This is a genomic window from Leptospira sarikeiensis, from assembly GCF_004769615.1.
GTDB classification, from domain to species: domain Bacteria; phylum Spirochaetota; class Leptospiria; order Leptospirales; family Leptospiraceae; genus Leptospira_B; species Leptospira_B sarikeiensis.
This window is the reverse complement of sequence record NZ_RQGF01000031.1, coordinates 1-49,343: the sequence shown is the minus strand read 5'-3', so window position 1 is coordinate 49,343 and position 49,343 is coordinate 1. Positions and strand designations below refer to the sequence as shown.

Sequence of the window (49,343 nt, the reverse complement as noted above, 5' to 3'; positions counted from 1 at the left end):
CTCTGTGCGAAACAATTTCACTTTTCGGACAAAACCACTCTGCCTAAAATTTTTCCGGATGAAAGATCGTTTAATGCAAAATCTGCTTCTCGAAAATTCCGGATCTCCACCGGGACAGGGCGAATTTTGTTTTTAGATACCAGTTGTAGTAGTTCCTTCAGTTCGCTGGGAGAACCTGTATAACTTCCACGAATCGTCAAACTTCTTAAAGAAAGGATCGGAGTTGGGATCTTTAACTCCCCACCGAATAAGCCAACACTGATCAATTTTCCGTTCTTCTTTAAAAGTGAAAAACCCAAACTAGAAGTTGTGGTATTATTTACGAAATCGATTACTGAAGAAACACCTAAGGAACCGGAAACCTTTTTCACTTCTTCCGCAATATCCGAGCGAGATGAATTTACAGTGTAAAAACCTAGTTCTTTTAATTTTTCCAAACGAGATCCTTCCAAATCCAAAAAGATCACTTTTGCTTCCGTTAAAAACCCAACTAACTGAGAGGCAAACATCCCAAGACCGCCAGCCCCGATGATCACGAGAGAATCATTCTTTTTTAATGGGATTGCCTTTTTTAAAGCTCCGTAAGCGGTAAGGCCAGCACAAGCATAAGAACATGCATACTCAGGAGAAAGATCATAAATGTCTAAAAGCCATTTTGCATCCGGAACCAAAATACGATCCGAATATCCTCCATCTTGGTAGATCCCTAAGGATCTTGGAACAGAACAAAGTTGCGGATTTTCCAAATCACATTCTTCACAAGCACCGCAACCTATCCAAGGATACACTAATTTTACATCCCCTTCTTGGACGGAACTCACCTTAGAACCTTTTTTGATAATTTTTCCTACAACTTCATGGCCTGGGGTTAAAGGTAGTTTTACTCCTCTATCTTTTACAAAAAGTTTTTCGGTTCCTCCCATCTGGTAATATCCGTCCCTAAGATGAAGATCCGAATGGCAAACTCCACAGGAAATTACTTCCAATAAAACTTCATGATCATTCGGGGTAGGATCCGCCTTTTCTTCCCAACGAAGAGGTTGTCCGAACTCCACAAGTCTTGCACTTTTCATTCTTGGACCGCCGCTTCTTTTTGTTTTACAGAAAGTATCCGCCCCATTTCTTCAGAAATGATACGGATGCCCTCGTCCGGAGCTTTCAAAAGATTCACCTTCGTAAAAAAACCATGAGTGTATCCCTGGAATTCCTTGAACAAAACGGAAATCCCGGAGTTCTTTAGTTTTTCTGCATATAGTTTTCCGTCGTCACGTAACGGATCAATATTTGCCGTAAATATAATAGCCGGAGGAAGTCCTTCCCAATCCTTAAAATACAAGGGAGAAGCCTTCCAAGTAGATCTTGTATTTTGCTCGGGTAAATACTGAGAGATAAACCATTTCATATCCTTTTTGGTAAGTCCAGGTCCTAATTCGAATTCTTTATAAGCGTCCGTATTACATAGAGCTTGTGTGACCGGATAGATCAGGATTTGCAGATCAATTTTAGGACCTTCTTCTTTCGCTCTTTGAATGGTAGAAGCCGCTAAATTTCCTCCGGCGCTATCGCCTGCCACGATCAAAGGAAGATCTTTCCAAATCCCCTCTTTCTGGGAATCGATCCATAATGAGGCAGAATAAGAATCTTCTAAAGGAATTGGAAATGGGAACTCAGGTGCTAATCTATAATCCACCAAGGAAACTATACTGGATGTTCCTTCCGAAAGTTTTCTGGCAAAAGGATCAAAATCCCTCAATCTTCCTACAACCCAACCTCCTCCGTGAAAATATAGGATCTTGGATCTAGGTTTTGTTTTTGGAATATAATTTTTTATGCATATATTTCCGTTCAATACCGGAATAGAAACTTCGAATACTTCTTTTAGATCCGGCCCTGGGCCGAGCAGATCTCCGATCGCGGAATATCCGTCCCTTCTCTCTTGAACCGTTCCTTCCGTAAAACCTTTGAGTCCTTTGGAAACGATTAGGTTTGCGTATTCCAACATCTCCGGAGCAAAATCCATCCTCTTCTCCCTTTTAAATAATAAAGGAAGAAAAGAATAGTAGAGATCCGATGATTTGTCGTTCCAGATTATAGATCGGGATCGGAAAAAAGTAGATTAAAAGGAAGAACGATCGGCTTCCATATAATAATGGTTAGGCACAAGCCCTTTGGGTCCGGTAAAATTTCTCGCCTCTACGATTTCGAATCCTAATTTTTTATACAAACCGAATGCGTTCGGATTCTCTTGAGAGACATCCAAGGAAATTTTATCGTAAACAGGAAAAGAAGAGATCGCATGCCTCATCAATTTCTCCGCAATTCCTTGTCTTCTTTCTTTCTGAGAAACCGCGATATGCCCCAGATACAAACGACCTGATTTAGGAGGTTGGATCATCCCCTCCATACTTAAACCCCGGATCGCAACCTTTGGTGCTTTAAGTTTATAGATCTTAAAAATATTTCCTGCAGTTGCCGCATTTTGGAAGAAAAAATTCTCCGAACGAAATATAACGATACTTCCTACGACTTCACCTTGTTTTTCTGCAAGATAATGATTCTTATAACTAAAACTATTTTTGGTACCTTGGAAGGATTTGATCAGAAAATCTTGGGAAGAAATTTTTCCTTCGTTAAACACATAATCCCATGCGGCAGGCCCGGAACTATAGATCAGAGGAACAGTCGCAGCCGCATCTTCCGGTCTTGCTGGGCGAATGGATATATTCGAATTACTCATCTTCTGATAGCTTCGAATTTTAGGAAGAAAACGGGAAGTGAAATTTTTTGGTTCGCACGGAGAACACAGAGATCACGGAGAATAACACAACTCTGTGTCCTCAGTGAACTCTGTGCGAAAAACAGTAGCGACTTAGATCGCGGAGTTGAGTTCTTCTCTAAGGCGTTTTGCCTCTTCAAAATCAGGCTTCATCACGATCGCCTTATGCAGATACTGCAGGGATCTTTCCGGGCGATTCCAGATCTTGTAAAGTGTAGCCAGATTAAAAAGAGAAATATGAGGTGCGTCGTTCAAAGTGCAACGAAGTGATTTTTTGAGCCAAAAAACGGATTCTCTCTCTCTTCCCAAACGAAGAAGAAGTATCCCGATCTCGTTGCATGGATTTCCGTATTCAGGATTCACTTCTACGGAACGGTAAAAATAGTACAGACCTTTTTTCCAATTGCTTCTTTGGTTTTCGATCAGACCTAGAAAAAAATAGGTCTCGTGACTTTCAGAATCTTCCAAAGAGGATTTCAGCAGGAATTCCGAACGATCTAGATCGCCGGTCCTATAAAAAAATTTAGCTGCTTCAAGTTTGTCTTCAGGCGTCAGATTTTCCAATTATCTACCCGTTTTTATTTTAATTTTCGGACGCCACTTGAAATAGCTTAATTCCGTTTTCCGTGTAGGACTTCCTTCTTTACGTTTTCCGTTAAAAACTTGGAGATACTTTTGGCATCCAGGCCATACTCCGCGAAAATTTCCTTTCTCTCCCCGTGATGGATCGTCTCGGAAGGGAAAGCAAAAGTTTTGACGAACTTACCCAGATATTCAGGAGAGATACGATTTAGAAGATAGCCTGAAGCTCCCCCGTCTAAATAACTCTCATCCAAAATTGCAAAATGACGAACATGAGAAAGTTCCTCGTCCAAAGCCTCTTTACCCAGAGGTCTTAGCCAAACCAGATCGATCAAACTGACCGAATAACCTTCTTGTTCCAAAAGAGAAGCCGCCTTTTTCGCTTCTTCCAACATAGAACCAATGGAAAGAAGTGCGATGTCCGCCCCTCTTTGTAACACTCTAAAAGTCCCAGGTTTTAGATCCTTATTTGCAGAAAAATCCAGACCGGAAAGTTCCACACTCGCCTTAGGAAAACGGATCGCTATCGGAGACTTATCATAATGCTCCATATACTTAAGAGAATCTACTAAGTCCTGGCCGGAAGAAGGAACGAATACGTCCATATTCGGTAAGGAAAGAAGATAACTCAGATCGAATAGTCCCTGGTGAGTTTCTCCGTCCGGACCAACACAACCTGCACGATCTATCACGAACCGGACAGGAAGATTCATAAGAGAAACATCTTCTACAAGTTGGTCCATTCCTCGAGTCAAGAATGTGGAATAAATACACATATAAGGGATCACGTCCCCGTTGGTCATAGCACCCGCGAAAGCTACAGAATGTTGTTCTGCGATCCCAACATCATACACATGATCCGGGAATCTGGAAACGTATTCACCTAACCCGGAACCTTCTATCATTGCAGGAGTTACTGCAGCGATCCTTGGGTTCTTTTCAGTCAGATCCGAAAGAACCTTACCCACGATCTTAGAATAGGAAATTTTAGAAGAATCCCCTGAATCCATAGCACCGTCTTCCTTACGGAAAGGGGTCACACCGTGATATTTGATCGGATCTTTTTCCGCAGGAACGTATCCTTTTCCTTTTTGAGTGATCACATGAAAAAGAACAGGCCCCTTCATGGTCTTGATCTTACGAAGCATTTTAACAAGACGGATCACATCATGTCCATCTTCCGGGCCTATATATCCGAAACCTAAGTCCTCAAAAAGTCCGCCTGGAGTAAAAACGTCTTTAAAACCTTTTTCCACTCTTCTGAAAAAACTTTCCATGGCAGGTCCGATAATCGGGATCCATTTTAAGAAAGTATAAAATACTCTTTTCCAGTTGAGATAGAAATGGGAACTGATGATATTATTCAGATAATTGGAAATAGAACCTACGTTTTTGGAGATCGACATATAATTGTCGTTCAGGATCACGAGTAGATCTTTCTTCAAATGTCCCGCGTGGTTCATCGCTTCTAAAGCCATTCCGGTAGCAATGGATGCGTCACCTATAATCGCAGTAACAGCGTATTCTTTTCCGGTAAGATCTCTTGCTACTGCTTCTCCCAAAGCCTGGGAGATAGAAGTCCCTGCGTGACCCGTATTGTATAGATCGTAGACGGATTCTTCCCTTTTAGGAAATCCGGAAAGTCCTTTGAATTTACGGACTGTAGAAAGTTTTTCTTTTCTTCCGGTTAGGATCTTATGAGGATATGTTTGATGTCCCACATCCCAGATCAGTCTATCTTTAGGAGTATCAAAAACATAATGTAAAGCCACAGTAAGCTCTACAACGCCTAGATTACTTGCGAAATGTCCCCCAATTCCTGAGAGAGTATCGATGATATAATTTCGGATCTCGGAACAGAGTTTAGGCAGTTCCTCGAGAGGCAATTTTCTGAGATCCGCCGGTAAGCGGATCCCGTTCAATAACGAATCTTCCTGTTGCATGCATTCCGTCTTTGACGGTCATCGGGACTGCTCTACTGAATGCAAAGGTCTCCTCAGAAGTTTTAGGTCTTCTTCGTTCACTAAGTCGATCAGTTCATAGATCCTGACAGGTTTAGTTTTACCCTTTACCTTAACAAGATCCAGTTCTCTGGCAATTATGCGGTCCTTGACCTTTTCGTATGTATATTCCGAAATAATAATATTTGTGGCATATTCCTTGTTGGATCCTTCCAGACGAGATCCCAGGTTAATGGTATCTCCCATACAAGTATAGTCCATCCGGTGAGAACTTCCCATATTCCCCACGACAGCCGGTCCGGAATTTAATCCAATACCAATGTCCATCACAGGAAGATCCCTTGCTTTCCATTCTTCCTTCAGAACTGCGAGTCTTCTCATCTGAGCGAGAGATGCCGCGCAGGCATAGTAAGCATGGTCTTCTAGAGGAACCGGAGCCCCCCAGAAAGCCATAATCGCATCCCCCATGTATTTATCAATCGTTCCCTTGAACTCGATAATGATCTCCGTCATTTCCGAGAGATACTGATTCAAAAACTGTACCAGTTCTTCCGGCCCCATTTTTTCGGACATGGTCGTAAATCCGCGAATATCCGAGAAGAAAATGGTGATGTCCTTTTTAGAACCCCCCAAATTCAGGTTTTCAGGATTTTTGAGAAGTTCGTCCACGACGTCTTTGGAAACGAATTTGGAGAATGTGGTCCTGATATATTTTACGTTCTCTTCTTCCGTTAGGATCTTATAGACGATGATACCTACGAAAATGAAGAACTGTTCTATCACTACGGACGGGAACACATGAACGATATTAAATTCTGAGAAATCGTAAAGTGTAAGAACACTGTAAACCAGGGCAATCCCGATGATGAATAAGAATCCCCAGGAAGTTTTCATTCTTGGTAGGATCAATCCTACGATAAACGCCATGGCGAAGAAGATCAAAAAATTCCCTGCAAGAGGCATGTCCCAAAGGAAATCTTGGTTTAGGATCGTATTAATTGCGTGAGCGTGGTGTTCGATCCCGGACATATCTCCGAATGGAGACAAGTGAGTATCTTTTGCGGCCCCTCTTCCTGTTGCGTAGAACATCGCTACAAGGAAGATATTATTATTTACCTGAGTTGCGGTGTCGTTGTCCCAACCTTCTGAAACTTCGAAAAACTCGGTAGTATTATAAGAATATAATCCGCCTGGGAAATTGATCTCCATCTGGCCATACTCGTCGATTGGGATGATGATCTCCCTTTTCTCATTCGGCCGAGCCATAATATCTTCTGTGACCATTTTTAAGGTCTTACGATCGAAATAGCTGATGGTTTTTTCAGGAATATTTTTGATCTTAACATATTCCCCCATCACTACTTCTACGTCTTTTTTGATATCTACCCCGTAGTAATTCGCTGCGATCACCAGGTCGATAGAAGGATAATACTCGTCTTCTCTACCCGGGCCTGATCCTAAAATTTTGGCAATGATCGGCATTTTACGGTTCAGACCGGTTTCATCTTTTTTAATATTCGCAAAACCTAATCCGGAAGATTTTTCTCCGATCGGTTCGATAGGAGCCTGAGGGAATTTAAGCCAAGAAAGCCCTTTTTCTTCGTCCTTTACATTCTCCAACTTAAACTTGCGAAGAATTTCAGTTCTCTTGTCCAAATTGATGATCGTACTCTTGGATTCCAAACTGGTTTCCATCGGATAGTCGAACATTACCCTTGGATTTCCGGCGACTGCCTTGGACATCTCTTCCGTTTGGCCAGGCTTATAATCCAGGAAGAACACGTCGAACATGAGGTGGTTAGTGGAAGAAGCGAACTTATCTATTATTTTTGCGTAATATTTCCAAGGAAGAGGCCAAACTCCTCCGAGTTGATCCAAAGTTTTTGTGGTGATCCCGATGATATTGATGTCCCTTCTTGCTTTTTCAGGGGGTTTCAATTGGATCTGCTCCAGATCTCCTTTGTCGGATTCCTTCTCTACTCTTGCATCCGTTTGGTTCCTAAGAACATTAAATCTCCAAGAGATCGAATTTTCCTCCAATTCGGAAACAGGAGTAAATGCGACATACAGATCGAACCAAACGAGCGAGATGATAATCGCAAGCCAGAGACTTCCTACCAACTGAGGTGACTTAGCAAGTTTAGTGATCGTTTTATAGAAGAAGTAGGAAGAAGAATATAATAGAAGTGCGCCTAATAATAATAGCTGAAGAGAATATTCTGCTTCGGAAAAAAACGCGTAATAAAAGTGGGCCAGGATCCCAAGGCTTGTGGTCACCCCGAAAATAATATCCAATGCGGTAAATTTCAGGGCTGGTTTGGACTCGCTCATTCTTTCCTCCGATCCGGAAGATTCTCCTTCCGGGGACGGTTTCGTCAATTTTCTTCCCGGATTTAGGAAAGAAAATATCGATTAGAAAGATGAAACCTTGGATCTATTCCTCGACCTTTTGGCATTGTTCGCACGGAGAACACCGAGATCACAGAGGTTATTTCAATTGTTTTCAAACTCCGTGTGCTCTGTGAACTCTGTGAGAAACTTCCTATTTTAGGAATTTTTCCCTCTCAAAGAGCCGGAAATGGATAGAGCATATTCTTCCAATTTTTTTCTGCAGGCATTTGGATCGGAACCGTTCTCCTCTATGATCCTTTGTACTGCGGAACCTATAATGATGCCGTCAGCATACGCGGAGATCTCTTTTGCCTGGTCCGGGGCGGAAATCCCAAAACCTGCACTTACAGGAAGAGAGATGATCGACTTTGTCAATTTAATCCTTTCTTCCAAATCGTTGGAGACCGCTTTCCTTTCTCCAGTCACTCCATAAGAAGTTACGTAGTAGATAAAACCGGAAGCAAAATCTCGGATCCCTTTCATCCGATTTACAGGAGTCGCTGGAGTCACAAGGTGAATGAGATCGATCCCTCTTCTTTTTAAGGATTTGAAAAGTTCGTCAGTCTCCGGGGTATCGTACGGAAGATCCGGAATGATCATCCCTTGGATCCCAGCAATTTTTGCCTTCTCCGCAAACTTCTCAAAACCGTAACTATAGATCGGATTAAAATACGTTAGATACACTAGAGGAATATGAGGATGCAAAGAATGGATCTTTTCAGTGGTTTCCAAAATTGTATCCATGGAAAACGGATTTGCTAAAGATCTTTTGAATGCCTTTTGGATCACAGGTCCGTCTGCAACGGGGTCCGAAAATGGAATTCCAAGTTCTAAAATATCCGCTCCACCTTTAATAAGAGCATCCGCCCAATCCACACATAGATCGTAATTCGGATCTCCTAAAGAAATATAGGGAATGAATGCGCTTTTAGAATCTGAAAAAACGCTCTTGATTGCGCTCAAATCAAATCTCCTTGAGAAAGACCAACAAGTCTTGCTACTTCCGCCACGTCCTTATCTCCTCTTCCGGAAAGACAGATTAGAATATCTTTTTTCTTTCCTAGATCTTTTGCGAGATCCTTGGCGAATCGAAATGCATGAGCAGTTTCTAATGCAGGAATAATTCCTTCTACCCTACATACTTCCATAAAAGCATCCAAGGCTCCCTGGTCGGAAACGGTTTCGTATTTTACTCTTCCTGAAGAATGTAGAAATGCATGCTCTGGTCCGACACCCGGATAATCTAATCCTGCAGAAACGGAATGCGCAGGAACTACTTGGCCACCATCATCTTGGATCACCAAAGTTTTAGTTCCATGTAAGAAACCTGTTTTACCATAAAGCATGGTTGCAGAATGTTCCCCAGGAGTAGAACCTCTTCCCCCAGCTTCCACACCGTACAGTTTTACTTTTTTATCGTTTAAGAATCCGTAAAACATTCCCATTGCGTTTGAGCCGCCGCCTACACATGCGACTACAGCGTCCGGAAGTTTATCAGTCTCTTTTTTGAACTGTTTTTTGGACTCTTCTCCCACAACTTTCTGGAAATCACGAACGATTGTAGGAAATGGATGAGGTCCGATAACTGAACCCACGATATAATGTGTATTAGAGACATTTAATGCCCAATCTCTCATTGCTTCCGAGGTCGCGTCTTTTAAAGTCGCAGTCCCGGAAGAAACTCCGATCACTTTCGCTCCGAGCATTTGCATACGGATCGCGTTCAGCTTTTGGCGACGAAGATCCTCTTCTCCCATGAAAATCGCAGTCTCGAATTCGAATAACGCTCCCACAGTTGCTGTCGCTACACCGTGCTGACCTGCGCCGGTTTCTGCGATGATCCTACGTTTTCCCATCGCCTTTGCGATTAAAGCCTGACCGATCGTATTATTGATCTTATGAGCGCCAGTATGGTTCAGGTCTTCTCTTTTCAGCCAAATTTTTGCGCCACCCCAGGCCTTTGTGAGTTTTTCTGCATAGGTAATCGGAGAAGGTCTTCCTATATAATTTTTTCTATAAAACTCCAAGTCCTTTTGGAACTTCTTGTCTTTGCGAAGTTTATTATAGGTGTCTTCCAGTTCTATCAATGCTTCGGTCAAAATTTCAGGGGAATATCTTCCTCCAAAATCTCCAAAGTATCCTTCTTTTTCAGTGAAGCTGCGTTCTTTAGCCATGACAGTTTTTGAAGGGTTAATCTCCCAACAACTCCTGGTATAATTCCTGACGAAGGTTTTCTACCCTCGTATTCAAATCGTCGAAATCGGTGAATGTAAAAGTCTCATCCTTATTGTATTTACGATTATAAATGGAGACTTCTCCAGATTCGAAAAACTTTTTACCCACAGTGATCCGGATCGGAAAACCGATCAGCTCAGAATCTTTAAACTTGAATCCAGGTCCAAGATCTCTTTCATCCCAGAAAACTTCGAAACCTTCGTTCTTTAAGTTTTCATAAAATTCAAGAGCTTTGGCTTCCTGTTCTTCACCCTTTGCTATCGTAACAAGAGAGATCTCGAAAGGTGCAATACTGATCGGCCAATAGATCCCGTTCTCATCATTACATTGCTCGATCACAGTCGCCATGGTCCGGTTTACACCGATCCCATAACAACCCATGGTCAAAGTTTTTGCCTTACCCTGTTGATCCAAAACTTGGATCTGGAAGGACTTAGTATATTTATCACCAAGCTTGAAGATATGACCTACTTCGATCCCCTTCTCTGCTTTTAAGTCTTTTGCACAGTTAGGGCAAGGATCTCCTTCTCTTGCGAGAGCAACATCCGCAGTCTCATATTCAACCTTGATCTCGGAAGAAGGAACATATCCTTGGATATGGAAATCTTCTTTTCCTCCACCTACGATATAAGCTCCATCTTTTTGGATAGAAGAGTCTAAAATTACTTTAAAGCCTTCTTTCACATCGGAAGGCCCGATAAATCCGGGAACTAAATTATTATTCTTTAATTCTGCTTCCGGGATTAGATCCAGATCGGACCATTTTAGATAAGACTTGAGTTTATGCTCGTTCAACTCTAAGTCACCACGCAGGAAAACGACTAACTTTTCTTTTCCATTTTGGAAAGCAACCGCCTTGATCGTATCCTGAGGCCGAACATTTAAGAAAGAAGAAACATCTTCGATGGATTTTTTGCCTGGAGTCGCAACTTCCTTTTTATCCTTAGGTCCATTAGGAGAATCTTCCGCTTTCGCGATAAAAGGGGTTTTTTCGCTATTTGAACTATAATTACAGGAAGCACAAAGAAGAAGTGTCTCTTCTCCGATCGGAGAAACAACCATAAATTCTTCCGAAGCCGAGCCACCCATTGTTCCGGAATCCGCTTGAACTGGGATCGTTTTCAAACCGCAACGTTGAAAAATTTTACGGTAAGCGGTTCTCATATCCTGGTAAGTCGCATCCAAAGATGTTTCGTCCAAATGATAAGAATATGCATCTTTCATAATGAACTCTCTAGAACGGATCACTCCGAATCTAGGACGGATCTCATCTCTGAACTTAGTATGGATCTGGTATACGTTGATCGGAAGATCCTTATAGGATTTTAGAAGAGGTTTTACTAAATAAGAAAAAGATTCCTCATGAGTGGGACCGAGTGCATACCATTGGTCGTGGCGATCTTTGACTCTCATCATTTCCGGCCCCATTACGCTCCATCTTCCGGACTGTTCCCAAAACTCGGAAGGGGTCATGATTGGAAGTTCGAATTCCAAAGCTCCGGTTGCATCCATTTCTTCTCGGACGATATTCTCTATTTTTTTAAGGACCTTTAGCCCTAATGGTAGGAAGAAATAAAAACCTGATCCGGATTTTCGGACTAGCCCTGCCCGGATCATTAATCTATGGGAAGCGACTACCGCGTCCGAAGGATTTTCTTTTTCAGTGGGTACTAAATATTTAGATGCTCTCATGACTCTCGATTATCGTAAGAAATCGTGGTAAGTCACATAGAGGCCCAAGGATAGAAGGAAGAAGAATCCCAATCTCAAAATCTGTTCTTGAACAGCCATCGGCAGCGGCCTACCGGCGATCGCCTCGTATGTGAAAAAAACGATATGTCCACCGTCGGCCACAGGAATCGGAAGTAAATTCATTATCATTAAGGCGATCGAAATAAATGCTACGAACTGAAAATAGGAATAAAAACCGTCTTCCAAAAACATTACAGACGCTTTCGCTAATCCAACCGGACCGGAAACGCTGTCTTTCACTTTGATCCTTCCTGAAAAGATCATCCCGAGACCTCTCAGGTTATCCGAGATCATTTTTCCTACGTCTTTACCGGATTGGATAAATGCTTCTCCAAAGGAAAGTTTACGATCCATACTTTCCTCTTTCACATGCATTGCCGCAGCGAAGCCTAAAAGCCCGATTTTATAATGCCCGATCTCCGCTTCCCAAACATCCCCTTTAACTTCCAGACGGACCCGTTTGCCAACTTTCGATTCGATTTCTTTCTGGAATTCCTTAGGATCAAGAAAGGATTTCCCATCCATTTTTAGATTCATCAATCTTAGTTTAAATTTAGGATCATGACTTTCTAAACTTTCAGAGTATTCGGCTATTTCGGGATATTTTAGATCTTTGATATTTTTCAGCTCTACGACGTAAGCAGGAATAGCGGTCATTTCAACTTCGGCATTCTCTCTTGTCCAAGGATTCAAGAGAGGGTAAGTTTTACGATCCACCAAGATTTTTACTTTTTCATTCTCGAATTTTCCCAATGTCCTGATCAATTCTTCTCGAGAATGTATTTCTATTCCGTTTATAGAAAGAATACGGTCCCCATCATTCAAATAATCCAAAGCCCTGGATTCTCTATACTCCTGGGCAGCCTTGATCTCATTTAAGGCCATAGCTTCTGGAGTTATCTTTGACTCGATAGCAGCAATTCTTTCTCTTTCCTTTCTATATTTCTCTGCTTCTCCGTCAGGATCTAAAACGGAAATTTTTTTAGAGAACCAATGCTTTAGCTGTGCGGAATATTCGAAAGTAGCCTCTACATGTCTTTCGCCCGCGAAGGAGAATCCAATCCCTGGATCGGAAAAATGGAACTCTAACTCCTTTCCTTCTCGTTCAACTTTCAGTCGAATATCATTTCCTTTTGCAAGGCCTAATTCAGATAATAACTCATATTTAGATTCAGTCTTTATCCCGTTGACTGATACAATTTTGTCCCCACTCCTGAGACCGGTCTGATATCCTGGCGCACTATTTAGAGAAGGATCTATATAAATTTTAGTTCCTGTAGGAGAATAGCCGACTGCATACAATCCGAAGATGATAAAAAATCCAAGGATCAAATTGAATAATGGCCCGCCAAAAACCGGGATCATTCTTTTTAAAGGAGGAGTGGATAAAAATTCTCCCTTCTCTCCTTTTAAGGCACCGCTCTCATCTCCTTTGAAAAGAACATAACCGCCTAAAGGAATTCCCGTGACCTGAAATGTAGTCTCACCGATCTTTTTCTTCCAGATCCCTTTTCCATATCCAATGGAGAAGATCCTGGCTTTAACTCCTACGACCCAACCCATGATGAGATGACCCAACTCATGGATAAAAATACAAAGGGCCAGCATGAAAACGATTCCTAATATATCCGCTAACATATATGCACTACCTTATCTTTTGAGAAATGGATGGCAAATTCTCTTGCCTTTCTATCCGCTTCTTCGTAACCTTCCAGATCCGTCGGGAATGTATTCTGGATCTTTTCCAAAACATTCCGTATGAGAGAAGGTATCTCGGTAAAAAGAATTTTACCTTGTAAGAATAAATCCACTGCCACTTCATTCGCGGCATTAAAAACGGAAGGAGCAGTTCCTCCCGCTCTTCCTGCCTCGTACGCGAGGCTTAATCCTGGATATCTTTCCAGGTCCGGTTCCAAAAATTCCAGAGTTCCCCAAGAAGTTGCAGGATGAGATCTTAAAACCTTAGGAACTATTTTAGGATAATATAATGAATGTGCTACGGGGAAGATCATATCCGGATAAGAAGCGTAAACAAAACTCGCTCCGTCCTTTGTTTCCACAAGACCGTGGGCCACACTTTGAGGATGGATCACTACCCCGATCTTGTCGTAGGAAAATCCGAAAAGAAAATGAGCCTCGATTACCTCGAGTCCCTTGTTGATCATTCCTGCAGAATCGATCGTGATCTTTGGCCCCATATTCCAGGTAGGATGTTTTAAGGCCTGCTCAATCGTTACTTTGGGAAGATCTTCTACTGGAAGTTTACGAAATGGTCCGCCGGAAGCAGTAAGGACGATCCTCTCTAAGGAATCCTTCTTCATATTCTCCAATAATTGGAAAAGTGCATTATGTTCTGAGTCCACAGGGACCAAAGACGATTTAGAATTTTCTAATAAAGATCTGATATAAGGCCCGCAACTGACCAAGGTTTCCTTGTTCGCGATACCTATCTTTTTACCTGCACGGATTGCAGCTACCGTAGGACGGATCCCGCTTGCACCGACTACTGCTGTAACAACGGTTTCCGTATCTGAAACCTGAACGATCTCTTCTAACGCCTTGGTTCCATAGAATACTTTTGTATTTCCGATCTTATTTCCAAGGACTGTTTTATCCGCAGACTCAGAGCTGATACAAAGAACTTCCGGCTGGAATTCCTTCGCTATCTGTTCCGCCTTTTGCAGGTTTGAATGTACGCTAAAAGAAGTGAGTTTAAATTCTTCCGGAAAGGAGCGGAGTATTTTGAGAGTAGACTCTCCTACCGATCCGGAGGCACCTAATATGCAGACGCCTCTTTTCATAATATTACTTAGACCGGAAATCCCAGGGCGCTCTTGATCTGAAGATAAAAATAGAGAATAGGAACTGTTAAAAGTAATGCGTCTGCCCGATCCAAGATACCGCCATGCCCAGGGATCAGATTCCCAGAATCTTTTACCTTCGCATCCCGTTTCATTGCAGATTCCAATAAATCTCCGATAACCCCGACCAAAGATAAAATTAAGGAAACTAAAAATACTTCTGCACCGGTAACGAGAGGAGTCACTCCGGTACTTCTTTCCCATAGAATATTCAGAACAAATACTGAAATGATCGCGACGATGATCCCGGAAACATAACCTTCCCAGGTTTTTTTAGGAGAGATCGCAAGGCCCGCAGGATTTCTTCCGAACCAACGTCCTCCGAAATATCCTCCTACATCCGTTAAGAAAGTAGCTACCGATACTAGGAATACATAATAGATCCCTTCGTTCATTCCCAAAAGAAGAAGAAGATGTCCGAGTGGAATAGAAGCATATACTACTCCTAGAACCGTGGAGCTTACCGAAAAGATCGCTCCATCCAAAGGTCTTCTTAAGATCTGAAGAACAAAACTAAAAAGGAAAAGTAATATGAATGCGAATGTTACTGCATCAAAAGCCGGAACGAACAGTTTGAAATGAGTTTGGAAGAAGATCGGAGGTTCGAATTTGTTCTGAGAGGCTACGAACCTAAAATAATAAATGAGTAAAATTACTATAAAGAAGAAGATCCCGGTCCCTTTGAATGGTCTTCCGTCCTGGCCTCGATCCGAAAGTCTATAAAACTCCGTGAGTCCGATCACTCCTGCTACAAGAAGGATCCCCAAAGTTTGTAGATAATAAAAATCCCTGTAAAAGATCATGAACAGGTAGAACGCCACAAGTACTGCTGCGGAAAGGATCCTTTTTGGTGTTTCACCCATTCTCTAAACCTCCGAATTTTCGGGTCCTTCTTCCGAACCAACTAAGAGCTTCTTTCAGATCCTTATCCCCGAAATCGGGCCAAAGAGTATCCGTAAAAAAAAGTTCCGCATAGGCAGATTGCCATAGAAGGAAATTGGATAATCTCCTCTCCCCCGCAGTTCTGATCAATAAATCTACCGACGGAAGAGGATACGTATACAAATATTTTTCAAGTTCTTTGCCAGATACCGCTTTTTGGGGAGAGACCGATTTCCGTTTTCTCTCTTCCATTAATTTGGAAAAGGCTGTTAAAATCTCTTCCTGGGACCCGTAATTTAAACAAAAGTTCACGGTTAATTTTTTGTTTTTACGGGTTAGATCCGCGGCGCGATCGATTTTAGATAAAACCAAAGAGCTTAGCTTCTTTCTTGAACCTGAATGTAATATTCTGATCCCTCTGGATTGGATCTTATCTAAACGAGAATCTATGAATTCCACAAGTAGATTGAAAATGGATCTGATCTCCGTGACCGGTCGTTTCCAATTTTCTGTGGAGAACGCGTATAATGAAATGTATTCTAAACCTAATGCTAGACTGGAATCCATCAGACGATCAATTGCGTCTGCTCCGGCTCTATGACCCTCTGATCTGGAAAGTCCTTTGGATGTGGCCCATCTTCCATTCCCGTCCATGATAACGGCAATATGACGGGGGTTTTCTTTTTTGGAAGAAGCCAAGCTTAAACCGTAGTGATTTCCTTCTCTTTCTCAGCGGTAACTGCGGATATTTTATCTATATAAGAATCCGTAATTTTTTGCACCTGATCTTGCAGAGTTTTTAATTCGTCTTGGGAAATTCCCTCGGAATGTTTTTTAAGATCTTCCATCGCATCCCTACGAATATTACGGACAGCGACCTTCTTTTCTTCCGATTTGGATTTTACTACTTTTGCCAGTTCTTTACGTCTTTCCCCGGTGAGTTCAGGAATGATGATACGGATCACTACCCCGTCGTTCGTAGGTTGTAGACCTAGGCCGGAGGCTTGGATCGCCTTTTCTATATCCTTCATGATCCCCTTATCATAAGGAGAAACTACGAGAAGTCTAGGTTCCGGAGCGGAGATATTCCCTAATTGGTTGATCGGCGTAGGAGCTCCGTAATAATCCACACGAAGGTCTTCGATCAAAGCAGGATTTGCTCTTCCAGTGCGGACTCCCGCGAAATCTTTTTTGAGAAGTTCCACGGTCTTGTCCATTTTGGATTTCATTGCGTTGATTACTTCTTCATTCGCCATCGATCCGAATATCCTCCGAATTGGAAATCAGGGTCCCGATCTTTTTGTCTCCGAGAACCAAATCTTTTAAATTGCCCCGCTTAAAAATGTCAAATACGATTATTGACATATTGTTTTCCATGCAAAGGCTGAGGGCAGTAGAATCCATGACTTTTAGTCTACGTTTAATGGATTCCATAAAGGAAATATGAGTATATCTTTTAGCGTTCGGTTCCTTTTTAGGGTCCGCGTCGTAAACCCCGTCCACCTTAGTGGCCTTTAGGATCACTTCGCATCCTACTTCTACCGCTCTTAAACTTGCTGCAGTATCCGTAGTAAAATAAGGGTTACCGATCCCACCTGCAAAGATCACGATCCTTTTCTTTTCCAAGTGACGGACCGCTCTTCTGCGAATATAACTTTCTGCGATGGAATGAATATCGATTGCTGATTGAACTCTTGTGTAGAGTCCTTTTTTTTCGCAGGCATCTTGTAGAGCCAATGCGTTTTGAATGGTAGCAAGCATACCCATATAATCTGCGGTAGCTTGGTCCATTCCGACTTTGGCGAGATTTGCTCCTCGGATCAGGTTCCCCCCTCCGACGACTAAAGCGATCTCTACTCCTAAAGAATGGACCTCTTTGATCTCTTCGGCGAGAGAATGGGCCTTATTACTATCGATCCCAAACTCGCCCTCTCCGGCAAGAGCCTCGCCGGAGAGTTTAATCAAGATTCGCTTGTACTTAGAAGTTTCCTGAGACAAGGTTTACGCGCCGCCTACCTGGAAACGAGCAAAACGAGCTACGATGATATTTTCACCGAATTTCGAGATAGCTTCCTTAACCAGATCGTCAACGGTCTTAGTATTATCCTTGATGAAGGCTTGGTTCAAAAGGCATACTTCGGAGTAATACTTTTTGATTTTTCCCGGAATGATCTTTTCGATCTGCTCCGGTTTTTTACCTTCTTCTTTTAATTGAGCCTCGAGAACCTTAGTTTCGCGCTCGATATCCGCTGCAGGAACTTGTTCTTCGCTTACGTATAAAGGAGCCATAGCTGCAATTTGCAGACAGATCTCTTTTCCGAGAGCTTCGAAAGCCTCGTTACGTGCAACGAAGTCAGTCTCAGAGTTGAGCTCGAGTAGAACTCCGATCTTTCCGTCTCCGTGAATATAGGAAATATTTCTTCCTTCTTTGGTCACGCGTCCTGCTTTTTTAGAAGCCTTAGCGATCCCTTTTTCACGCAACCAATCTGCGGATTTGTCTAGATCGTTATTATTCTCTGTAAGAGCTTTTTTACAATCCATCAATCCCGCACCGGTGCGGTCTCTTAATTCCTTAATAAGGTCGGTAGTAGATGCTGACATGATCTTCCCTCTTACTCGCCTTTATCGATTTCAATTGCAGCAGGAGCTTCTGGAGTTACAGCTGGTGCTGGAGCCGGAGCGTCTTCTTTTTTAGAAGCGACTGGATCCTCGTCCATAATGAACTTACCGCTTTCGTCGTACTCACCTTGGTATTCAAGAGCAAGAGCTTCTGAATCCAGATCTTCGCTGAAGCGAGGTTGTTCAACAACTCCACCTGTTCCTTCGATCACCGCGTTAGACATGGTCTCGAGGAATAAGGAGATCGCGCGGATCGCATCATCGTTACCTGGGATCGGATAATCGATCAACTCAGGATCACAGTTTGTATCCACAACCGCAAAAATTTTCAGACCAAGTTTACGAGCTTCTTTAACTGCGATCTCTTCTTTCTTAGGATCGATCACGAAAAGAACTTCAGGAATGCTGGTCATGTCTTTGATCCCGCCTAAAGTTTTGCGGAGTTTGTCCAACTCTCTGCGAAGAGATAAAACTTCTTTTTTGGTTTTTACTTCTTTTTCAAAAGTATTATCTGTTTCCATTCCCTCTAGTTTTTTCAAACGAGCGATGGATTTTTTTACAGTATTCCAGTTGGTTAAAAGTCCGCCCGGCCAGCGGTTATTGATGAAGAACATGCTGCAACGTAATGCTTCTCTTTCGATCGCACCTCTCGCTTGCTTCTTTGTTCCTACGAATAGGACTTTTTTTCCTTCGGAAGTAACCTTCTTCAATGCGTCGTAAGCTTCTTTCGCTTTTTGAACGGTTTTTTGAAGGTCGATGATATGGATCCCGTTTCTTGCAGTGAAGACATAGGGAGCCATTTTCGGATTCCATTTTCTTGTCTGGTGGCCGAAGTGTACTCCGGTCTCCAGTAAATTCTTCATGGAAATTACTGACATGAGTTGTTTACCCCTTTTTTAGTACGAAGAACAATGTCGCCACAAGTCCGATAAGACTTGCAGGGGTAACTTGTGCTTCGACTTTAATTACGTAAAGTTCTAGCCGAACCGGTTCTTGTAAGAGGTAGACGGAGAGGATATGGACCCCAAAAACGTTGTCGATAATGACTCCGACTACGGCTCCGGCCAAGGTTCCTAAGAAGATGGCTAATGCGATTTTGGCCGCTTTTCCGCCGTCCATAGGTCGTTTCGGGCTAGCAGATACCAATTTTCCAGGTTGGACCTAAGGGTCAATCCTTATTAGGAAGGATCATTTCGCAGTTCCCTTCGAAGATCACTCCGTCTGCGATCTGCAGCTTTGCAGTTTTGATATTTCCGTTTACTTTCCCGCTCGGAAGCATTTCCAACCTCTGGGTAGCGATCACATTTCCTGTAATCTCTCCTCCCACGATAACTGTTCCTGCTTTGATATTGGCCCGGACCTTAGCTCCCTCGCTCACAAGAAGAAACCCTTCAGATTCGATCTCTCCCTGGAATTCCCCGGAGATTTCCAAAGGTTTTTTGAAGTTTAGAATGCCTGAAAAATGGGTTTCCTTCCCTAAAACTGTGGCGATTGTCCCGAATTCGGTAATAGTGCGACTTGGTTTGGATGCAGTAGCGGTTTTTTTTGACATGATACCAGATTATTTCGTTTTCATCTCGAAAACCCCATCCCAATCTTCTGGAGGAGGATTCGCGATAAATGCTTCGCAGCGTCCTATATATTTTTTAGAAGGTCCGTCGTTCGGAGTGATCTCGACAGCCTTTTTGAACAGTTCCCAAGCCTCTTTGAACTTTCGATTCTTGTACAAGGCAAGCCCTTCGTCGTACAATTTCAGAGTTTGTTTGAAAGATTCGGTAACCATCTGCTCACTCCTTGTAGAGAACGACTACTGCGGTGGAATAATTCTCCGCATGACTAATGGATACGGAAACTCCGCTATAGCCTTTCTCGAGGAACAATTCTTTCGATTTTCCGTGAAGTACCAATTCTTTTTTTCCGAAATCTTTCCCGAAAAGTTCGATTTCTCTCATATCTAAGATGACTTTATCTCCGGGTTCAATGGCTTTGATGAAGGCTTCCTTCACACAAAACCTTCCGCTTAGGTGAGGAACAGGATCTTTTCTTCCAGAACAATACGCGATCTCAGTCTCGGAAAAAACTCGTTTCAGAAATCTTTCTCCGTGTTTATCGAGTAAGTCTCTGATCCTGGAATTTTCTACGATATCATTCCCGATGGTGATCTTCATTCTTCCTCTGGCTCCGGCAGAGGTTCTTCGGAATTCGGATCAGAACTTCCATCTCCACCATCGTCGGAACCGGTCCCTCCCTGCCCTATATCCGGGCGGACCCTGTATAGGATGGAGATACGGTCCGGGAAAACACCTTGGATCTCAACCGACTTTAAGGTTTTATTATCTTTTTCTAATCGAACCTTCGCCATAACGGGCTTATTATCCGGTAGGATCTTTTTAGTCTTAGGATCGTATTTATTAGCGCACACAACTCTTGCAGAAAGACCTTTGATGATCTGTATACTTCTAAGAGGTGTTTTGGATTGAAGTTTTACTGAAACTTCCTGTTCCGAAAACTCAGCCTCTAGATTTTTATCCAGGCTATCACATTTGACCGGAACTCCTAGGACAATACTTTCTCCAGGAGTGGAAGAATCCGCGACAATATTTACGGTTACGGAAACTTCTTTAATATTATCTCTATATCTCAAACCTGTAGGAAGATCGGGGACCTTAAACTTCTGAGTAAATGTTTTGGTTTTATCTTTTAAAGAAATTTGAGGAAGACTTACTCTTCCTAATTTATCAAATTCCGAAGGATTTCCTACAACCACAAGACTTGCTGGAGAAACGAAATGAGAGGATTTGATATAATCCTTAGGAGGATCCCCTTGGAATTTCGGATCGAAGACTAAAGTCCTACTAATATTGGATTCTACAATGATCTTGACCTTATCTTTTCCAGGAATTTTAGAAATTCGTAATCCCGGCATGGTCCCACCAAAGCGCACTACATTCACTATATTCTCTCCGGGATGAAGATCCGTAGGAGAAATATACGCCTTTAAGGATGGAGTGTAGAAGTTTACGTAATCTCTTACACCTTCCACTTTCACCGGGAATGTAGTATCAGAACCCTTGCCGATTACAAGGCCACCGCTGAGTTTAGGATATTCTATCTTGATATTCACTTCTCTTACGAGAATTTTCGAATTTTGTAAATTGATATAGAAGAGTGTGGCAAGAAGGATAGAGCCTAATTTTGCCTGCCAGTTATTTAGAAGGGCCTTAATCATTCGACTCCCCTGTCTCTTCTAACTCAGTTTTTTTATCACCAGGATGATTCGGTCCCACCTTCTTTTCGTGAAGGATTGTGTTTAAAAGATTTTTTAATTCGATCGGTTTTACCGGATGGATCATTTCTCCGTCGTGACAGACCGAGATCTCGCCGGTCTCTTCCGAAGTAACAACGATCACCGCATCGGATTCTTCCGCGATCCCGAGAGCCGCCCTATGTCTTGCACCCATACGAGCATCGTCCAGGTTTTGGGCCATAGGCAAGAATGCGCCCGCACAAGCGATACGGTTCTGTTCTATGATCACTGCTCCATCATGTAGCGCTGTATTCTTTTTGAAAATTGTAAGAAGAAGGCTCGTGGAAAGGATCGCATCCAGCTGGACCGCCTGCTCCGCGATATCTTTTAAACTATGCTCTCGCACGATCGCGATCAAAGATCCGGTTTTGTTTTTAGCCATGATCTTAGATGCTTCTACGATCTCATCTAAGTCCGTTGCGGTCTTTAAAAGGAATGGGCGGAAGAGTCTAAGCCTTGCCATATCTCCGGTGATCTTACGAAGCTCAGGCTGAAGCAATACGATGATCGCAAACACGAGTGCTGGACGGATATTATCTATGATCCAATCCAAAAGTTCAAAGTTCAGAGTTTGGGCAAAGATCCCAAGCACCCAAATAAGTCCGATCCCTAAGAGTAGCTGGACACCTCTTGTTCTACGGATCGTGGAGTAGAATTGATAGATTAAAAAACTAACGATCAGTATATCCAGGATCATCACGATCCCGAACTTATCACTTTGGAATAAACTGATGTTCTTTAAAAAATCCATCCTAAAACCTTAGAGCCCTAATACGGAGAACATATCGTAGAGTCCTTTTTCTCTTCCGACCAAAAATTCCGCAGCTTTTACGGAACCTACAGCGAATGTTTTCCTGTCCTGAGCCTTATGCGTGATTTCCACTCTTTCTTCCGGAGTGAAAAAATAAACAGTATGATCTCCGATCACTTCCCCTGCACGAAGAGTATGGATTGCGATCTCTTTCGGATCTCTCTCAGGCAGGATCCCGTGACGACCATGTATAATATTTGACTCCGATCTTCCTAAAGTTTCTAGAAGGATCGATTTCAATTTTTCTGCGGTTCCGGAAGGAGCATCTTTTTTATGACGATGATGAATATCTTGGATCTCAATATCCGCAAGATCACCCATTACTTTTGCAGCGATCTCAGTAAGTTTAAATAGAAGATTTACTCCGATGGACATATTCGGAGAATACACGATCGGAATATTTTTAGAAGTTTCTTTTAATAATCCCTTATGAGAATCCGTAAGTCCTGTTGTTCCTACAACGATCGGTTTGTTTAATTCTTTGCATACGGACAATACATCGGATAAAACTTCTCTAATGGAGAAGTCGATCACAGTATCCGCTTCGGAAACCGATTTTGATAGATCGTCCGTGAATAATATTTCGTTCTGCTTGAGTCCGGAATGTAAACCGGAATCCAAACCTAAATATACTGAACCTTTACTGACTACTGCCGCAGATAATTCGGAAATTTTAGATTGGGAAAGTACCTGAATGATAGCCTTCCCCATCCTTCCGGAGGCACCGATGACTGCGACACGATTCTTACGGGACAAATTAAATTCCTTATTTATATCCTTTTGAGATCAGATCGGAAACCGTTTTTTTCAAACGATCCGCTCCGGGACCAGCGCTGAGTGCTGTCATCGGTAGACGAATTTCCGCAGAACAATGACCATTCCAACTCATAGCGGCTTTGATCGGGATCGGATTGGTTTCGATAAAAGCGAGTGCGAATAATTCTATAAAATCGTAATGGATCTTTTGAGCCGTGGCGATCTCTCCTTTTTGAAAAGATTCCACAAGCTTCACAAGGCTTTCCGGAAATAAATTCGAGATTACCGAAACCACACCTTTTCCACCTAACGAGAGAAGAGGAAGAGTTAAGTTATCGTCCCCAGAAAGTACAGTCATCTTATCCCCTACAAGAGAGATCAATTTTGACATTTGTCCGAGATCTCCGGTAGCTTCTTTCATGGATCTGATCTTAGGATGTTCGGAGAGACGAAGAGTAGTCTCAGGCAATAAATTTACGGATGTCCTTCCCGGAATATTATATAACATCACAGGTACGGAAGAATGATCCGCGACTTCTTTAAAATGAAGATATAAACCTTCTTGGGTAGGCTTATTATAGTAAGGATTTACTTGAAGTATTCCGTCCACTCCATCCTTACAAGCAGCCTCGGTCAGTTCTACCGCCTCTCTTGTGGAGTTGGAACCTGTCCCTGCAACGACCAAAACCCGCTTTTTTACATGTTTCACTGTTTCGCGGATCAGTTCCGCGTGCTCTTCATGAGAAAGTGTAGGAGACTCGCCCGTGGTACCGCAAGGCACCACGCCGCTTACCCTAGCTTGGATTTGTTTATCCAGAATGGCAAAATAGGAATCATAGTCTATTTTGCCGTTCCGGAATGGGGTAATAATGGCAGTAAATACGCCTTGAAACATAATATATAAATTCCTGATCCCTGGGCGATTTGGCAACCCCTATTTGGTAGAAGGTTTCGCACAGAAAACATGAAGAGGCCTGAAGCAGTTTCACACAGAGGGCATTGAGATCACAGAGGAATTTAATTTGACGATTCCAAACTCTGTGCGCTCCGTGAACTCTGCACGAAACTTAGAGATTACATCCTTCTGATCTTATTTTTTAGACTTCAAGATGGATGCGAGTTTTTCGAAAGATTCTCCCCAGCCTATTTTCATGACGGATTTCAATCCGTTAAAAGTCTGCCTTTCTGCATCAGCGGCTTCTCCGTAAATTTCCCATCTGACTGTGACCTTTGTTTTTTTCGGACCTTCTTCGGTAAAAGTTACCGTGGTCAGAAGTGTATCCGGATAAGTAGGGGCCATAGGTAACTTAATCAGTTTTCCGTCCTTATCGCAAAAGTTTTGTGCATAAACTAAGAGATCATTCGGACTGATCTTTTTATAATGTAATTTCCCGTATTTCGTCTGACCGTCAGAAGTAGTCATTGTCCATTGAGAAGAACCTTCTTCTCGGACCCCGACACTTAGGAAATACATTTTAGCTCCCTTGGGTCCTAACCATTTAGAAAAACGATCCGAATTGGTCCACATCTCAAAAAGAGTTTTTGGATCCGCCTCGAATGAATGACTGATGATAAAAACATCTTTCTCATCCACTTCTGCCGAAGCGGATACTTCCATCTGTTTTGAAGTTGCACAACCGATCATCAGAAGAAAAAAACCGAGAACTATAGATTGAAAAAATAATCTTTGTAGAAACATATCTATCTCGTTATTTAAGAGTCTCTAAATATTTACCAAACTTAGAGATGTGCTGCTTACCGCCCTCGATCGCTCCGTATTTCTCATTGATCCTTTCCAATTCTTCTTTACTTAAGAATATTTGCTCCATGGTAACATTCGTTCCTTCGCCGGATGTTTCGAATATGATCTTGGATTGAAAATCCACATCCTTGGAACCTTCTCCATCTCCAAGATGCCTATAATAGATATGAAACGGTTTTTGAATATCTACGAATTGGATCTCATTTTTATAATCATGACCATCCGGACCGTGCATAATAAAATCCCAGATCCCTCCGTTTGAAAAATCCAAACTATTGGTAGTTAGGGTAAATCCTTCAGGTCCCCACCATTGAGAGAGATGTTCGTGAGAAGACCAGGCCTCGAATGCAAGATCTATAGAAACGTCAAAGTATCTCTTATAGATCACCTTATTATCTTGGATGATGGTCTCTGAACTATTTTTTACCATGGGCTCTCTCCTTCTTAACTTTTAATAAATATTTTTCCAATTTATCCAAACGTTTATTCCATAGGTTCGTAATATCTAAGATCCAAGAACTAATCTCATCGATCCCCGAATTATCCAGGCTATAAATACGTTTCTGAGCATCCTTCTTTACGTGAAGTACATTCGCTTCTTTCAATATCTTCAAATGTTGTGAAATTGCAGGTGGGCTTAGATCGAAATTTTGACTGATCTCGGTAGAGGTAAGCTCTCCGTTTATGACCACTAATTTCACGATCTCTCTTCTTGTATCATCCGCCAAGGCAGCAAATGCATTCATAGGCTAATTATGAATGATTCACTTAATTAAGTAAACTATTAATTAAGTATTTACTTAATAAAAAATCGAAAATTGTTCCCCAAAAATAAAGAACACTCACGCGAAGTCGCTAAGCAAAAGAAGGTTTTCCTCCATAATGGAAGAATCTTCTAAGCTTTGCGCCTCAGCGTGAAAATAAGAAATGTATAGAAAACTGAAAGATTTTAGGAAAGAAGGAATAAAGCCTAAAACTACTAAATAAAAACCTTCTTCCCTCCGCGCCTTAGCGGCTCTGCGTGGAAAAACCTCAGCGTCTCGAAACCAAAACTCCGCGTCTTAATAATGGATACGGACCTGGTCCATTCTCCAGCTTAAATAGATTAGGATCCCCATCTCCAAAAAACCGGACCAAACAAATGTAGAAGCAATTCCGATGCGATCCGAAAAAAATCCGGACAAGATACCCGAGAATGCAGGTACTAAAAGAAAAACAAGACTATAGAGAGATAAGATCCGCCCTCGAATATGATTTTCAGTATTCTGCTGGATACCTGCTGGGATTAAAGTGATGATCACGCCAGTCATAAAACCGAATACAAAAAAGCAGATCGTAGTAAGTACTAAACTTTCCGCAAGGAAGGGAATGAGAGAAAATAAAAGGCAACTAATAATTGCAGCTCCGAAGAGAATATGGCCCTTCTTCTTTAAACCATGTAGGAAGAAAGTAACTCCTCCTCCGATCACAAGTCCGATCCCTAAAGAAGATAATAATGCACCTCTTAAGCCTTCGCTTAAACCCAAAGTCTCTTTTACATATTTAGGAAGAAGGACCTGGACAGGACCAACGAGTAACACTACAGCTCCCATTAGTAATAAGAATTGAGAAACAAGTTTGGATTTTTTTAGATAATCCAATAACCCCGAAATTCCGGGAGCGGTCGAAGAAGTATTCTGCCCTCTTTCTCTCATCTGTATCGGGATCAAGGTCAAAAAAATCACACTCAGTACATAAGCGGAGCCGATCCCTAAGAAAACGAATTTGAATGCAAAATATTCCTTAAAATATCCTGCGACCAAGGGAGCAAGACCATATCCGAATAATACGAGTGTATTTAGCCAAACACTATGCTTTCCTATTTTAGAATGTTCTAATAGATCCCCTAAGATCGCAAATCTTCCCGGCATTACAAAAGAAAGACCGATCCCTGAAAGAACGGAAGAGATCAAGAGTAGATACGGTTTTCCAGGAGAGATCCAGCCCAGATGCAGCGCGATAGCTGCAAAACCGGATCCGCAGGCCATAGAAATCTGTGCCGCAGCTAAAAGCCATTTTCTGGAATATCTATCTAATAATCTTCCTGCGGTGAAGCTTAAAAAAAGTAATGGAAAACAAACAAAAAAGAAAACGTAAGCCGAGAATGTATCCGAATTCGAAATACTTTGCGCAAGAATGATCGCGGTATAATTGAACATATTCCCGGCGAGTAAACCAAGGATCGAGGAGAGATAATAAAAAAGGATCACGTAGGAAGAATGGAAAATTCTCCCGGACCTGCAAGCCGAATTCGAGTTTTAATGATTGCAGATTGTTTCAAAACCAAACGAAATGATCGATAAGATGAATCCGTTAGACCCGATCTCTCGTGGAAAACTCATTTTAGGAATCGATTGTGCCGCTTTCATCGGTGGAATTACAGTAATTGTATTACACAAACCAATTGCAGAATTTTATAATCTGCCCCAACGTCTTTTACTTTTTATGGGAATTGTAAATCTACTTTACGGCTCCTATTCAGGCTCCTTATTTTTCGGAATGCTCTTTGGAAAATCGGTGAAAAAACTTTGGATCAATATATTAATTTTTGGAAATTTAGGTTGGTCTTTCGTTTGTTTGGGAATGATAGTCAGCCACTGGAATTTGATCAATATTTATGGGATTAGTCATATCGGATCCGAAGGCGTATATGTAATTGCTCTTGGAATTTTAGAATTTCGTTTTGTTCGCCCTTTGGGGGTTTAGAACTACATTCTATTTAATAAATTTTGAGCAATATTTTATTGCCGAATTGTTGCAATTACAATGAAGTTTGCCCGAATTTTGCTGCTCCTATTCACCTTATCCCTATTAAACTGTGATCAAGGTGGGAAAGATATTCCTAGTTCATTAGTATTTCCTTTATTACAAAGTACGGAGGAAGAAGCCGGTCCCTACGGAACGAATCTTGCCCAGGTTACTTTTGATGGTTGGCCATTCGATGACCAACCAGTCATTTCTTGCGATATAAATAATTCCAGTGGAGACGGAATTGTAATAGATCTACCGGATACTTTTCCTCCGGACTATGTGATTAAAATAGAAACTGTACCTTCCGTATCTCCATTTACATTTCCGACCGGAGGAGATTTAGATCTTTATTTCGGAATCTCTCATAAGCCGGACAATTCAACCAACTGCATCCTTACCAGAACCAGTAATACCTCAAGAAGATACAGCGCTTCCATTTCAAGCTCTTGTACTCCAATGAATCATACTCTGACCCGTTTAGAAATAGACTGTATTCCGGATTAGAGATCCGCGAAGGATCGATGCGGGGTCAAAAAATCTTGTAAGAGATTTTTTGACCGAAGCGGAGAGCCTGACCCGAGCTGGCAAAAGTAGAAGTCCTCTAAAAGTGACATTCGAGGGTGCGGCAAACTATATTATAAAAATTTAATTTTAAGCCAAACAATACAACTGAACATCGTTCGGTTGGCTTTTTCTCCAATTGTAACATTACGAATGTTCAATATGCAAAAACCCTCTCAGATTTTGAATATTGACTTATGAGAGTTCATTTCCAAAGTATGCCTCGAAGAGAATAAAAAGATCTCCTTCAATAGAGAGTGGAGTAAATCTAAAAATGAAAAATAGAATCCTTTGGAAAATCCTAGGCGGGTTATTCCTGATCATTACAACTTCTTCGATCTCTGCGCAAAGCCAAGCACAGATGTTTGCAAGACCGGGAGTGATCGGTGATTCCTTAAGCCATGGTTTCTACGGAGCAACAGTAGAAGAGAAAACACAGAACTGGGCGTATCCAGTACTAGTCTCCAAACAAGCTGGCTCAAACGTCACCTATAACGTGTTAAAGGGTCCTTACCTAAACCTGGAAGATGTTTTAAAGGGTGATTGCGGAGTTTTCTGCATCGCTTCTTCCATTATCGGTGGGAACGGGAACACTGTAGGACTTCCTACGCATGCAGGTATTACAGGCGCAGATTACACTACAGTCCTTCAAACTTCCGGTCAATGTGAGAACATCAATGCGACCACTTGGGCAAAGGAATGGTACTGGGCGACTTGGTATTGGTATACTTACCGTTGGGTGCAGGTTCCTGATTGCCAATCTCCGGATAAATTCCATCAATTCGGCCTACGTAGTTCCGGAACACAATTACAAGTAATGCAGGCAGTAAAACCTACATTCTTGTTTGGAAGTGTCGCGGCAAATCATGTTCTTTGTACTGCATTAAGCACTACTACGGATTGTTTAGATCAAAACAGATTCATAACTGATATCAGATCCACCATGTCCAAATTGGCGGCGATCGGTTCAATCAAAGGTGGTGTTTTGTTCACTGTTCCGAACGTAACTGCGATCGCGTTTTTGGAAAATTACAACGATCCTCAAGGAAGAGCGAATTATTCCGGATTAAAAGCTTTCTTCCGTTCTTCTGTTTCCGATCCTTCTCAAGTATTGGACAAGAACGAAGTTGCGACTATTACAAATTTCTTAACTTCCTTGAACAACGAAGTAAAGGCTCAGGCCGTAGCAATGGGTTTTGCTTTGGCAGATCTTAAGGTGTTGTTTGACGATTTAAAAGAAAACGGAAGATTGATCAAAAGTCCTTCCGGGTATAGCCCTGGTTACGCAAAAGCAAACTGGCCTTTACCTGGACAACCTGGTATTTTCGGTTTGGACGGTGTGCATCCGAATATGTATGGTCACTCTGTATTTGCGAACGAGCTAATCAAAGCGATCAATACTAAATACGGATACTCTATCCCTCAGGTAAGTGAGTATACCGCTTGGTATTATGATTCCTTAAATCGTAATCCGATCGATCTGAAAAAATTCCTGACAGATACTATATTCGGTCAGTTCATTTCTTGGGTCATTGGGATCTTCGTTTAATCCCTACCAGAACTTATCCCACTTCGGAAAATCCGAAGTGGGATCTTCATAAGTCATTTTTATAATATATTCTTTCTATAATATCATTCATGCGTTCTATTTTTAAATTCTGGCCTTGGATATTTGCCGGGGCCATCCTAATTTCCTGCTTGGTTTTCATTTTATGGCCGGGCAAAAATCCAGAATCTCCTAGCATTTCGGAAGAAGCCTCCGAAGTAGCAGGGAGAAAATACGGTTTGGAAACCATAGAGTTTCCGGATGCGCCTCACCCTTTCGAAGAAGATCCCGATCTAGAAGGGCATGCCAAAAAACTTTGGCCTTCCGCTTTTCAAAGAAAAAAGTCTCCGGAAGAAAAAGAGAAGATTAGAGAAGAATGGGTAGAATTTGCTTTGAAATACCCGCGTAATATTTATATTCCAAGGGAATTTCGAGCCCCAACAACTTCTCAGGATGAGAAAAAATTATTAGAACAACTCGATAAATTCACTTCGGCGGATACCAAATTTGCTTTGGCGAAAAATTCTGGAAAGTATTCCCAGCCGGGCACAGTTCCAAATCGCCCGAACGAACCCAGTGTAAATCCGGAAGAACAGAAGGCGTATTTTTCCTACAAAATTTCTGAATTAGAATCTAGGATACAATTGGTTCAATATGCGATCCAGCAAGGAAGAATGGATGCTTCTCAAATTCCTCAGGCAAATTCCGATATCTCGTCCTGGCAAAAAGAATTACAACAACTTCGTCAAGTATCCGAATCAGTACCTTGACCTTTTTGAGGAACCGTATCATGTATAAATTTTTTATAAAATATTCCCTGCTCTTCCTTTGCATTTTTCTCTGGGATTGTTTCGGACCGCCTCGTCCGGAACTATTACCGGAAGTCGAAGAAGAGAACCCTCCAAGTTTAGACGAATTAGGATCGGATCTGAAAAGCCAAAATCCTAGATTGAGATCTCAAGCGATTTTAGAACTTGCCAGAAGGAACGAGAGAAAATTTATACCGGTCGCGAGAAATTGGATGAGATCCAAAACAGAGACCGAGACAAAGGCGCCTGCAATCCTTGCCTTAGGGATTTGGAAAGATAGCCCCTCTCTTCCTGAAATTTTAGATCTATTGCAACCGAATTCTAATATAGATCCCTCTACAGTATTGGAAGCAATCGCAAGAATGGAAGATCCGAGCGCGGGGAATCGAGTTGTATCTCTTTTAAACCGGGATGATGCAACCTTACGTTTACTTGCAGTGGATACCTTGGTGCGTATAGGAGCAAAACAATCCGGAAATTTGATACTTTCGGCGGCAAAATTAAATCAAGATCCGGACAAGGCTAAAACATATGCAATGGCATTAGGAAAATTGAATATTAAGGGATCCGAGGATTACCTTATAGAATTGGCAAAAAATTCCGAACCCGGCCCCACTTTGGCTGCTTCATATTTAGCTCTCGGAAAGATCGGAAGTAAAAAAGCGGTTCCGTTTTTAGTGCAAAGATTGCAGGCAGATTTCGAAAAAGGAAGAGAAAATTCCGCGATCGCACTTTCTGAGATCAAAGATCCTAAAAGCCTACCCTTAGTGCTTCCAATCTTAGAACATCAAAATAGGGAGATCAGATATAGAGCTGCTGATATTTTGATCGCCGTTTCTAATCCTCCCTTTCTTCCTAAAATTTTCGAAGTTTTAGAAAAAGGTTCTCCTCTCTCTAAAGGACCGACCTCTCATGTATTAGGAAGTTTAAAATTCAAAGCAGCTCGAGAGAAGATAGAGATCATCTTAACGGATCGAAATATTCCGGACAGAGAAATTATTGCCCAATCCTTAGGGTATTTAGGCGATACAAAGAGTATCCCAGTGCTTGCTAAGGTCCTTGAGGAAAACGATGGAGAAGCGAGATACGGAGCGGTTTGGTCCTTGGGTGCCATCGGTTCGGAGGAAGCTTTACCTTTCGTGGAAAATGCGTGTAGATCAAGAGATCAAAAAATGGCAAGGATCGCATCGGAAAGTCTAGGTATGATAGGTTCTCCCAAATCATTATCTCTTTTGGATGAAAAAACAAAAGACTTTCCTGAACTAGCTTCCGTAACCTTGCCTGCAATTTCTTCCATACCGGGAGATTCATCCAGAGTAATCTTAGAGAAATATGCGAGAGATCGAAATATAAATTTGCATCAGGTTGCTGTCTCTCAGTTAGGAGCAAGAAAAGATCCGGCAGGCATTCCGGTTCTTATAGAACTTTTGCAGGAAGAAGATACAGGTAGAAACCGAAAACTTATTATATCTTCATTAAAATCTATAACCGGATTAAAATATTCCTCAAAAAATGAATGGATCAATTGGAATACTTTACGGAATTCTAAAAAACATCCGTAAGTCTAACAAGCCAAGGATGATTCGGATCGATCTTTTTTGCCTCTTCCGCAAAACGTTTTGCCTCTCCCGATCGATTTAGGTTTCTATAAATGTCCGCAAGATTGATCAAATTCGGCAGAAGTTGTCCGTCTAGATCATAAGCGATCTTTCCGAAATATTCCGCTTTTTCAAAATCCTTATTCAATCTATGAGTATAAGAGGCGTAATATTGGGATTCTAATCGCCTCGGGTTCAGGCTTGCGGCTCTCTCAAAAGTCCTGGAAGCGGAAGAATAATCTTTAAGTTTCAATCTGGACTTTCCTAATAATAATAGGACTTCTTCTTGATTCGCGGAAGGGGCATTAAACCCAGATAAACTTGATATCACAGATTCATAATGTTTATTCTTGTATAGATCTCTGGCCTTACTTAGAATTTCCGGAGTCGAAATGCTTATCGTTTCCGGTATTACTAAGTATTCTAATCTTACCAGAGTAAAATCGTCGGTTAATTCTCCGAATTTCAGGGTTTCATCATAGATTTTTTCTAGATCAGCGTCTGTAATTTCCACTGTTCTCAAAAATTTAGTCTCATCCTCGTTTAAGATCCTTCCCCTTTCATCGTTTCCGATCAGAAGATCGTCTTTACCGTCGGATCCAAGAATAAGAATATCTCCCTTTTTTAATTGGAAAAATTTTACCTGAAAACTTTCCTCATTCCCTGGAATTCCTATCTTTCGAAGAGATAGATCATTATCTAAAAACTCTGCTTTTCCATCCCGATATAGGACAGGCCAAGGATGTTCAGCATTGATATAATATAATCCGCCCGTTCTTTCGTTCAATAAACCGATCACGGTAGATATGTACATAGAACCGTCAAATGATTCGAATATACTTTGTAATTCTAAGAATGATTCTTTTAACCAAATTTCAGGACGTTTAGAATATTCTCCGCCTCGGTTCGTTCTACTCAGAATTGATTGGAATACTGTTCCCATCACCAAGGCTCCCCCGGCGCCCTGGATGGATTTTCCCATAGCGTCTCCATTCACAAAAACAGTATATTGTTCTCCTAAAATGGAAACGTTTGCAGAGATACTTATATCTCCACCTATCTCATAATGTTTTTCTTTAAAACGGATCTGCTTTTTCTGTTTGGAAAAAAAATCTATTTTGAGCGATTTACTCTGACTTCTATTCGTAAATAGAGGCTGGATCAAAAGTGAGGTTAGAAAATAATCTCCATCCTGTTGTACTTTTAAACGGTTTACGTTTTCCAGGGATTCGTTTAACTCTCTGGTCCTTTCCACCACTTTGTTTTCCAGGTCTTCGTTTAATTCCTCTACTTGTTCGTTCAATCGTACGAATTTGTTTGCTAGTATTGTAGCGATACTAATCACGAAAACGAAGAATGTATATCCCACCGTTCTAGGAAAAACGATAATATTCCGATTAGATAAAGTGTCTAAAACTGTGGAAAGAACTACTACGAGTACCCCTAAAAGGATCAAGGTAGCATCCCTGTCTTTCTGAGAGATTTTTTTGATCAAATAGTAAAAGATCAATATCAGATAGGCCGCCCAACCAAGCTGGACTGCGGAATTATTCAATTTATTATATAAAATGACATCATTAGAAATTATATAGAATAGGACAAAAAGAGCGTATATACCATCCAAAAGGTTTATAAATTTACCTCTCGGAAATTTAAAATAAGATCGAATAAAATTTGCAAAAACAGGAATAAGAGCGGTAAGTATAATATATTCTGTTTTCTTCATATATATGAAGGGGATTCCGAGCTCGTATTTGATCTGATTTCTTAGAAATTGATAGAGCACAAGAAACAGTGAGAATATACCGAAATATAGGTTTTCAGTGTCTGTCCTTCTTCTTAAGAATAAAAATAGAAAATATCCTCCTACTGTGAAATAGATCATCAAGAGAGCAATTTTGGTATATTCTGCCCCATAATAATCCCTACGTAAGATTTCCGTATTCCCAATCTCGGTTCTATCCTGTTCTATTCCTACTTCAGGATGGAAAAATCTTTTCACTTCGATAATAAGTATATTTTCAGAACCTCTACGGATCAAAGACGTAGGAATAGGATAAATTCGTATCTTATCGTAAGCTTCAGGAAAAGATGAATCCATATCTCCCGTTTCTCCGATCAATACTCCGTTCAAGTATGTTCTATCTTTATCACTTAAAGTCCCAAGGCGTACAGATATGCCGGCAGCTTTCCAACTTTTGGGAGCGATAAATTTTTTGATCAAATAGACTTTTTCGACAGATTCGGAACTAACCCGATAGACTCCAGGAGCATTATAATTTCCTGTTTTTGTTAAATTAACTTCCCCTTCTAGATAATTCTCCGAATATATCTTTGGATCTATTTTTTCCTCAGTAATTTCCCAAGAATGATCCACTCCGGAATCTAAACTTGATATTGTGTCAAAAGATTCAATTTTTTGAATATTCTCGGCCAAAACCGGAAAAGATAAGAAAAATAAAAGGGTTAAATAAAGATTGGTCCGCAGGAGGATTACAAAACGACCGAACATCAAAAATGCCTTAAAAAGTTTTTATTTTAGCTTATACCTTTCTATGTATAAGGGAACGCTTAGATACTCGGTTGTTTTTCGAATGGTTTTTGTTAGCTTTTTACCTTCTTAATGTATAGAATTCACACAAGCAAAATTCCCAGAACGTTTCGTTACAAGTTTGTGTCTGATTCAACACTTAGTTATTTTGCTGGTGAAGGCCCCGAACAACCCGGAGAATATCCTCCGGGATGGACTTAGGATTTGGTCGTTTGGATCTCAAACAGAGATTGCGATCAATACGACTGCGATCAGAGGAGGAAGCCCTTGGATAAAGGCGGCCCTTGCCATGGAAGGTTTGGAGATAAACAAAACAAGCCCCGCACCAAATACGGACAAACAAGAGAATAACAGAATAGCAGGTGCGTATCCTGGATAAACTTCGAAAAAGATAGCACCGAACAAAGCACCGATAGCAAGAAATAGATTGTAAAAACCTTGGTTCAAGAATACGGATTTCATGGATTCTGCAAGTTTTGTATCCGTAACACCGAATCTTCTATGGATACGTGGGCGCATCCAAAGCACACTCTCCATAATAAAGATCCATACATGAAGTAATCCCACAATCCCTGCGATAATTCTAGCGGCTAATATCATTTCATTCTCTCCATGGATATAAATCCTCGTGAGTTTTAATACGGTATTATTTTTTGTAAAGAGGAATCATATATAAATTAACGTTCGTTCGACAAAGAACTTGTAGAAAATAGATCCGTCTATTTGCAAAAAAGTATGTTTTGGATCCTAAAAAAAGATCACATTCTATTTCCGGCCATCATAGAAATAAAAAAATCTTAATGCGAAAAACCTATAATTCATTAATAATTCCTGATTAAAGAAAAAATGATCTATATTTTCATATTTACAAGTTTAAATAGTTTTATATAAATAGACCGCTTAACGTTTTCCATAAAAACTTTTATATGCAAAATATATAAAATATCGTCTTTTCTATTCATGGCATTAAGATTAAACCTACATAATCCAATTTTAATCGTAGAAGACCAAAAAGAAAATCGAGAGCTGATCGCAAGGTTAGCCAAAGGTTTCGGGGTAGATGCAGATATCGCTCCCGACGGAAAAATTGGCTGTGAAATGGCCGAAAAGAAGGAGTATTCCCTTTATTTGGTGGATCTGGAAATGCCTGTCATGAACGGATTCGATTTTATCAATGCGATAAAGGAGAAAAAACCAGATTCTCTATTCATCGTAATTTCCGGGAATGATGTTCCGGAGATCATCATAAAGGTGATGAAGTTAGGGATTTTCGATTATCTTATCAAACCGATCGATAGAGAAAGATTATACCAAGTGTTGGAGCGGATCTCAGAATTTATACGCCTAAAAGAGAGCGAAAGGATCTTGGTGCAGGAAAATGAAGAGCGTCTTAAGGCCCAACTAAACTGGATCCTTTATAAACAATCCTGGCTGACCGATCTAGAAAAAAATATAGATCTCTCTAAAAGTACTCTCAACAATCTAAAACATAGTTTTTTTAGCGGAGGCGGCTTTGGAGCAATTGTAAGTTTAGTAGAAATGCTCCAAGCAAATGCCAAAAAAGAAGAAACAACTTATAGTTTTTCATCGGATATTATTGAATTACTTTTTGAAAATTCGTTTTATGTAAAAAAAGGACTAAACTCTCTCGAAAAAAGTCTTACGATACTCAATAAGGACTTTCAAAATTCTTTTCAAAAGACCAATAATATAGAAATACATAATCTATTAGAAAAATCCCGATTACGATTGGAAAATTCCAACGGGCGATATTGTAAAAAGAAGAAGATACAAATTCCTCAAATTGCACTTCCTGCCAATGAGTACAATATACAGGTGGATCAAGATTCACTTTCCAGAATATTCAACGAATTGTTGATCAATTCTTTAAAATACTCTCCGAGTAATTCGACTATCTACATATACACTTCGATTTCCGGCGGATATTTGAACATCAACGTGAAAAACGAATTCGATCCTAACTCAATACCAGGTATCCCCAAAAATAAGGAATTACTAGTCAAACAGCCGTTCTATCGACTCGCAGGATTTGTAGATGAAAACCTGGAAGGTGAGGAATATTTTACCGGTTTAGGGTTAACTATTGTGGACTTCGTAATAAAAAAACATAGTGGGATCTTCAGCATACATAATGTTATCGATCATTCTATAGGAGAAAAACCTGTGGAAGTAGTTCTTGCTACAGTTTGTTTGCCAATTAATGACTAGATAGTAAAAATGTATTAACCCTTCGGCTTTTCATCCGGAGTAACGTAGAACTTTTCTTCCTGCTCTTGTTTCTCATCCTTTTCCTGTGGCTTTCCAGGATCTGGATCGAAGTTTTCCGGAGAGGATCCGTTCTCTTGTATGGAAGAATTTTCAGGGACATCTCTCCATTCACTATCAAGATCGGAAGACGATGTGTTTAAAAAATGTTTTGCATCATTCTTTGGATGGATCGCAACATTTGCATAACTCACCCATGTAGAAGCGGCCACAGAAGAACCGGAACCTGGGATCGGAACCCCTTGGTCTTGACCAAACCAAACTGCAGAAACTTCAACAGGAGTCAGGCCTACGAACCAAACATCTCTGGCACCTTTTAAACCAAGACTTTCGTAAGAAGCAGACTCGCTCTCAACAGTCCCGGATTTTCCTGCGATCTCGAAATCCAAATAACCTGATTTTCCACGCTTACGATCTCCGACCCAGGCAGCAGTCCCACCCGGTTCGAAAACCGATTTTAATAGATTTAAGACAGAACCGCAGGTGGATTCCTTAAAGAGTCTCTTAGATCCAAAACTAAACTGTTCATTTTCAAAAACAGTTTCTTGACCCACTTTAATTTTTCTAATGATAGAAGGATCTACAACGGTTCCACCATTTACAATGGAAGAATATAGAGTAACAACCTCTATTGGAGAAAAATCCGCCGATCCTAAGGCTAAAGTCAAATTCCTCGGAAATCTAGAAGCTTCCGATCCGGATAAGGAAAGACCATCCTGCAAATAACGAATGTATCTAGAAATACCCAAATCACGTAAGACTTTTACAGCGACCGTATTTACTGATTTTTGTAATGCTTCCGAAAGACTGATCCTTCCTAGATATTTTCCATACCAGTTACGAGGTTTATACCCGTTGATATCCGTAGGAGAATCTTCCAATTCCGAGTTTTGATCCACTACTCCTTCTTCGATTGCAACTGAATAAAGAAATCCTTTCATAGCGGAACCAACTTGTCTTTTCATATAAAAGGCACGGTTCATACTCTGTAAAGAATCTGAAATTGAAGAGCCTCCGGCAATCGCCAAGATCTCTCCGGTCCTAGGTTCCATGGTAACGAAAACACCCTGGATCCCAGTAGAAAACGATCTAGCTTCTTCATAAGATAACTTAGATTGATTTCTAAAACTCCAGCGTAAAGAATCTATATCTTTATTTAATATATTCTTAATTATACTTTGTTTAACTATATCGATTGTAGTATAGACCTGGATATTCTCTTTAGAATCTTCCAAAGACTCAAAATTTTCAGAAAGATATTTGATCACATACTCGTTCAATTCCGGGCTACGACTGATCTTGAAATATTTATTCGTCCCGAACTTTGCAAGTTTACCGAAAGGATTTTCCAAATCGTTTTCTTTGATCTGGTAGATGGACTTAAACTCTAAAATTTTCTTATTGATCTGTTTCTCAGGTACCAACTCGCTTTTTGAAAGAAGTTCCATTACATACTTCTGTCTTTTTAAGGCAGTTGAGATACTTCGAACCGGATTATATACGGACGGAGCGGGAAGGATGCCGATCAAAAGCGCCGCTTCCGTATATTCCAACTTGGAAGGAGATTTATTAAAATAAAAACGGGATGCTTCTTCTATACCGTATGAATTTTGGCCGAAATATGCCTTATTCAAATATAAGCAGATAATTTCTTTTTTGGTGAGCTGCCTCTCTATATAAAGAGCAACGATGGTTTCATAAATTTTTCGATTAAGAGAATACTTCTTTTTCTCGGTGAACGTATTGCGGGCCAACTGTTGAGTGATCGTTCCACCCCCCTGTTTGATCTCCAAAGAGATCAAATTCCTCCAAAACGCACGAATAATGCCCGAAACTGAAAATCCAGGATGATCGTAAAATTCCCGATCTTCTGACGCTATTAAGGTATTCTCTACTACTCCTAAATTCCCGCATTGTTTTAGAGAAAGAGTAAGGCTTGCTCCTCTATTATATTCTCCTAATAAAGTTCCGTTTCTATCGAAAATAGAAATATTCTGAGTAGGAGCAGACTCTCTAACTCCGTCATGCAACCTAGTCTTCATGTTCCGAAGATCAGAGGAGATCGAATCTTTATTATAGAAAAATATCCCGATCTGGAGAAATGTCATGCAGATCAGCAGAATTGAAATGAATAGAGATGAATAAATTAGGTATTTTTTTAACTTTTTCTTATTTTCAAAAAAGTTCTGTTTATGAATTCGAATGGAACTGAAAATTCGTAAAAAAACTGATTTCAGATCCATTCGCAATTATTCCTACTCGTGATAACTAAGTCCGTCCGACCCGGAGATCGTCCAGATAATTTTATCCCCGTTAGGGTTCACGGAAATCGCAGTAATCTTATTATTCGCTAATCCGTTTTCCTTTTTGTAAGTCACCCAAGATAAACCGTTATCCGTAGAGATATTCAGTCCGTTATCTGTACCGATCAGGATCCTGGAAGATTCCATATAGATCGCATTCACGATGGACTTTCCGCCTACTCCGGACCATTTATCCAGATCTTTTGTATTCGCTTTGGAAACTCCCAGTTCGGTTCCTACAAAAATATCTCCGCCATTGGTTACTCCCACAGCATAGATATAGTCTCCCATATTCGGTTGACCTTTACCCACTCTGTTCCAAGAGAACTTTGCTCCTCCGAAAACACCGGAAGATTCTATAAAGGCATAAAGACCTTTACTAGTTCCCGCAAAAACTTTACCGTCAGGACTGACTGCGATTGAAAGGATCTTAGCATCCAACTCCTCGCCGTTTACATTCGAGGTCCAAGTCTGTCCTCCGTCTTTCGTTTGGGACATTCCTTTTTCGGTAGCTGCGATGATACTTCCATCCTTTTGGAAAGCGATATCATTCACATCGTTCGAACTTAAACCTTGAGCAGTACTAAATTGAGCCCAGGACTTTCCGGTATTGGAAGTTTTCCAAACTCCTCCACCTGTCTCTCCACTTGCTGCCACCCAAATATCCTTATTCACCAAGATCAGTTTATTAATTTTGCCGATAGAATTTCCAAGTGCCTGTGGAACGATCTTCTTCCAGGATTTACCCTTATCAGAGCTGATATGAATACTTCCTGCATCAGTTGCTGCGAGGACCTCTCCATTGTTAGAAACTACGATACCGGAGAATTTAGCTCCTCCGCCCGGGTTTACAACTTTCCAACGAAGTCCACCTTCTAGATTCATTTCGAATGAAATGTATCCGCCAAAAACCCAACCGGATCTTTTTTTAGGTAAAGAGATCTTGTACCAAAAATCAGTAATCCCGTCTTCAGTACTTTCTTTTGTGGAACGATCTACTACATCCAGAACGTCCCCTCTTTTTAAAGTCGCAACAACATCGCCACCGGTAGTGGCGATGTTTCTTACGTTTAGTTCCCCTGCCGTAACTTTTGCCTTTCCAGCTTGGAATGCAGCTTGTCCGAAAACAGGAAGAACGAACGCAATAGCGATAAAAGAAATTAATTTATAAATCGATTTCATTCTTTTACTCTTCTTGATGACGATCAGTCGTAAGACCCTTCCTGATTTTCGGAAGCAGGAGCGGTATATTCGCTACCGGTTAACTTGATCTCGCTTACACAAGAATCGTTTACTTTTCCTTTATGGACTTTAGTAATAATGAATCTGAAGCTGGATCCGACTAAATCAACAGGAATAGCTTGCAGATCAAAATTATTATCATCTAAATCCAAAGTAACGGTTCCACCGTAAGAAGATTCCACTTTAAGAGAAGCGATCCTATTATTTAATTTATAACTTTCTTCGGAACGAGCTAAACCGTTTACAACGGAAATCTCCGATAAATGAATCGCAGTCGGGAAGGAAATATTTACATATTCTCCGAGACCATCATCACCGGTTTTACCTTCACACCAACCGGTTTGGAATTTTCCGTCAAAAACGTTTCTTGGATCATAATCCAATTCTTTTCCTTCTGACTGGATGTATTGAGAAGAAGCAGATATCGTTCCACTGCCTAAGCCAGGGATCTCGATACTTTTAACTACCATCACTCCATCGCCCAAATCACTTTTTGCGATATAAGCTTTTTTGCCTGGATATTGAATATAGACGAAGTTATCTTTTTCTTCTAATTTAAAAACGACCTGTCCAGCTCTTGCCTTACCCGACTTCTCACTTTTTTCATTCGGTCTCAAGAATAGGTCTGCGTCACGAACTATAGTAGCGGATTGTAATTCACCTTCGTAAAGGTTCTTTTCATCCAACCAACCTTTAGTATCCACACCTTTGATTTGAATATAATTGTATTTGGTCCCGTTAAAATCCTTTTCTTCTAAAAGGGTGACGAACTCACCACGTTTTACTTTTCCATCCGGAACATATACAGGTTTTTTTTCACCAGGATTTTCCAATAGCACGGAATCCGATATGACGGTTTTACTTTTTTTACAGTTTGTTGCAAATAATGCGGCAATCAGTATTAGGAACAAAAAATTTAAAAACTTTCTACTTCTCACTTTAATTATACCCTCCTAAAGTATCGAGATCGTAATGCGAGATCTCGTCGAAGAAAAAGAATTGGGAATTTGCCGGTTTTTGTAAAGAAAAAAGTGCCAGATAAGCCAAGAAATACAGCCTAACGGGCTTTAATTCACATCCAAACAAATATCATCAATTTTACGAAATAGTGATATCCAAGAATTCGAGATCCTTCTAGGGACATGTATCGAAAAGGATCGAGCCGAAATTGCCCCTTTCCTCTATTTACGATCCATGAAAGAGATGTAGGAACAAATTCTCAAAATCACCGATTTCTATTTATACCTAATTAGGGGTAAACACAGACAAAAGTTTGGATTTTTTTTTAAGAATTCTAATCAACCTTCATATTGATTACCCAAACCAGAGAACTTTGTAACTTCAGCGAATTTTGTCTTGGAATTGTTTTCTTTGGGCCGCGCCCCTTGGGATTGGAATATATTAGGATGCCTTAATTTTAGATCGCTCGGGTCAGGCTCTCACCTCCGGTCAAAAAATCGCATTCACGATTTTTATGACCCCGGCTCGATCCTTCGCGGGTTGTTGATATAGATTTTATCAACAACCAATAAGTTCTATATCAATCCGTTATTTATTCCCAAATTTTGATTTTAAGGGGAAATCAAATATATTTTTGCGTCCATACACCAAATTCATCACTTCACTTTCCGGAATTTCTCGTTCTCGTAAGGCTCTAGTAATCGAACCATTTGGATTTGGAAACTTAATCCCTCTTGCTATCAACATATCTATCAGTTTTTCTTTATGCGATTGTCTTGCATTTGTCCCCCTCGCTTCTGCTATAACTGCAAGACCTTGCAAATTATTCGTATATCCTTTTTCTAAAAACCAAACCGCAATATCAAATCTACCACCTACACCAATCGCTTCTTCTGGCCCATTTTCTATACTTGATCTAGAACTTTGAAAATTAATATCTGCACCCGCATCTACTAGGATTTTGATATTTTCGAAAATTCCATGATATGCAGCTAAAACCATAGGATTACCTGGTGTAGAATCTGCTTTCCCAACTTTTTCTGCGTTGAGATCCCCTCCATACTGGATGGCCAATTTTAAAAATCTAGGATCATTGATTGTAGCTGCAAATACCATTGCTGACCAACCTACTGGGATTATACTAGTACCTTCTCTTCTACCTTGGTCTCCATCACCAACACCATGTCCAGTTCCGCCTAAATTAGGATCTGCTCCTGCTTTTAATAATGCTTCGAAACCTTCCACACTCCCTGCGCAGATTGTCCAAACTAGCATAGGGACCTTATCAGGTTCCAAATAATTCGGATTGGCTCCTTCTTTTACTAATTCCGCAACTTTGTCTTTATTACCCGACACTGCTGCCTTGACTAGTCTGGATGCCATCTCGTTATGATAGGCATCGCGTATTCCGCACCCAGCGCATCGAACAAAGCTTGTGCATGAAATACTAATTACAGATGCAATCATTGCGACTGCACCAATTCTTATTAGTTTTAGAATTCTTGTATTTGATATATTCAAAAGAAAATCTTGTAAAAAATTCGTATCAACGATAATTTATAAATCTCTGAATTAGCAAATCTTGAAACATAAATTTCAATCTGGAATTGGAGCTCCTTTGCAACTTTTATCATTCCATCTACCAGGTTTCAAAGGAAAATCGCGACAGTCTTTTCGGCCATATACTATGTCCATAATTGCTCCCGGAGGTAATTCGCGATATTTATGGAGTTCCTTGTAAGTATTTGAAACAGGAAACCTTATCCCTTTAGCAACAAGCATATCAATCAGCTTTTCTTTATATGATTGTAGTCCTTTATGAACCCCTCGATTTTCCGCAGTCATGGCTAATCCTTGCAAGTCATGAGCATAACCGTTTTCCAAAAACCAAATTGCAATATCAAAACGCCCCATAACTCCGATGGCTTCTTCCGGTCCGTTTCGAGATTGTGTATGTGTATTAATGTCTGCCCCTGCCCCAATTAATATCTTAATATTGTCAAATAATCCATTGTAAGACGCCCAGATTAGTGGATTATCAGGAACTGGTAAATGCTGGCTACCTTTCCTAGAATTTACGTCACCACCGTATTGAATTGCTAACCTTAGAAACCTCGGATCTGGCGTCCCCGCTGCAAAAACTAAAGGTGACCAACCTTCATATACTATGCTTCCCCCATCACCCCCCTGATTTCCTTTACCATGGCCGGTTCCGCTTAAATTAGGATCGGCTCCTGCTTTCAATAATGCTTCAAATCCTTCCACATTATTTGCACAAATCGCCCACATTAAAATTGGAACCTTACCAGGTTCCAGGTGGTTCGGATTGGCACCTTCTTTTACAAATTCAGATACTTTGGCACTATCACCCTGAACGGTCGCTTTCACGAGTTTTTGAGCCAATGGATCTTTATATGCATCAGTTAGTTTACAGCCTGCACACCAAAGTTGTGTAGTTGTTATGCAGGAGACTTGCAATAACATTGAGAGGCTTAGAGCAAAAATGCCGGAAATATTTTTAATATAACTATTCACTGATCCTTAAATTCATCAACTTTCGAAAATGTATATTCCCTTGGTACATCTTAAATTTTATCTCAGTTATTCTTGTTGGGTTACCTCAATTCTTACCATTAGGAACCCAACCAGGACAGCCGATATCTTTCGGGTCTTTTAAACACTTCTGTCGCTTTTTTTCTTCAAACTCTGCCCTTTGCCTGGCGCTTTCCTCATCCCTCTTTTTTTTATCTTCTTTCATCTTTTCAATAGTCCGATGCTCAGGGTAATCTTTTTCCCATTCACATTCTTTCCAGAGAGCGCTATCTGCTCTCCCCCAAGTTAGAAAGACAGGATTACTTACTCGTTCGTAGTATTTAAGATCACAATCATAGCTTGATGTTTTACCATACGCTTCGGGATTATTGTTATATTTCGTCCCCTTAGGATACTCTGAACTTCCTATATCTCTAATAACAAGCTTTTCGTCAGTATTAAAGAATAACCGAATTCCGATGTAGCCGGTTTCCTTTGTTACATATTCATAACTTAATATATACTTTATACTATATTCAGTTCCGCGATAACTTCTTTTAAGTGGAGGATCGAAAGTTAACCTTGTATGATAAACATCGCCTAATATCCTTAATGCGTCTTGAAATGTATTTTCATCTACGACTACATCATCGAGTAAACTTAGGTTCTTAATACTTTGGATATCCTTTTTGGGGGACAATTTGCCGACCCAAGTGTCATCAGGATACCTGTTTCTCCATTTCCCGAAACACCCAGAACAATTCGAAACTAAGAATAGTATGACTAAATATCTCATCGTGAACCTGCATTATTGAATAGCGATTTTGTACAACTTGTTCCGCCATAAGTACACTGGGTTTGAGCTTGAGTTGCATACCAGTAAAGTACTCCACTTGGAGTTCCAGTTGCGTAATGGGAACTATATCCATGGCCTGCTGAATTCCAAGAACTAGTGTCTGGCAATGAATACCTTTTAAATGTATTAGAATTCTCAAAGCTATTGTAAGTCGGCTGAGAATATCCAAACTCAAAACCTTTATCGCTAAATCCTACGACTCCAAATCCACCGCCGTTTTGCGCATTGTATATTCTTTCGTTTCCTATGAATAAATTTGGAACTTTAGGAATTAAATCTCCATTATCGAAGGCTAGCATTTTGGCCCCATTTGACAATAAACCTTCTGGAAGCGAATTATGCGCACCTCCGACTAACACTACGTTAGCAGAGATCGAAAGATCTCGGTCATTTCTCTTTGCTCCCGCAATTGCATCCGTCACTATTTGAGCTCCTTGACTATGCCCTATAATGAGCCCCCCATTTGACACTGCCCCTGCTTCTATCATCTTCTGGACCGTAGATACCGATGGTTCTGTTTGAATATTTCCTCCTGTTAGGTATTGGGTAGCATAATTAAAAAGTTCCCCAAAGATATTCAAACCTGGGAATCGTCCTGTATCGTTGAATACATGGTAGGATTCTTGAGGCAAATAATTTCCTTTTCCTTCAATTTTCATTACATTTTTTAATTCGTCTCTGGAACTGTAGTGCATGTCAACATTACCGATTAGATTATTATCCATACCGCTTTGAGTTATCAATGCCTTTCCAGGTCCATAGTTCGTCGAACTTGCATCTTCCCCTGCGATCCTTATTAACTTACCATCCGCTCCTCTTTTGATGATATCGCCATCGTAAATTTGTTCACCGTTCAATTTGCTTTCGCGATACAAACCGCCTAATCGCTCATTTACAGAAACTTCGTTTACCACTTTTCCATTCAAACTTCCGGATTCAGTCTGCCATAGACCGCCAAATCTTTCTGTTTTAACCATTTTATTACCATTCACATCGTAATAAGCTGTGTCCGTTTTTTGAAAAGTTGCAATATCAAAAGCTGTTTCTGCGACCTTCACAGCCCCGTCTATTGTGGCGTTGAAGGCAGTTTTCATCCCGTCCCAAGCTAATCCTGCAATTCCAACTGTTCCGTTCCAGAGTCCTTGTGATTGAGCACGTAACTGTGTTTGCTCGGTCTGATAGTCTGCATATTCTTTGTCAGACATACCACCGACAGACATAGCCTTAGCTTTACCCACATCTCCAAAGAAATTCTTGTTATAAACAGAATCACCACTGATCGAATCGTAAGTAAGAGCAGTCGCTCCGTTTGCATTCAAGGAAGCAGTATAACCCTTTGTTTGATCGTTGTAAGATAATGTTCCTGTAACACCACCTGCTGAAGGTGTGGTTACACTATATGTATTCCCGCCCCATGCTGTATGACTATAATCTAAACTAGTCTGCGCTGTATATTTATTCGTGTTCTCCGAGAGACCAACAGATTGTCCAAATCCTGTGTTCTTATCGTAGCTTATACCTGCATTGAGCGACGCTAGAGGTGACCCTTTTGAATTACTTCCAAGACCCACACCAAAGCCTGTACTCGCCCCTGTGATACCTGTATTATCAAAATTTATTCCAAGGTTTGCAGTAATACGACCACTCGAAACCATTCTTGCTTGTATTCCAACACTTCCTGAAATATCGCCTGTTCTCTCATTCCAGGAGATGCTTCCACCAAGTCCTATACCTGCTTTTCCTATTCCACCACCTACACTTACCCCAAAGCCTTCTTTATAACTATAAGACATTTCATAAGAAATAGTTCCACCTGAGAGTCCTTGTAAGTACGCGTTTCCAACATTAGCGGCTCCTGCCAAGGCACCTAACACTCCGCCCTCATATGCACCTTGAACGGATTTGTATGCTGCATAAGCGATCAACGAAGCTCCTCCGGTAAACGGTGCGGCTACTACTGCTGCTACTGCAGTCACTGCATCTACTACGTCCTTATTATCATGATACGCCTTCGTTACCGTGTTCGCTAAAGCTTTCGTATCGACTACGTATCCTAATGGTGTAATTTGGACTGCAAATGCGACTGTATCTCCTATTGCGTTAGCAAAACCATCGCTCTTAAGCTCTTGGCCCTTCGCCTGCATCTCATCATACTTCTCTTTTAATTTCAGAGCCGTATAGAAACTGGTGAAGTGATTGTCTCCGAACTTTCCGCCTTCAGTCGGACCGACAAGATAGCCCGAGTTCATAGCGCTTTGTTCCATGACTTTTTTATCTTCGGAGTTTGCTAAGATATATTTTGGATCACTTAATAGACCGCGTAAAGCGCCTTGAGATGCTTGGATCACCTTGGCCATCGCCACCGGATCCATCATTGCGATCTTTTCTTCTCGGTTCTCTTGGTTTACTGGATCGTATGTCTTCTTGAAGTCCTTGTCTAGAACGGTGATCGCAAGTTTCACCATCTGCTGGAGTTCTGCTGTGCTCGGACCTCCGTCTGCAGCAAGTGCGTTATAGTTAGTAAGATCCCATTCCTTACCTTGGGCATCCTTTACTTTTGGAAGTTGTTTTGGTCCTTCGTAACCATATACAGTGTAGTTTGGTAAGATCTGTTGTTGAGGATTACCATCCGGTCCTACTGTTTGGCGAATGAGAAGATCTCCCACAGGTAAGAAGCCGTCTTGCATCACTTTTTGAGTAAGTTGTTTACCCAAGTCCTTGTTTGCTGCGGCAATCATTTCCTCGTAGGTTTTTGGAATATTATAAAGTCCGTCTAAAGTTTGTAATACTACAAGCTTTTGAGAACGTTCTTCCATTTCCTTACTCAAGTCTTGGAATTGTTTAATATTCGAATCGTCTAGTTTGCGTGTAGTTACCTGATCTATAAAGAACTGAACGTCTTGGTATGCTCCCTGGTTGATCAGATTATCATCGAATTTACTTGGAGCTCCCGCAAGGACCTTGTTCAGGATCGTATTTGCGTTCAGCTCAACTCCCACGTCTGTAGGAAGTTCTTTTTTATAACTTTCGATCAAACCTTGGATCTGGCGATATGCCTCTGCGAGTTTATCCGTATCGGTTTGATCTTTATATGTGGAGATAAATTCTTTTTCCCAAGCAGCCTTCTGAGTGATCATCGTAGCGATCTGCTCTAGATGTTGTTTTTCCCCATCTTTTGCCTTTTTGTTAAATTCAGTTCTCCAATCATCCCAACCTTTTAGGATGGTATTGGTCATATCATTGAATTTAGAAAGACCCGCATTCTGTAGGAATTGGATATTCTCCACCCATTCCTGTTTACGTTTATAGAACTCTTCTTCTTTCTGATCCCAAACCGCAGTTTGTTGTTTGTATTGTTGCTGTTGTTCAAGTGTGAATAGCTGATCTATGATCGCGCCCTGACCCATATAGTCGGATACAACTTTTTTGTACATATCGTATTCAACGTTATCTCCACTATTATTGGAGAGTTTTTTGAGAAGATCCGAGTAGAACTGTTCTCTTGCGTCTAAAATAACTTTTTGGTCTGCTTTCTGCCCGCCAGGTCCTACATATTTTTCCTGAGCCGCAAAATACTCATCTCTTTCAATCTCATACTGAGATTGGGAAAGAACTGCAAGAGCGGATACGAATTCGTCCGCACTCGTCATCGTTGCAGTTTTTATACCTGAGGAAGATCCAGTGATCGTTGCAGAAGTTCCCCCTGCATTTTTACCATTGTCTCGAACAAGAAGACCGTATGCATCATGCACATATCTTTCTTGGATTACTGGATTCCCATTCTTTCCAGCAATCTTATTCATATTTAGAGGCTCTTTGCCCCCGTTCCAACTCATAGTACCGTTTGCAAAAGTACCTGTTCCGGTTAGATAATCCATATCCGAAGCAAGTAGCCCTGTATTTAGAGTGTATTTCCCTTCTTCGTTACCGGTTCCAAGTAATACTGATTTCAACTGAGCACTACTCGAGATATCTGTATAATAATTCAGCTCTGCTTGTAGATTTTTCAGATTGATCGCGAACTGTTCTGCCCCATCGATTCCCGCTCGAAGTGCATCTCTTTGAGTTACCCAGGTACTCGTACGTTGGATTGCCTCAGCACCTACCAATGGATTTCCCCATTGCATGACAGCGATCAGAAGTGCTTCGACACCGACTACATAGTCTAAGCCTGCATTCATCTTAGTTTCGTAGTCGCCATAGGTAACAGAACTCGTACGATACGCAGCCGATTGTTTTGCTCCTTCGTATGGGTTCAACCACCACATTCCATCGAATGCTTTCATGGTTGCATCCATCTGGCTTGGAAGCCCTGAAGCTCCTCCATGAGAATTCACAAATGCTAATATACTGTATTCAGGATATAATGAGTCCAGTCCTCCTCCATAAGTTAGAGTTCCTGTTGTGGATCCTCTACCCCCATGGATAAAGTCCCACATACCGATCTTGTCGTTAATCACACCTTCCATGATCTGATATTCTTGGCGAAGATCAGATTCTAGAGATATATAATCCTGTTTTTGATAATCTATCTTACCGTTCAGACCGCTTGCGTTGATCGGAGAATTTATAGGGACCAGGATACTATTCAAATACGTCTGTAAAGTACTTCTT

The 49,343-nt window shown here is 40.9% G+C and carries 44 protein-coding genes; 6 read left to right on the top strand and 38 right to left on the bottom strand.

Features of this window, described 5'->3' with window-relative positions:
- Positions 1-17 precede the first annotated feature (17 nt).
- From EHQ64_RS16465 to EHQ64_RS16325, 29 genes are all read right to left on the bottom strand, one after another.
- Entirely contained in the window at positions 18-1,073 is a 1,056-nt protein-coding gene (locus EHQ64_RS16465; protein WP_135650898.1) for an alcohol dehydrogenase, read from the bottom strand.
- Positions 1,070-2,020: an alpha/beta hydrolase gene (locus EHQ64_RS16460; protein WP_135650897.1), complete on the bottom strand. Its 951-nt coding sequence runs from the start codon at positions 2,018-2,020 to the stop codon at positions 1,070-1,072. The genes EHQ64_RS16465 and EHQ64_RS16460 overlap by 4 nt, the downstream gene beginning before the upstream one ends.
- Positions 2,021-2,116: 96 nt before the next feature.
- Positions 2,117-2,737 carry a GNAT family N-acetyltransferase gene (locus EHQ64_RS16455; protein WP_135650896.1) on the bottom strand — a complete coding sequence of 207 codons (621 nt, stop codon included), beginning with the start codon at positions 2,735-2,737 and terminating at the stop codon, positions 2,117-2,119.
- A 132-nt stretch (positions 2,738-2,869) separates the two neighbouring features.
- On the bottom strand, positions 2,870-3,340 hold the full coding sequence (locus EHQ64_RS16450; protein WP_135650895.1) for a tetratricopeptide repeat protein: 471 nt from the start codon (positions 3,338-3,340) through the stop codon (positions 2,870-2,872).
- A 47-nt stretch (positions 3,341-3,387) separates the two neighbouring features.
- On the bottom strand, positions 3,388-5,301 hold the full coding sequence (gene dxs / locus EHQ64_RS16445; RefSeq protein WP_135650894.1) for a 1-deoxy-D-xylulose-5-phosphate synthase: 1,914 nt from the start codon (positions 5,299-5,301) through the stop codon (positions 3,388-3,390).
- An 18-nt stretch (positions 5,302-5,319) separates the two neighbouring features.
- Positions 5,320-7,650, bottom strand: a complete 2,331-nt coding sequence (locus tag EHQ64_RS16440) for an adenylate/guanylate cyclase domain-containing protein (protein WP_135650893.1) — start codon at positions 7,648-7,650, stop codon at positions 5,320-5,322.
- Positions 7,651-7,866: 216 nt separating this feature from the next.
- Positions 7,867-8,673, bottom strand: a complete 807-nt coding sequence (gene trpA / locus EHQ64_RS16435; protein WP_135650892.1) for a tryptophan synthase subunit alpha — start codon at positions 8,671-8,673, stop codon at positions 7,867-7,869.
- The gene (gene trpB / locus EHQ64_RS16430) at positions 8,670-9,884 is read right to left on the bottom strand and encodes a tryptophan synthase subunit beta (protein ID WP_135650891.1); all 1,215 of its coding nucleotides are present in this window, start codon (positions 9,882-9,884) and stop codon (positions 8,670-8,672) included. The genes trpA and trpB overlap by 4 nt, the downstream gene beginning before the upstream one ends.
- 16 nt (positions 9,885-9,900) lie before the next feature.
- A complete protein-coding gene (locus EHQ64_RS16425) occupies positions 9,901-11,637 on the bottom strand; it encodes a proline--tRNA ligase (RefSeq protein WP_135650890.1) in 1,737 nt (578 codons plus the stop codon).
- 9 nt (positions 11,638-11,646) lie between these two features.
- On the bottom strand, positions 11,647-13,335 hold the full coding sequence (locus EHQ64_RS16420; protein WP_135650889.1) for a site-2 protease family protein: 1,689 nt from the start codon (positions 13,333-13,335) through the stop codon (positions 11,647-11,649).
- A complete protein-coding gene (gene dxr, locus EHQ64_RS16415; RefSeq protein WP_135650888.1) occupies positions 13,329-14,498 on the bottom strand; it encodes a 1-deoxy-D-xylulose-5-phosphate reductoisomerase in 1,170 nt (389 codons plus the stop codon). The genes EHQ64_RS16420 and dxr overlap by 7 nt, the downstream gene beginning before the upstream one ends.
- An 8-nt stretch (positions 14,499-14,506) precedes the next feature.
- The gene (locus EHQ64_RS16410) at positions 14,507-15,421 is read right to left on the bottom strand and encodes a phosphatidate cytidylyltransferase (RefSeq protein ID WP_135650887.1); all 915 of its coding nucleotides are present in this window, start codon (positions 15,419-15,421) and stop codon (positions 14,507-14,509) included.
- On the bottom strand, positions 15,414-16,139 hold the full coding sequence (locus EHQ64_RS16405; protein ID WP_135650886.1) for an isoprenyl transferase: 726 nt from the start codon (positions 16,137-16,139) through the stop codon (positions 15,414-15,416). The genes EHQ64_RS16410 and EHQ64_RS16405 overlap by 8 nt, the downstream gene beginning before the upstream one ends.
- Positions 16,140-16,141: 2 nt before the next feature.
- Complete coding sequence (gene frr / locus EHQ64_RS16400) at positions 16,142-16,696, bottom strand: ribosome recycling factor (protein ID WP_135650885.1); 555 nt, start codon at positions 16,694-16,696, stop codon at positions 16,142-16,144.
- On the bottom strand, positions 16,686-17,438 hold the full coding sequence (gene pyrH, locus EHQ64_RS16395) for a UMP kinase (protein WP_135650884.1): 753 nt from the start codon (positions 17,436-17,438) through the stop codon (positions 16,686-16,688). The genes frr and pyrH overlap by 11 nt, the downstream gene beginning before the upstream one ends.
- A 3-nt stretch (positions 17,439-17,441) precedes the next feature.
- Complete coding sequence (gene tsf, locus EHQ64_RS16390; protein ID WP_135650883.1) at positions 17,442-18,041, bottom strand: translation elongation factor Ts; 600 nt, start codon at positions 18,039-18,041, stop codon at positions 17,442-17,444.
- An 11-nt stretch (positions 18,042-18,052) separates the two neighbouring features.
- Entirely contained in the window at positions 18,053-18,937 is an 885-nt protein-coding gene (gene rpsB / locus EHQ64_RS16385; RefSeq protein WP_135650882.1) for a 30S ribosomal protein S2, read from the bottom strand.
- Between the two features lie 7 nt (positions 18,938-18,944).
- The gene (locus tag EHQ64_RS16380) at positions 18,945-19,205 is read right to left on the bottom strand and encodes a hypothetical protein (RefSeq protein WP_210410878.1); all 261 of its coding nucleotides are present in this window, start codon (positions 19,203-19,205) and stop codon (positions 18,945-18,947) included.
- A gap of 22 nt (positions 19,206-19,227) precedes the next feature.
- Positions 19,228-19,611 carry a bactofilin family protein gene (locus tag EHQ64_RS16375; RefSeq protein ID WP_135650880.1) on the bottom strand — a complete coding sequence of 128 codons (384 nt, stop codon included), beginning with the start codon at positions 19,609-19,611 and terminating at the stop codon, positions 19,228-19,230.
- Positions 19,612-19,620: 9 nt separating this feature from the next.
- Positions 19,621-19,842 (bottom strand): tetratricopeptide repeat protein, encoded by a 222-nt coding sequence (locus EHQ64_RS16370; RefSeq protein WP_008592471.1) that lies wholly within the window; start codon positions 19,840-19,842, stop codon positions 19,621-19,623.
- A gap of 4 nt (positions 19,843-19,846) precedes the next feature.
- On the bottom strand, positions 19,847-20,227 hold the full coding sequence (gene acpS, locus EHQ64_RS16365; protein WP_086446726.1) for a holo-ACP synthase: 381 nt from the start codon (positions 20,225-20,227) through the stop codon (positions 19,847-19,849).
- The gene (locus EHQ64_RS16360; RefSeq protein ID WP_135650879.1) at positions 20,224-21,288 is read right to left on the bottom strand and encodes a YbbR-like domain-containing protein; all 1,065 of its coding nucleotides are present in this window, start codon (positions 21,286-21,288) and stop codon (positions 20,224-20,226) included. Before EHQ64_RS16360 ends, acpS begins: the two co-directional genes overlap by 4 nt.
- Positions 21,281-22,117 carry a diadenylate cyclase CdaA gene (gene cdaA, locus EHQ64_RS16355; RefSeq protein WP_135650878.1) on the bottom strand — a complete coding sequence of 279 codons (837 nt, stop codon included), beginning with the start codon at positions 22,115-22,117 and terminating at the stop codon, positions 21,281-21,283. Before cdaA ends, EHQ64_RS16360 begins: the two co-directional genes overlap by 8 nt.
- 9 nt (positions 22,118-22,126) lie before the next feature.
- On the bottom strand, positions 22,127-22,933 hold the full coding sequence (gene dapB, locus EHQ64_RS16350) for a 4-hydroxy-tetrahydrodipicolinate reductase (RefSeq protein WP_135650877.1): 807 nt from the start codon (positions 22,931-22,933) through the stop codon (positions 22,127-22,129).
- 10 nt (positions 22,934-22,943) lie between these two features.
- The gene (dapA, locus tag EHQ64_RS16345) at positions 22,944-23,828 is read right to left on the bottom strand and encodes a 4-hydroxy-tetrahydrodipicolinate synthase (RefSeq protein WP_135650876.1); all 885 of its coding nucleotides are present in this window, start codon (positions 23,826-23,828) and stop codon (positions 22,944-22,946) included.
- Positions 23,829-24,023: 195 nt separating this feature from the next.
- On the bottom strand, positions 24,024-24,632 hold the full coding sequence (locus EHQ64_RS16340) for an SRPBCC family protein (RefSeq protein ID WP_135650875.1): 609 nt from the start codon (positions 24,630-24,632) through the stop codon (positions 24,024-24,026).
- Positions 24,633-24,642: 10 nt separating this feature from the next.
- On the bottom strand, positions 24,643-25,125 hold the full coding sequence (locus EHQ64_RS16335; protein WP_135650874.1) for an SRPBCC family protein: 483 nt from the start codon (positions 25,123-25,125) through the stop codon (positions 24,643-24,645).
- A complete protein-coding gene (locus EHQ64_RS16330) occupies positions 25,112-25,441 on the bottom strand; it encodes an ArsR/SmtB family transcription factor (RefSeq protein ID WP_135650873.1) in 330 nt (109 codons plus the stop codon). The genes EHQ64_RS16335 and EHQ64_RS16330 overlap by 14 nt, the downstream gene beginning before the upstream one ends.
- 315 nt (positions 25,442-25,756) lie before the next feature.
- The gene (locus tag EHQ64_RS16325; RefSeq protein ID WP_135650872.1) at positions 25,757-26,944 is read right to left on the bottom strand and encodes an MFS transporter; all 1,188 of its coding nucleotides are present in this window, start codon (positions 26,942-26,944) and stop codon (positions 25,757-25,759) included.
- Between the two features lie 94 nt (positions 26,945-27,038).
- Between EHQ64_RS16325 and EHQ64_RS16320 the strand changes: the two genes are divergently transcribed.
- From EHQ64_RS16320 to EHQ64_RS16300, 5 genes are all read left to right on the top strand, one after another.
- Positions 27,039-27,440 (top strand): hypothetical protein, encoded by a 402-nt coding sequence (locus tag EHQ64_RS16320; protein ID WP_135650871.1) that lies wholly within the window; start codon positions 27,039-27,041, stop codon positions 27,438-27,440.
- 60 nt (positions 27,441-27,500) lie between these two features.
- On the top strand, positions 27,501-27,989 hold the full coding sequence (locus EHQ64_RS16315) for a hypothetical protein (protein ID WP_135650870.1): 489 nt from the start codon (positions 27,501-27,503) through the stop codon (positions 27,987-27,989).
- Positions 27,990-28,320: 331 nt separating this feature from the next.
- Complete coding sequence (locus EHQ64_RS16310; protein ID WP_135650869.1) at positions 28,321-29,595, top strand: hypothetical protein; 1,275 nt, start codon at positions 28,321-28,323, stop codon at positions 29,593-29,595.
- 89 nt (positions 29,596-29,684) lie between these two features.
- Positions 29,685-30,362, top strand: a complete 678-nt coding sequence (locus tag EHQ64_RS16305) for a hypothetical protein (RefSeq protein WP_135650868.1) — start codon at positions 29,685-29,687, stop codon at positions 30,360-30,362.
- Positions 30,363-30,382: 20 nt separating this feature from the next.
- Entirely contained in the window at positions 30,383-31,963 is a 1,581-nt protein-coding gene (locus EHQ64_RS16300) for a HEAT repeat domain-containing protein (protein ID WP_135650867.1), read from the top strand.
- Here the strand turns inward: EHQ64_RS16300 and EHQ64_RS16295 are convergent.
- On the bottom strand, positions 31,947-34,511 hold the full coding sequence (locus EHQ64_RS16295; RefSeq protein ID WP_135650866.1) for a SpoIIE family protein phosphatase: 2,565 nt from the start codon (positions 34,509-34,511) through the stop codon (positions 31,947-31,949). The genes EHQ64_RS16300 and EHQ64_RS16295 overlap by 17 nt on opposite strands.
- A 258-nt stretch (positions 34,512-34,769) precedes the next feature.
- Positions 34,770-35,150 (bottom strand): DUF1304 domain-containing protein, encoded by a 381-nt coding sequence (locus tag EHQ64_RS16290; protein WP_135650865.1) that lies wholly within the window; start codon positions 35,148-35,150, stop codon positions 34,770-34,772.
- A 360-nt stretch (positions 35,151-35,510) separates the two neighbouring features.
- On the opposite strand from EHQ64_RS16290, the gene EHQ64_RS16285 reads away from it, so the two are divergent.
- Entirely contained in the window at positions 35,511-36,779 is a 1,269-nt protein-coding gene (locus EHQ64_RS16285) for an ATP-binding response regulator (protein ID WP_135650864.1), read from the top strand.
- Positions 36,780-36,793: 14 nt separating this feature from the next.
- On the opposite strand, the gene EHQ64_RS16280 is transcribed toward EHQ64_RS16285, so the two are convergent.
- From EHQ64_RS16280 to EHQ64_RS16250, 7 genes are all read right to left on the bottom strand, one after another.
- Entirely contained in the window at positions 36,794-38,878 is a 2,085-nt protein-coding gene (locus tag EHQ64_RS16280; RefSeq protein WP_246048809.1) for a transglycosylase domain-containing protein, read from the bottom strand.
- A 213-nt stretch (positions 38,879-39,091) separates the two neighbouring features.
- Positions 39,092-40,321 carry an SH3 domain-containing protein gene (locus tag EHQ64_RS16275; protein WP_135650862.1) on the bottom strand — a complete coding sequence of 410 codons (1,230 nt, stop codon included), beginning with the start codon at positions 40,319-40,321 and terminating at the stop codon, positions 39,092-39,094.
- Between the two features lie 23 nt (positions 40,322-40,344).
- Positions 40,345-41,319: an NADase-type glycan-binding domain-containing protein gene (locus EHQ64_RS16270; RefSeq protein ID WP_135650861.1), complete on the bottom strand. Its 975-nt coding sequence runs from the start codon at positions 41,317-41,319 to the stop codon at positions 40,345-40,347.
- A 610-nt stretch (positions 41,320-41,929) separates the two neighbouring features.
- On the bottom strand, positions 41,930-42,724 hold the full coding sequence (locus tag EHQ64_RS16265) for an ankyrin repeat domain-containing protein (protein WP_246048808.1): 795 nt from the start codon (positions 42,722-42,724) through the stop codon (positions 41,930-41,932).
- Between the two features lie 213 nt (positions 42,725-42,937).
- On the bottom strand, positions 42,938-43,876 hold the full coding sequence (locus EHQ64_RS16260; protein WP_246048807.1) for an ankyrin repeat domain-containing protein: 939 nt from the start codon (positions 43,874-43,876) through the stop codon (positions 42,938-42,940).
- Between the two features lie 85 nt (positions 43,877-43,961).
- Positions 43,962-44,573: a hypothetical protein gene (locus tag EHQ64_RS16255; protein ID WP_135650859.1), complete on the bottom strand. Its 612-nt coding sequence runs from the start codon at positions 44,571-44,573 to the stop codon at positions 43,962-43,964.
- Between the two features lie 92 nt (positions 44,574-44,665).
- A complete protein-coding gene (locus EHQ64_RS16250; RefSeq protein ID WP_246048806.1) occupies positions 44,666-49,321 on the bottom strand; it encodes a hypothetical protein in 4,656 nt (1,551 codons plus the stop codon).
- Between the last annotated feature and the right edge of the window lie 22 nt (positions 49,322-49,343).

Bases quoted from the DNA above. Each gene is read 5' to 3' on its own strand.
- EHQ64_RS16465 (WP_135650898.1), bottom strand. From the start codon at position 1,073: ATGAAAAGTGCAAGACTTGTGGAGTTCGGACAACCTCTTCGTTGGGAA.
- EHQ64_RS16460 (WP_135650897.1), bottom strand. From the start codon at position 2,020: ATGGATTTTGCTCCGGAGATGTTGGAATACGCAAACCTAATCGTTTCC.
- EHQ64_RS16455 (WP_135650896.1), bottom strand. From the start codon at position 2,737: ATGAGTAATTCGAATATATCCATTCGCCCAGCAAGACCGGAAGATGCG.
- dxs (WP_135650894.1), bottom strand. From the start codon at position 5,301: ATGCAACAGGAAGATTCGTTATTGAACGGGATCCGCTTACCGGCGGAT.
- EHQ64_RS16440 (WP_135650893.1), bottom strand. From the start codon at position 7,650: ATGAGCGAGTCCAAACCAGCCCTGAAATTTACCGCATTGGATATTATT.
- trpB (WP_135650891.1), bottom strand. From the start codon at position 9,884: ATGGCTAAAGAACGCAGCTTCACTGAAAAAGAAGGATACTTTGGAGAT.
- EHQ64_RS16425 (WP_135650890.1), bottom strand. From the start codon at position 11,637: ATGAGAGCATCTAAATATTTAGTACCCACTGAAAAAGAAAATCCTTCG.
- EHQ64_RS16420 (WP_135650889.1), bottom strand. From the start codon at position 13,335: ATGTTAGCGGATATATTAGGAATCGTTTTCATGCTGGCCCTTTGTATT.
- dxr (WP_135650888.1), bottom strand. From the start codon at position 14,498: ATGAAAAGAGGCGTCTGCATATTAGGTGCCTCCGGATCGGTAGGAGAG.
- EHQ64_RS16410 (WP_135650887.1), bottom strand. From the start codon at position 15,421: ATGGGTGAAACACCAAAAAGGATCCTTTCCGCAGCAGTACTTGTGGCG.
- frr (WP_135650885.1), bottom strand. From the start codon at position 16,696: ATGGCGAATGAAGAAGTAATCAACGCAATGAAATCCAAAATGGACAAG.
- tsf (WP_135650883.1), bottom strand. From the start codon at position 18,041: ATGTCAGCATCTACTACCGACCTTATTAAGGAATTAAGAGACCGCACC.
- rpsB (WP_135650882.1), bottom strand. From the start codon at position 18,937: ATGTCAGTAATTTCCATGAAGAATTTACTGGAGACCGGAGTACACTTC.
- EHQ64_RS16375 (WP_135650880.1), bottom strand. From the start codon at position 19,611: ATGTCAAAAAAAACCGCTACTGCATCCAAACCAAGTCGCACTATTACC.
- EHQ64_RS16370 (WP_008592471.1), bottom strand. From the start codon at position 19,842: ATGGTTACCGAATCTTTCAAACAAACTCTGAAATTGTACGACGAAGGG.
- acpS (WP_086446726.1), bottom strand. From the start codon at position 20,227: ATGAAGATCACCATCGGGAATGATATCGTAGAAAATTCCAGGATCAGA.
- EHQ64_RS16360 (WP_135650879.1), bottom strand. From the start codon at position 21,288: ATGATTAAGGCCCTTCTAAATAACTGGCAGGCAAAATTAGGCTCTATC.
- cdaA (WP_135650878.1), bottom strand. From the start codon at position 22,117: ATGGATTTTTTAAAGAACATCAGTTTATTCCAAAGTGATAAGTTCGGG.
- dapA (WP_135650876.1), bottom strand. From the start codon at position 23,828: ATGTTTCAAGGCGTATTTACTGCCATTATTACCCCATTCCGGAACGGC.
- EHQ64_RS16340 (WP_135650875.1), bottom strand. From the start codon at position 24,632: ATGTTTCTACAAAGATTATTTTTTCAATCTATAGTTCTCGGTTTTTTT.
- EHQ64_RS16335 (WP_135650874.1), bottom strand. From the start codon at position 25,125: ATGGTAAAAAATAGTTCAGAGACCATCATCCAAGATAATAAGGTGATC.
- EHQ64_RS16330 (WP_135650873.1), bottom strand. From the start codon at position 25,441: ATGAATGCATTTGCTGCCTTGGCGGATGATACAAGAAGAGAGATCGTG.
- EHQ64_RS16320 (WP_135650871.1), top strand. From the start codon at position 27,039: ATGAATCCGTTAGACCCGATCTCTCGTGGAAAACTCATTTTAGGAATC.
- EHQ64_RS16315 (WP_135650870.1), top strand. From the start codon at position 27,501: ATGAAGTTTGCCCGAATTTTGCTGCTCCTATTCACCTTATCCCTATTA.
- EHQ64_RS16310 (WP_135650869.1), top strand. From the start codon at position 28,321: ATGAAAAATAGAATCCTTTGGAAAATCCTAGGCGGGTTATTCCTGATC.
- EHQ64_RS16305 (WP_135650868.1), top strand. From the start codon at position 29,685: ATGCGTTCTATTTTTAAATTCTGGCCTTGGATATTTGCCGGGGCCATC.
- EHQ64_RS16300 (WP_135650867.1), top strand. From the start codon at position 30,383: ATGTATAAATTTTTTATAAAATATTCCCTGCTCTTCCTTTGCATTTTT.
- EHQ64_RS16295 (WP_135650866.1), bottom strand. From the start codon at position 34,511: ATGTTCGGTCGTTTTGTAATCCTCCTGCGGACCAATCTTTATTTAACC.
- EHQ64_RS16290 (WP_135650865.1), bottom strand. From the start codon at position 35,150: ATGATATTAGCCGCTAGAATTATCGCAGGGATTGTGGGATTACTTCAT.
- EHQ64_RS16285 (WP_135650864.1), top strand. From the start codon at position 35,511: ATGGCATTAAGATTAAACCTACATAATCCAATTTTAATCGTAGAAGAC.
- EHQ64_RS16280 (WP_246048809.1), bottom strand. From the start codon at position 38,878: ATGAAGACTAGGTTGCATGACGGAGTTAGAGAGTCTGCTCCTACTCAG.
- EHQ64_RS16275 (WP_135650862.1), bottom strand. From the start codon at position 40,321: ATGAAATCGATTTATAAATTAATTTCTTTTATCGCTATTGCGTTCGTT.
- EHQ64_RS16265 (WP_246048808.1), bottom strand. From the start codon at position 42,724: ATGGCATCCAGACTAGTCAAGGCAGCAGTGTCGGGTAATAAAGACAAA.